The sequence below is a fragment of the Curvibacter lanceolatus ATCC 14669 genome (assembly GCF_000381265.1).
Lineage (GTDB): Bacteria > Pseudomonadota > Gammaproteobacteria > Burkholderiales > Burkholderiaceae_C > Curvibacter > Curvibacter lanceolatus.
The window spans coordinates 1-55,731 of the sequence record NZ_KB906272.1 but is presented as its reverse complement, the minus strand read 5'-3'; the positions used below and the strand labels follow the sequence as shown (position 1 = coordinate 55,731).

The following is a 55,731-nucleotide window of genomic DNA, read 5'->3' as shown; positions in this document are numbered from 1 at the left end:
ACCGTGCAGTGGGTGCCGCAAAAGACACTGGCTGGCCAGTCGGTGCGGGTGCGCTCGCAACTGCTGGATCGCCTGGTCAACCAGGCCGGCGAGGTCATGATCTCGCGCTCGCGCCTGGAGTCGCGTGTGGGGCAGATGCGCAGTTCGCTGGGTGACCTCACAGGCAACCTGGATCGGCTGCGCCAGCAGCTGCGCGACATCGAGCTGCAGGCCGAGTCGCAGATGCAGTCGCGCCTGGCCCTGGCCAAGGATTCGGACGCGGGCTTCGACCCGCTGGAGTTCGACCGCTTCACCCGCGTTCAAGAGCTCACCCGCATGATGGCCGAGTCGGTCAACGACGTGGCCATGGTGCAGCGCAACCTGCAGCGCACGGTGGACAGCACCGAAGACGAACTGGTGGCCCAGGCCCGCCAGGCGCGTGAGCTGCAGCGCGATCTGCTGCGCACCCGCATGGTCGAGTTCGACGGCATTGCCGAGCGCCTGTACGCGATTGCACGGCAATCGGCCAAGGAAACCGGCAAGCAGATCAAGCTCGACATCACGGGGGGCAGCATCGAGATGGACCGCGGCGTGCTGGACCGCATGACCCCGGCCTTTGAGCACCTGTTGCGCAACGCGGTGGCCCACGGCATCGAAAGCCCGGACCAACGCGCGGCGGCGGGCAAGCCGGCCACCGGCAGCATTGGCATCCAGGTCACGCAAAGCGGCAACGATGTGTCGGTCGAATTCGCCGACGATGGCGCCGGGCTCGACCTGGCGGCCATTGGCGAACGCGCCCAGAGTCAGGGCCTGATGGCGCCTGGCCACGTGCTGTCCGAGGACGAGGCGGCGCAGATGATCTTCATGCCCGGCTTTACCACCGCCAGCGAGGTCACCGAACTGGCGGGCCGCGGCATCGGCATGGACGTGGTGCGCACCGAGGTCAACGCCCTGGGGGGCCGCATCGAAACCCGCAGCCGCAGCGGGCAGGGCAGCCGCTTCAAGCTGGTGTTGCCCCTGACCACGGCGGTCACCCAGGTGGTGATGCTGCGCATCGGCCAGGCCACACTCGGCGTGCCAGCCAGCCTGGTCGAGATCGTGCGCCGCTCGGGCTCGAACGAACTGGACGAAGCCTACCGCAGCCAGCAGTTCGATCTGGGGGTCGAGACCGTGCCGTTCTACTGGGGCGGGGCGCTGCTGCAACTGGCTGCGCACAGCCAGGAGGCGGCGGCCCGCACGCGGCCGGTGGTGATCTTCCACAGCGCGGCCCAACGCATCGCGGTGCACGTCGATGAAGTGCTGGGCAACCAGGAAGTGGTGGTGAAGAACCTCGGGCCGCAGCTTTCGCGCCTGCCCGGCCTGGCCGGCATGTCGGTGCTGGCCTCGGGGGCGGTGGTGATGATCTACAACCCGGTGGCGCTGGCCAACGTGTATGGCGAGCAGATCCGGGCCCGCCTGGCCCTGTCGGCGAGCGCTGCGGCCGCCGCGGCTGATGGGTCTGGCCCTGTGGCCGAGCCGGCCGTGCTGGCTGACACCCAGGCGCCGCTGGTGCTGGTGGTGGACGATTCGATCACCGTGCGCCGCGTCACCCAGCGTCTGCTGCAGCGCGAAGGCTACCGTGTGACCCTGGCCGCCGATGGCTTGCAGGCGCTCGAACGCCTGCAGGACGAGCGCCCGGTGGTGGTGCTGTCCGACATCGAGATGCCGCGCATGGACGGCTTCGATCTGGCGCGCAACATCCGCCACGATGCGGCCCTGCGCGAGCTGCCCATCATCATGATCACCTCGCGCATTGCGGCCAAGCACCGCGAACACGCGCTGGAGCTGGGCGTCAACCACTACCTGGGCAAGCCCTACGCCGAAGAAGAGCTGCTGAGCCTGGTGCGGCACTATGCCGGCCAGGGTGTGGTGGCTGAGGCGGCACAGACCTGAGCCTGAGCGCGTGAGGCATCCGCCTCATCGCGATGAACCGGGCTCAGGGCGTTTTCTTGACCACCGCGTAACGCGCCAGCGTGCGCTGGCGCGCCTCGTCGTGCTGTACGATGGGCAGCGGGTAGTCCGCCCCCAGGCGCAGGCCGGCGGCCTGCAGGTCGATGGGGCGGGCCTGCCAGGGCGCATGCAGGGCGGCGCCCTGCAAGCCCGCCAGCTGCGGCAGGTAGCGCCGGATGAAGCGGCCCTCGGCATCGAACTTCTCGCTCTGACTCACCGGGTTGAAGATGCGGAAGTAGGGCTGGGCATCGCAGCCGCTGGAGCTGGCCCATTGCCAACCCCCGTTGTTGGCCGCCAAGTCAAAGTCATTGAGCTGCTGCGCAAAATAGGCCTCGCCGCGGCGCCAGTCGATGCCCAGGTCCTTGACCAGAAAGCTCGCCACCACCATGCGCAGCCGGTTGTGCATGTAGCCGGTCTGGTTGAGCTGGGCCATGGCCGCGTCCACCAGCGGGTAGCCGGTGCGGCCCTCGCACCAGGCCTGGAACCAGGCCTCGGCCTGCGGGCCCTGTTCCCATTCGATGGCGTCGTACTCGGGCTTGAAGCTGTTCGTCACCACCCCCGGGTGGTTGGCCAGGATCTGCATGTAGAAGTCGCGCCAGATCAGCTCGCTCAGCCAGGTGGCGGCCCCCGTGTCGGCCGGGTCGCGGTGGCTGGCCTGGTGCGCCAGGGCGGCCAGCTCACGGATCGACACGGTGCCGAAGCGCAGGTGCGTGCTCAGGTAGCTGGGCCCTTTGAGGGCCGGGAAATCGCGCGTGCGCTGGTAGGCCTCCAGCCGGGGCCGGAAGTCGTCCAGCAGGGCGCGGGCGCCGGCCAGGCCCACCGGCAGGCGCAGGCTGCCCAGGTTGGTGGGCTGAAAGCCGATGGCCTCCAGGCTGGGCGGTGCTTCGCGCAAGCCTTCCGGCCGCTCGGCCAGGGCGCTGGCGTGGCGTTCCACCGGGTAGCCCTTCAGGTAGAAGGGCGTGATTTTTTTGAGCCAGGCGTTCTTGTAGGGCGTGAACACGCCGTACACCGAGCCGGTCTGGGTCAGCACCTCGCGGCGCTCGAAGATCACCTGGTCCTTGGCGGTGTGGAAAGCCAGGCCCTGGCGGCTCAGGGCGGTGCGCACCTCGCTGTCGCGCTGCAGGGCGGCGGGCTCGTCGTCGTGGTTGGTGAACACTGCCTGGGCACCCAGGCGCCGGGCCAGGGCCGGCACCTCATGCCGGGCCGGGCCGTGCAGCACGATCAGGCCGGCAGCGGCCCGCCCGGCCAGGGCACGCAAGGCCTCGTCGAGCTGGGCCAGGCTCTGCACGATGAAGTCCACGCGTCGGTCCTGGCGCGGCAAGGGGTCAAGAATGTCGGTGTCCAGCACGAACACCGTGTGCACCTGTTCGCACTGCCTCAGGGCCTGGTGCAGGCCTGCGTTGTCGTGGGCGCGCAGGTCGCGCCGGAACCAGAAAAGACCGATCGGGTAAGGCTTGGGCATAGGGACCGTTAAAATCGCGGGATGCCTTCTGATTCTGCCCCCATCAACCTGACGAATCATTTCCTGATCGCCATGCCCGGGCTGGAGGATGAGGCTTTTGCGCGCAGTGTGGTTTACCTGTGCGAGCACAGCGAGCGCGGCGCGCTGGGCCTCATCATCAACAAACCCAGCGATCTTTCACTCAAGGCCTTGTTTGACAAGGTCGATCTGTCTTTGCGTCGGTCCGACCTGTCCGACGCCCCGGTGCTGCAAGGCGGCCCGGTCCAGACCGAACGCGGCTTCGTGCTGCACGACGCCATGGTGGCCGACACGCCCGAGGGCGACCAGTCGGCCTACGCCTCCACCATGACCATCCCCGGGGGGCTCGAAATGACCACCTCGCGCGATGTGCTGGAGGCGCTGGCCACCGGCGCCGGCCCGCGCCGGGTCATCGTCACCCTGGGCTATTCGTCCTGGAGCGGTGGCCAGCTCGAATCCGAGCTGGCTGAAAACAGCTGGCTCACGGTCGACGCCGACAGCCGCGTGATCTTCGACACCCCCATCGAACAGCGTTACGACCAGGCCCTGGCCTTGCTGGGCCTGCAGGCCTGGATGCTGTCGCCTGAGGCGGGGCACGCATGAGCACTGCTGACCGCCCCGGCGTTCCAGCGGTTCCTGCCCAGTTCCAATCGTTTCTGGCTTTTGACTACGGTGCCAAGCGCACCGGGGTGGCGGTGGGCAATCGGTTCACCCGGTCGGCCACGCCGCAAAAGACCATTGCCGCCGAAGGCGACCGCCGCTTCGAGGCGATCGCCAAGGTGCTGGCCGAGTGGCAGCCCGACGCCCTGGTGGTGGGCGTGCCCTTCCACCCCGACGGCGCCGAACACGAGAACACCATCAAGGCGCGCCGTTTCGCGCGCCAGCTCAAGGGCCGTTACGGCCTGCAGGTGTTCGAGGTGGACGAGCGCTACAGCACCACCGAAGCCCATTCCCTGGGTGCCGCCGATGCCGATGCGGCCTCGGCGTGCATCATTCTTGAACAGTTTTTGAGGAGTCTGCCTTGAGTTCCACCGGAAGCCTGGTCCTGGATGCCGAAGCACTTTACCGCGAGCTGGTGCGCGGTGTCCGTTCCCTGATGGGGCCTGAAACCCGCCTGGTGGGCATCACCTCGGGCGGCGCCTGGCTGGTCGAGCGCCTGCAAAAAGAGCTGGGCCTGCCCGGCGCGCCGGGCGTGATCTCATCGGCCCTGCACCGCGACGACTTTGCCCAGCGCGGCCTGAGTTCGGCCGGCCAGACCCTGCTGCCCTTCGACGTCAATGGCGCCGACATCCTGCTGCTCGACGACGTGCTCTACACCGGCCGCACCCTGCGCGCCGTGATCAACGAGCTGTTCGACTACGGCCGCCCGGCCAGCGTGCGCCTGGCCGTGCTGGTGGACCGGGGCGGGCGTCAGCTGCCCATCCAGGCCGACTACGCGGCGGCCCGAGTCGCCCTGCCGGCAGCCAGCACGCTGGCGCTGGCACGCAGCGAGGCCGGTGGCTTCAGCTTCCACGTCGAACAAGCCTGAGATGTCGCCTGAACCACCGGGAATTGCCATGCTCCACAAACGAAACCCCCAACTCAACAAGAACGGCGAGCTGATCCACCTGCTCTCCATCGAAGGCCTGCCCAAGGACATCGTGACCCACATCCTGGACACGGCGGCCAACTTTGTCAGCGTCAGCGACCGCGAGGTCAAGAAAGTGCCCCTGCTGCGCGGCAAGAGCGTGTTCAACCTGTTCTTCGAGAACAGCACCCGCACCCGCACCACCTTCGAGATCGCGGCCAAGCGGCTGTCGGCCGACGTGATCAACCTCGACATCGCGCGCTCCTCGGCCTCCAAGGGCGAGTCGCTGCTCGACACCATTGCCAACCTGTCGGCCATGGCAGCCGACCTGTTCGTGGTGCGGCACAGCGAGTCGGGCGCGCCCTACCTCATCGCCCAACACGTGGCCCCCCATGTGCACGTGATCAATGCCGGCGATGGCCGCCATGCGCACCCCACCCAGGGGCTGCTCGACATGTTCACCATCCGCCACTACAAGAAGGATTTCTCCAACCTCACGGTGGCCATCGTGGGCGACGTGCTGCACTCGCGGGTGGCACGCTCCGACATCCACGGCCTGACCACCCTGGGCTGTGCCGAGGTGCGCGTGGTGGGCCCCAAGACCCTGGTGCCCAGCGACATGGCGCAGATGGGCGTGAAGGTGTTCCACACCCTCGAAGAGGGCATCAAGGACTGCGACGTGGTGATCATGCTGCGCCTGCAGAACGAACGCATGAGCGGCGCGCTGCTGCCCTCCAGCCAGGAGTTCTTCAAGAGCTTCGGCCTGACCGAGGAAAAGCTGCAGCTGGCCAAGCCCGATGCCATCGTGATGCACCCGGGCCCGATCAACCGCGGCGTCGAGATCGACTCGGCCGTGGTGGACGGCAAGCAATCGGTGATCCTGCCCCAGGTCACTTTCGGCATCGCGGTCCGCATGGCCGTGATGAGCATCGTGGCCGGCAACGAGGCCTGAGGGAGAGCAACACCATGAATCTGCTGATCAAGAACGGCCGTGTGATCGACCCGGCCTCGGGCCGTGACGAAGTGGCCGACGTGGCCGTGGCCGCGGGCCGCATCGTGTCGATTGGCGCCCTGCGGGGCGAGTTCACGCCGCAGCGCGTGATCGATGCCACCGGTCTGGTGGTGGCCCCGGGTCTGGTGGACCTGGCGGCGCGCCTGCGCGAGCCTGGCCACGAGCACGAGGGCATGCTCGAATCCGAAATGGCGGCGGCCGTGGCCGGCGGCGTGACCAGCGTGGTCTGCCTGCCCGACACCGACCCGGTGCTCGATGAGCCCGGTCTGGTCGAGATGCTCAAGTTCCGTGCCGAGAAGCTGCACCAGTCGCGCCTGTTCCCGCTGGGGGCACTGACCCGCAACCTGGCCGGCGAAGTGCTGACCGAGATGGCCGAGCTCACCGAGGCCGGCTGCATCGGCTTCGGCCAGGCCGAGGTGCCCCTGGTCAGCACCCAGGTGCTGCAGCGCGCCCTGCAATACGCCAGCACCTTCGGCTACACCGTCTGGCTGCGCCCGCAAGAGCTGTACCTGGGCAAGGGCGTGGCCGCCAGCGGCCCCCTGGCCACCCGCCTGGGCCTGAGCGGCGTGCCGGTGGCCGCCGAAACCATCGCCCTGCACACCATTTTCGAGCTGCAGCGCAGCACCCGTGCCCGGGTCCACCTGTGCCGCCTGAGCAGCGCCGCCGGCGTGGCCCTGGTGCGCCAGGCCAAGGCCGAGGGCCTGCCCGTGAGCTGCGACGTGAGCATCAACTCGCTGCACCTGATCGATGCCGACATCGGCTTCTTCGACAGCCGCGCCCGCCTCACGCCGCCGCTGCGCCAGCAGCGCGACCGCGACGCCCTGCGCGAAGCACTGGCCGATGGCACCATCGATGCCCTGGTGTCCGACCACAACCCGGTCGACGAAGACGCCAAGACCCTGCCGTTTGCCGAGAGCGAGCCCGGTGCCACCGGCTTCGAGCTGCTGCTCAGCCTGGCCCTCAAGTGGGGCCAGGACCTCGGCTTGAGCCTGCCGCGCGCGCTGTCGGTGCTGACGCGCGACCCGGCCCAGGTGCTGGGCTCGGCGTTGGGCACCTTGCAGGCCAGCGTGGGCCAGGTGATCGAAGGTGGCGTGGCCGACCTGTGCGTGTTTGACCCCGAAGCCGTGTGGCAGGTGCTGCCGCAGGCGCTGCGCAGCCAGGGCAAGCACACCCCCTTCGCCTATGAGCTGACCGGCACGGCCATGCCGGGCCAGGTGCGCTACACGGTGGTGGGCGGCCAGGTGGCCTTCGAGCGCGCCTGAGGCGCCGCGTCAGTCGGGGCTCTACGGCGCTATGACCCTCTCCGCCCACCGTCAGGCGGGTGCCCGGGGCCGTTGGCTGCGGGCGCCGCAGGCTGTCTGGCGCCTGTTGCGCGTGCTGCTGCATGTGCTGGCGGGCCTGCACACGGTGCTGCTGCGCTTTCCACGCCTGGGCACCGAGCAGCGCGAAATGCAGGTGCAGGCCTGGGCCAGCCGTTTGCTCCAGGTGCTGGGCATTGCGCTGCAGGTGCGGGGCACACCGGTCCCCCTGGGGCCGGCCTTGCTGGTGTCCAACCACATCTCCTGGCTCGACATCGTGGTGCTGCACGCCAGCCGGCATTGCCGCTTCGTGTCCAAATCCGAGGTGCGGCGCTGGCCCCTGATCGGTGCTTTGGCCTCGGCGGCCGGCACCTTGTTCATCGAGCGTGCCTCCCGCCGCGACGCCATGCGGGTGGTGCACGACATGAGCGACAGCCTGAAGCGGGGCGACGTGCTGGCCGTGTTTCCCGAGGGCACCACCGGGGACGGCCTGCAGGTGCTGCCCTTCCATGCCAATTTGCTGCAGGCCGCGGTGTCGGCTGCGGCGCCGGTGCAACCGGTGGCGCTGAAATTTGTCACCGCAGCCGGTGGTCAGCGTTCGCTGGCGCCTTGCTATGTGGGCGACGACACCCTGGTCGGCTCGCTGTGGCGCACGCTGACCAGCGAGCCCATCGTGGCGGTGGTGCACTATGGCGAGCTGCAGCACGCCCTGGGGCGAGACCGCCGCAACTGGGCGCTTGATCTGCACCAGCAGGTGAGCCGACTCGCCGAGTGACGCTTGCGCAGGGGGGTCAGATCCAGGCGCGCACGTGAAGCTGGGCGCCGCCATCGGGCAGCGGCCTCGAGAAACCGTATTCGATCGGGGCCGAGCTGTTGCAGGCCACCTGCAACCAGCCTGAGTCGCCCTCTTCAGGCCCTGGTTCGTCTGGCGCACCGGCCACTTCGCTCAGGGTGTCGAACCGGTGCTCGCTGGGGTTGAGCACGGCAAGTTCGTCGGCGCTCAGCAGGCGCAGGGTGTCCAGTCGGGCGCGCACCCGTGCCACTTGGTCCGAGGGCAGGCGCCGGCTGCAAAGAACCCAGAAATGCTCGCCCAGACCGCCCACGGCGATGCGCCCCTGGGGCTCTGCCGCATCAGGCCCCGGCCTGGCCAGGTGGCGCGCCAGGGCGCTGAACACGCGAAGCAGGCGCTCCTTGGCGTGTCGGGGCGCATCCAGCTCGTCGAGGCGCTGGCGCAGCCGTTGGGCAGCCGCCTGGGCCAGATCGGCATTGAAGGGGCCGGCATGGAAGAACAGCAGGCCCGGGTGTTGGGCGCTTGCGGCAAAGCCATCCTGGGCCACCCGCGCGGCCGAGGGTTCGGGCCGTGCCGGGGCCCCTGCGTGCGCAGGCGGCAAACCGGGCCGCCAGCCCGCGCTGGCGAGTTGCCGTTCGAATGCTTGCATGGAGTTGCTGTTGGCCATCACGAGCGCCATTCTTCGGGCAGCGCATGACGGCGCCATGACGAGGCGCCAGGCCGGTCAGCCGTGTTTCAGGCCGCTGTCTGGGGGAGGGCCGGGCGCGGCAGGCTGAGGGTGAAGCGGGCCCCCTGGCCGGGGCTGGATTGCACGGTCAACGTGCCGCCCATCAGGCCGGCCAGCGCGCGCGACAGCGACAGGCCCAGGCCTGTGCCGCCGTGCTCGTAGCTGACGCGGTCATTGCCCTGGCGGAAGCGTTCGAAGATGGTGTCATGCAGTTCGGGCGCGATGCCGGGGCCGGTGTCCACCACGTGGAAGCTCACCATGTCGTCACTGCCATCCACCTCGATGGTCACGCTGCCTTGCTGGGTGAACTTGAGCGCGTTGGACAACAGGTTGTTCAGGATCTGCTTGAGTCGCAGTCCATCGCACAGCAGCGTCTGTGGGGTGCTGGGGGCCAGCTGCAATTTCAGATCCAAGGATTTCTGGGCTGCGGTGACACTGAAGAAATCCAGTGTGGATTGCAGCAGCTCGGTCAAGGCCACGGCCTCGGGGGTGACGGGCATGGCTCCGGCTTCGACCTTGGCCAGGTCCAGGATTTCGGTGAGCAACTCGTTGAGGTGCTCGGCCGCCTTGCGGATCATGCGCGCCTGCTCCTTGAAGCGGGGCTGCTCCAGGCGCATCTCCATCAGTTCGGCAAAGCCGCGGATGCTGGTCAAGGGGGTGCGCAACTCGTGCGAGACGGCGGCCAGGAACTCGCTCTTGGCCCGGCTGGCCGATTGGGCCTGGGCCTCGCTGATCTGCAGCGCGTGGTTCTTGTTTTCCAACTGGCGCAGACCGCGCAGAAACACCCCCGCACCGACCAGCGAGGCGAGGGTCAGCAGGCTCATCAGCGTCACGGCCACATTGCGCAGGCTGCGCCAGTCGCTCAAGGCGCCCTCGGTGCTGGTCAGCACATACACCCGCAAGGGGTAGTCGGCCACCCGGTGGTAGGCGGCCACACGTTCGATCTTGTCGATGTTGCTGGTGACAATGGACCAGCCCGCCCGCTCGTTCTGAGGCAGGCGCGCCATGGTCGAGTTGTTCGACAGGGTGGTGCCCATGCCGGTCGGCGTACCGCCGATCACCCGGGCACGGACGCTGCGGTCGTTGCCCAGCAAGGTGACGCCGCCTTGGGGCCCCAGATTGACCTCGCCGTACGATTGCTCAAAGTAGGCCGGATTGAGTGAGGCCACGACCACCCCCAGGATCCGGCCGTCACTGCGCTCGATCTTGCGTGACAGCTGGATGGTCCATTTGTTGGACACCTTGCCCAGCACGGGCTTGCCGATGAAAAGGCCATCGAGGCTCATTTGTCGAGATGCATCGGGCACTTTGTCGGAGGCCAGGTGAACCTGCACATGCTCACGTGAGGACAGGTCCACGTGTCCGGTCTTCTCACCGGTCGGGTCGATGTTGCTGCCCACGAAGCGACCTTGGGCGTCAACCAGCGACAGCTGGGTCAGGATTTGCGGCACCAAGCCGGTTTCGTTGGCAATGCGCCCATAGTCGGCCGGCGTCAGTTCTCCCGCCACCGCGGCATCGCGCATGCGCAGGGTGGCTTGGTCGACCGACGCCAGCACGCGCACCGTTTGTTCCTGCAGGACGCGGGCCAGGTTGGTGTTCTGTCGCACTTCGGCTGCCACGGCATCGCGGGCTTTCAGATCCAGCGTCAGCACCACCACGACCCAGCCGATGGACAGCAGTGCGAGCACCGACAGGGCCACCATCCAACTCAAGCGCGAGCCGGTGAAACCCCGCATCAGAATGGAGGGGGTGAGCGGGGCATTGCGAGGGGTGGGCGTCGCCGTGGCTTCGGACATGGTGGCGTGGTGCTTTTTGCCATCATACGGTGCCCCATCCGCTCGGTGCCACCGTTTGACCGCTGAGCAACAGCAGGGGGGGTGGCATGGTCCGAATGACGAACAAAAACGGCATGAATGGAGGTTTGAACGGGCGCGCTGTGCCGCATCGTCAACTATTTCGCAGGTCGGACAACTGGAGGGTTGCTGCGGTGCAGCATTTGATTCAAGATGCAGTGCAGGGGCCTGCCTGATCCCGTTTTGTCGGATCGGTGCACCATTTCACACGCGACCCTGTCGCCTGCCCACGGATTTCCGGACTGCCATGCCGAACAAAGCTGCTGCATTCAACATCGACCTGTCCAAGCTGATCTGCCCCCGTTGCAGGCAGACTGGGCTGAGCGAAATCGATGAGGCGGTCTACTGTGGCGCCCGCACCAAGGACAAACACCTGGCCTGGCCCTTGAGCGATCCCGTGGCCTATGCGCGCTGCGACAGCTGTTTTCTGGTGCTGGGGCTGCCTGACGCGCGCGAAAAAAATGCGGCCCCGCTGCTGCATCCAAAAGGCTGAATAGCCGTTGCCCTTCCTCTGGACGGGCCCATCTTTCGGTGTAATCTGCCGGCCATCCCGATCTGCAAGGACTTTGCATGCCTCTGTTCACCCCTTTCACAGCCCATTCCGTCACCCGCGCCACTGCCTTGCGCACCCTGCTGGCGGGCGCACTGCTGAGCCTCGCCCCCCTGAGCCAGGCCCAGCAGGTGCTGCGTGTGACCGCCATTCCCGACGAGTCGCCCACCGAGCTGGCCCGCAAGGCCGGCCCCCTGATGAAGTACCTGGAAGCCAAGCTGGCGGTCAAGGTGGAGTACACGCCGGTCACCGACTACGCGGCCTCGGTGGAGGCCCTGGTCAACAAGAAGGTGGACATGGCCTGGTTCGGCGGTTTCACCTTCGTGCAGGCGCAGGTGCGCTCCAACGGCAAGATCATCCCGCTGGTGCAGCGTGAAGAAGACGAAAAGTTCAAGTCGGTCTTCATCAGTGCCGACCCGGCCATCAAGTCGCTGGCCGACCTCAAGGGCAAGGATGTGAGCTTCGGCTCGCAAAGCAGCACCTCGGGTCACCTGATGCCGCGCAGCTTTCTGTTGCAGGCCGGCCTCAACCCCGAGCAGGATTTCCGCCGCGTGGCCTACAGCGGCGCCCACGACGCCACCATCGCCGCCGTGGCCTCGGGCAAGGTGCAGGCCGGTGCCCTCAACATCTCGGTGTGGGACAAGTTCGTCGCCGACAAGAAAGTCGACACCAGCAAGGTGCAGGTCTTCTACACCACGCCGCCGTATTACGACTACAACTGGTCGGTGCATGCCGACATGCCGGCGGCCTTGCGCGACAAGATCACCCAGGCCTTTCTGGCGCTCAACAAGAACACGCCTGAGGGCAAAGAGGTGCTGGAGTTGCAGCGCGCCACCCGTTTCATCCCGACCAAGGTCGAGAACTACAAGAGCATCGAAGCGGCCGCGCGCAGCGCCGGTCTGCTCTGATCGGAGCCGCCCTTGGGTCTGATGCTTGAGCTCGACCAGGTCGGTGCCCAGCACCCGGCGGCACGCGCAGGCGCGCGGGCCGCGCTGGCCGGGGTGAGTCTGCGCCTCCAGCCCGGAGAGCAGGTGGCTGTGATCGGGCCCTCAGGCGCTGGCAAGACCAGCTTGCTGCAGGTGATGGCCTGTGCTCTGCCGCCCTCGAGCGGGGTGCTGAGGCTGGACGGGCTTGACCCCTGGGGACTGCCACGGGGGCGCCTGCAGCAGCTGCGCGGCCGTCTGTTCCTGGCGCCCCAGGTGCCACCGCTGCCGCCCCGCCAACGCGTGGTCACCTCGGTGCTGGCCGGGCGTCTGCCGGCCATGGGGCTGCTGGCCAGCCTGGCCTCCCTGTTCCACCCCAGCGACCTGCCGGCGGCTTTTGAGGCCCTGGAGCACTTCGATCTGGGCGACAAGCTGTTCGAGCGGGTGGATCGCCTGTCGGGTGGCGAACGCCAGCGTGTGGGCCTGGCCCGTGCGCTGCTGGCGCCGGCCTCGCTGTGGCTGGTGGATGAACCCCTGTCGGCCCTGGACCCCACCCGGGCCCGGCAGGCCATGGCCACCCTGCAGCGGGTGGCCCGTGAGCGGGACATCACCCTGGTGGCTTCGCTGCACCAGGTGGAGGTGGCCCTGGCCTGCTTTGCGCGCATCGTGGGCCTGCGCGAAGGGCGCCTGGTGTTCGACCTGCCGGCGGCCGAGGTGAGCGCGCAGCGGCTGGCCCAGCTGTATGCCCAGCACGAGCATGAACTGCGTGGCGAGGTGCCGCCAGCCCCAGGCCTGGGTGCCGAGGCCCTGGTGGAGCCGGTGGGGCTGTCGTGTCGTTGAACCCGGCGGCACGCCTGCCCCCGCAGCGCGACCCGGCCTGGCGGCAGCGCCTGGCCGCTTGCGCCGTGGTGCTGGTGCTGCTGTGGCCCTTGCTGCAGGCCACCGAATTCAAGCCCTGGATCCTGCTGCAGCCCGACTCGCTGGCCTTCAGCGGTCGCTTTCTGGCCAGCTTCTGGCCCTTGGCGGGTGGGGCCGAGTTTCTGACGATGCTGGCGCGCGAGTCCTGGCGCACGGTGGCCATGGCCACGGTCGGGGTGGCGCTGGGCTGGTTGCTGGCGGTGCCGCTCACCTTGCTGTCGACCGCGGCCTTGTCGGTGTCGGCCTTGTCCGGCCGCATGGCCCGGGGGCCGTTCTGGGCGCGCCAGCTTGTGCGTGCGCTCTTGATTGTGCTGCGCAGCGTGCCTGAACTGGTCTGGGCCCTGGTGTTTGTGCGGGTGGTCGGCCTGGGGCCCACCGCCGGTGTGCTGGCCATCGCGCTCACCTACGCGGGCATGTTGGGCAAGGTCTATGGCGAAATCCTGGAAAGTGGCGAGCAGCACGCGGCCCAGTCCCTGCTGCGCAATGGCGCGGGCCGCCTGCAGGCCTTCTTCCATGCGTTGTTGCCCACCTGCGCGGCCGAGCTCAGCTCTTACACCGTCTACCGCTGGGAGTGTGCCATCCGGTCTTCGGTGGTGTTGGGCTTTGTCGGTGCCGGGGGCCTGGGGCAGCAGCTCGACAACTCGATGAAGATGTTCAATGGCGCCGAGGTGGCCAGCATGCTGCTGGTGTTCATGGCCCTTGTGGCCCTGGCCGACCGGGTCAGTGCCGGCCTCAGAAAGCTGCTCGGATGAAGCCCGCCCTGCCTTCTGGTCTGCGGGCCCCGGCGCCCTGGCGTCGGCCCGGTCTGTGGTTTGCCGCCGGGGTGCTGGCGCTGGTGGTGGCCAGTGCGGCCTCGCTGGATCTGCAGTGGCAGCAGTTCCTGTCGCTGGAGGCACTGCACAGCATGGGCCGGTTCCTGGGCGAGTTCTACCCGCCCGATCTGTCACCCGGCCTGCTGCGCCAGGTGCTGGTGGCCAGTTGGGAGACCCTGGCCATGTCCTTGCTGGGCACCGGGCTGGCCGCGCTTGGCGGCCTGCTGCTGGCGCTGCCGGCAAGCCGCATGCAAGCGGGGGAGCGGGCCTGGCTGCGCACGCCGACGCGCTGGTTGCTCAATGCCCTGCGCTCCATCCCTGAACTGGTCTGGGCCACGCTGCTGTTGATTTCTGCCGGCCTGGGGCCGTTTGCCGGCACCCTGGCCCTGGCCTGCCACACCCTGGGGGTGCTGGGCCGCCTGTTTGCCGAGGCGCTGGAGAACGCACCGACAGGCCCGGCCGAGGCGCTGCGCCAGCAGGGCGTGGGGCGCGTGCAGGTGCTGGCCTATGCCAGCCTGCCCCAGGTGCTGCCCCAGTGGCTGAGCTACACCCTGTACCGCTGGGAGAACAACATCCGCGCTGCCGCTGTGCTGGGCGTGGTGGGGGCGGGTGGCCTGGGCCAGTTGCTGGCCTTTCACATGGGCCTGTTCCACATGGGCAAGACGGCCACCATCCTGGCCGCCATGTTGCTGATGGTGGCGGCGGTGGACGCGCTCAGCCTGCTGGCGCGCCGTGCCCTGATGCGCTGAGGGGGCTGTTCAGGCCCGGGTCAGCGCCTGCAGCAGGCGCTGGTGCACGCCACCGAAGCCGCCATTGCTCATGCACACCACGTGGTCGCCGGGTCGTGCCGCGGCGGCCACCTGCTGCACCAGGGTGGCGATGTCGGGGGCGGTGTGGGCACGCTCACCCAGGGGCGCCAGGGCCTCGGCCGCGTCCCAGTCCAGGCCGCCGGTGTGGCAGAAGGCCAGCTCGGCGCTGGCCAGTGACCAGGGCAGTTGCGCCTTCATGGTGCCCAGCTTCATGGTGTTGCTGCGCGGCTCGAACACCGCCAGGATGCGGCCGCCCGCGTCGCTCACAGGGCCCAGGCGTTGGCGCAGGCCGTCGAGTGTGGTGCGGATGGCTGTGGGGTGGTGGGCAAAATCGTCGTACACGGTGATGCCGGCGGCCACGCCACGCACTTCCATGCGGCGCTTCACGTTCTGGAAGCGCGACAGCGCCTCGGCCGACACCTCGGCGGGCACGCCCAGGTGATCGGCCGCGGCCAAGGTGGCCAGGGCGTTGAGCTGGTTGTGCGCTCCGCTGAGCGCCCACTGCACGCGGGCCACGGTTTGGCCATGGCGCAGCACGGCGAAATCATGGGCCTCGCCCTCGGCGGAGAAATCGCTCACCGTGCTGCCGAAGCTGCGCACCTCGCTCCAGCAGCCCTGGGCCAGCACACGGGTCAGGCTTTCTTCCAGGCCGTTGACCACCACGCGGCCCTGGCCCGGCACGGTGCGCACCAGGTGATGGAACTGGCGTTCGATCGCGGCCAGGTTGTCGAAGATGTCGGCGTGGTCGAACTCCAGGTTGTTCAGCACCGCGGTGCGCGGGCGGTAGTGCACGAACTTGCTGCGCTTGTCGAAGAAGGCGGTGTCGTACTCGTCGGCTTCGATCACGAAGGCACTGCCTTGCCCCAGCCGTGCCGACACCCCGAAGTTCAGCGGCACGCCCCCCACCAGAAAACCGGGCTGGAGGCCGCCCTGATCGAGCACCCAGGCCAGCATCGAGGTGGTGGTGGTCTTGCCGTGTGTGCCGGCCACGGCCAGCACGTGGCGGCCGTGCAGCAGGTGCTCGGCCAGCCATTGCGGTCCGCTGGTGTAGCGCGCACCCTGGTCCAGAATGGCTTCCATCAGCGGGAACTTGGGGTTGCCGTCAGCCAGTCGGGCGCGGCTGACCACGTTGCCGACCACGAAAACATCGGGCTTCAGGGCCATCTGATCGGCCGAGAAGCCCTCGATCAGATCGATGCCCAAGGCCCTCAACTGATCGCTCATCGGGGGGTAGACCCCCGCGTCGCAGCCGGTGACGCGGTGGCCCGCCTCGCGGGCCAGGGCCGCCAGGCCGCCCATGAAGGTGCCGCAAATACCCAGGATGTGAATGTGCATGAAACCGATTTTACGTGGGGTCATGGGCGGTGCCGGCCAGGGGCAGCATGGAGGCGGGCTGGCGAGCTATCAATCTGGTAGCGGCGGGGCAGGGCGGCGAAAAAGCGCAAAATGCCCGCTTTGCAATCTCTGCGGTCGGCGTGCTGAAGGCCCGTCCGGCCGGTGTCGCCTGTTCTCATGGAAAGTCTCGCCTCAGAAATCGCCGCGACCGCCGCCCGCATGGTGGTGGAAGAAGGCCTGGAATATGGCGCGGCCAAGCGCCGTGCCGTCAAGCAGCTGGGTTTGCCGGCCCGCACGGCCCTGCCCGACAACCTCGCGGTCGAGGATGCGGTGCTGGAGTACATCGAATTGTTCTGCGCCGACACCCAGCCGGGCGAATTGCGTGCGCTGCGCGAACTGGCCCTGGTCTGGATGGAGCGCATGGCGGAGTTTCGCCCCCACCTGACGGGGGCGGTCTGGCAGGGCACCGCGACGCGCCTGTCCGACATCCGCATCCAGTTGTTCTGTGATGACCCCAAGTCGGCCGAGATCCGGCTGATCGACCACAACGTCGACTATGAGCCGCAAACGGTTCAGGGTTTTCGGGGGGAGCCGGTCGAGGCCCTGTCGCTGGGCTCGTCCTGCAAGGCGCTGGGCGAGGTGATCGGTGTCCATCTGTTGATCTATGACCTGGACGATCTGCGTGGCGCCCTGGTGCCCGATGCCCGCGGGCGGGCGCCCCGGGGCAATCTGGCCGCCGTCCAGGCCTTGTTGAAGAAAGCTGAAGCATGAGCGAATCTCCGGTGGTCAATTCTTCCGGCGCCGGTCGGCGCCGCTGGCTTTGGGCCTCAGCCGCGGGGGCGGCGGCGGTGGCCGGCGCCGGCCTGGGCTGGTGGCGCACGCGCCCACAAGGCACGGATGGGGAGGCCGGTGCGGCCTTGTCCGAGCTGTGGGGCCTGAAGTTCGACCGCCCCGGTGGCGGTGAGCTGGTGCTGGCCGATTTCAAGGGCAAACCCCTGTTGATCAACTTCTGGGCCACCTGGTGCCCCCCTTGTGTGGAGGAGTTGCCCATGCTCGACCGGTTCCAGCGCGAAACTTCGGCCAATGGCTGGCAAGTGCTGGGATTGGCGATCGATCAGCCCAGTTCCGTGGCCCGTTTTTTGAGCCGTACGCCCTTGGGTTTTCCGGTCGGGTTGGCCGGGCTGGGGGGCACCGAGCTGGCGCGGGCCATGGGCAACGAGAACGGTGGTTTGCCGTTTTCGGTGGTGATCGCGGCGGATGGGCGGGTAATACAGCGTAAAATGGGCCAGATCACACCCCAGGAACTGGCGGCGTGGACCCGCTCCGGCTGACCGCCGGGGTGTCTTTGAGGCCCCTTCTGCTCAGGGGCCTTCCTGCAGACTTCGAAGGCATTTTCTTTGATGTGCCTGAATGAAGTTGTAATTAATTTGTCTGCTGATGATGATTTTTGGCGCTGTTTTGCAGTAAATTCGCGCCTGTTATCGTTTCAGCTGTTGGAGCTTACATGGACCTGCGAAAACTCAAGACCCTGATTGATCTGGTGTCTGAATCCAATGTTTCAGAACTGGAAATCACCGAAGCCGAAGGCAAGGTGCGCATCGTGAAGGGGGGCGGGGCCGTGGTTCAGCAAGTGGTGGCAGCGCCTGTGCTGGCCCAGCCCGCCGTGGCTGCTGCGACTGCCGCACCGGCCGCCGCCGCTGCACCCGCCCCGGTGGCGGTGCCTGCAGGGCACACGGTCAAGTCGCCCATGGTGGGTACTTTCTACCGCGCCTCCAGCCCGGGTGCCAAGGCCTTTGTCGAGGTGGGCAGCCAGATCAAGGAAGGCGAAACCATCTGCATCATCGAGGCCATGAAGATCCTCAATGAGATCGAGGCCGACAAGTCCGGCACCGTGACCCAGATCCTGGGTGAGAACGGTCAGGCCGTCGAGTACGGTCAGCCCTTGTTCGTGATCGAGTGAGCGCATGGGGGTGCCGGGACGGCGGGCCTGCGGGGCTGTCGGCCGTCGGGTGCCCATCCCTGAGATAGTGCACGCGCTGCGTGCGGGGCTCTGCCGCCCCGGGAGCACTGATGTTTAAGAAAATCCTGATTGCCAACCGGGGGGAGATCGCCCTCCGCATCCAGCGGGCCTGCCGCGAACTGGGTGTCAAGGCGGTGATGGTCTATTCCGAGGCCGACCGCGATGCCAAGTACGTCAAGCTGGCGGAAGAGGCCGTGTGCATCGGCCCGGCCCCGTCACCCCAAAGCTACCTCAACATGCCGGCCATCATCTCGGCGGCCGAGGTGACCGACGCCGAGGCCATCCACCCCGGCTATGGCTTTCTGAGCGAGAACGCCGACTTTGCCGAGCGCGTCGAGAAAAGCGGTTTCCAGTTCATCGGCCCTTCGCCCGAGTCGATCCGCATCATGGGCGACAAGGTGTCGGCCAAGCAGGCCATGATCCGGGCCGGCGTGCCCTGCGTGCCGGGTTCGGAGGGTGAACTGCCCGATGATCCGGTGCAGATCAAGCGCATCGCCAAGACCGTGGGTTACCCGGTCATCATCAAGGCCGCAGGCGGCGGCGGTGGCCGCGGCATGCGCGTGGTGCACACCGAGGCCGCGCTGGTCAATGCGGTGCAGATGACCAAGGCCGAGGCTGGGGCTGCGTTCGGCAATCCTGCGGTCTACATGGAAAAGTTCCTGCAGAACCCGCGCCACATCGAGATCCAGATCCTGGCCGACAAGCACCGCAATGCGGTCTACCTGGGCGAGCGCGACTGCTCGATGCAGCGCCGTCACCAGAAGGTGATCGAAGAGGCGCCGGCCCCGGGCATCCCGCGCAAGCTGATCGAAAAGATCGGTGAGCGTTGCGCCGCCGCCTGCAAAAAGATCGGTTACCGCGGTGCGGGCACCTTCGAGTTCCTGTACGAAAACGGCGAGTTCTACTTCATCGAGATGAACACCCGCGTGCAGGTGGAGCACCCGGTGACCGAGCTGATCACCGGCATCGACATCGTGAAGACCCAGATCATGGTCGCCGCGGGCGAGAAGCTGCCGTTCACGCAGCGCCAGATCGAGATCCGGGGCCACGCCATCGAGTGCCGCGTGAATGCCGAAGACCCTTACAAGTTCGTGCCGTCGCCGGGCCGCATCACCATGTGGCATGCCCCGGGCGGCCCGGGGGTGCGCGTGGATTCGCACGTCTACACCAACTACTTTGTGCCGCCCAACTACGACTCGATGATCGGCAAGATCATCGTGCACGGTGACACCCGCGAGCAGGCCCTGGCCCGCATGCGCACCGCCTTGCTGGAGACCGTGGTCGAGGGCATCAACACCAACATCCCGCTGCACCGCGAGCTGATGGTGGATGCCAAGTTCATGGCCGGCGGCACCAACATCCATTACCTTGAAGAGTGGCTGGGCCACCACAAGCGCTGATCGGCCCGGGCCGGACTGCCCCCTTGCGGGCGGCCGGCCTTCCAAGACCCCAGGAACGCCATGTTTGAACTCCGGCTGCTGTGCCCCGAAGACCACGTTGAAACCGTGAGCGACGCGCTCGATGCGCTGGATGCCTTGAGCGTCAGCGTCGAGGACGCCGACGCCCAGACCGATGCCGAGCAGGCCTTGTTCGGTGAACCCGGCATGCCGCCGCCCAAGGAGGGCTGGCAGCGTTCGCGCGTGATCGCCCTGTTCCCCGACGAGGCCAGCGCCGATGAGGCGGCCAAGCTGCTGCAGTTGCAGGATTTCTTTGCCGACTGCCGCCTGCTGGGGCTGGCCAAGGTGCCCGATGAAGACTGGGTGCGCCTCACCCAATCGCAGTTCTCGCCGGTCGAGATCACGCCCGAGTTCTGGATCGTGCCCACCTGGCACGAGCCGCCGGAGCAGGCCCGCCAGGTGATCCGCCTGGACCCGGGGCTGGCCTTCGGCACCGGTACCCACCCGACCACCCGCATGTGCCTGCGCTGGATTGCGCGGCGGCCGGCCACGGCCGCCCTGGGCCGCGTGCTGGACTACGGCTGTGGTTCGGGCATTCTGGCCATCGGTGCCGCCAAGCACGGTGCCCAGGCCATTGACGCGGTCGACATCGACGAGGCGGCCGTGCAGTCCACCCACCTGAACGCCGAGGCCAATGGTGTGGCGCTGAATGCCGGCCTGCCGGACCGGGCACAGGGTGTGTACGACACGGTGCTGGCCAACATCCTGGCCACGCCTTTGAAGGTGCTGGCCCCGCTGTTGTGCGCCCATGTGGCGGCAGGCGGCTCGCTGGTGCTGGCGGGTATCCTGGAGCGCCAGGCCGATGAACTCAAGGCGGCCTACGCCCCCTGGCTGCAGTTGTCGGTGGCCGACAGCGAAGACGGCTGGATCCTGATGACCGCGCAGCGTTAAGCCTGCGCCACGGGTGCCTCACCGCACCCGCTGAAAAATGCGGCCGCGCCTCTACAATCAGGCGCATCCATGAGCCTCATCACACGTTGCCCAGCCTGCGCCACGACCTTCAAGGTCGTGCCGGACCAATTGAGGATTTCCGACGGCTGGGTGCGCTGCGGGCAGTGCACCGAGGTGTTCGATGCCACGGCCAACCTGGTGGAGGAAGGCGCTGCCTCGGCGGGCGCCGGCTCGCTCGGCCAGGGAGGGCCAGCGGGTTCGCGAAGCCCCCGGCCCGAGCCCCCAGCCTTTCTGCGCGCTGCCGTCACGCCTTCTTCCAGCACCACCTCGGCCAGCCCATTGGTGACGCCGGCCTCGCTGGCTGAACGCCCGCTGCCCCAAGATACGGTTCAGGTGCCGGCCCAAGCGCCGGTTCCAGCACCCGTACCGGCCGTTGCGCCCATGCCTCCGGCACCCACCCCTGCGCCCCGCCCCAGTCGTGAGCCGGTGATGCCCGAGTTGGTGATGCCCGACCTGGTGTTGCCTCCGCCGCCTGCGCCTCTTCGTGCCCCTTCACCTGAGCCCCCAGCGCCTGTGGTCGAGCCTGCTGTGCCGCGCAGCGCCGATGAATTGCTGGCCGAACAACTGGCCCGGCTCGACCTGGATCTGGCTACGCCCGATGCGCGCCGTCAGGTCGAGCCCACCTTGGACGAGGACGATCTGGGCCTGGATCTGCGGGCGGTGTTCACCCGCCAGCCTGAGCCCGACGAGCCCCGCGTTCAGGTCGAGTTTGCGCCCGTCACCGAGCCTGCCGAGCCGCGTGTGCGCCCGCAGGGCGATCGGTTTCCCGTGTTGTCGGTGCCTGAGCTGGACTTGCCCGGTACCCCGCGACCACCGCGCACCGACCCCCCGGGGGTCACGCTGGCGGCCCTGCGTTTTCCGGATGATCCAGCGCCGCCCGCTGCACCTGGCGTGGAGCTGCCTCCGGCCACGCCAAAGACCGAGCCCTTGCTGCAGGAGGCCGGCCTGACGGAAGAGGTGTCGCCCAGCCTGCTGTCCGAATCGGCCGCCGTGGATGCGCCGGGGGATCTGTCCACGCAGTGGGCTGCCGAAACGCCAGCCCAGGCCATGGCCGCCGCCCCCGCGCCAGCGCGGCGTGCCGAGGATGAAGTCGATGCCTTTGGCCCCGATGTGCTCAAGGGGCTGCAGTTTCTGCGCCGTGCCCGCCGCGAGGCCTTCTGGCGCCGTCCGCTGGTGCGGGGCGTGCTGGGCTTGGCGGTGTTGCTGCTGTCGGGCTTGCTGGTGCTTCAGTGGGCCTTGCATGAGCGCGCCCGGCTGGCTGCGGCCGAGCCCGCTTTGCGGCCCGCCTTGCAAGCCTTGTGTGATGTGGCGGGCTGTGAGTTGGCGCCTCTGCGCCGCATCGAGTCCTTGGTCATCGAATCCTCGGCCTTCAACAAAACCCATGGCGAAGGCTTTCAGCTGGCCCTGGCCATCCGCAACACGGGTGCCTTGCCGCTGGGCATGCCGGCGGCCGAACTCAGCCTGACCGACTCGCAGGACCAGGCCGTGCTGCGCCGTGTTTTCCTGCCGGCCGAACTGGGCGCTCCGCCGACGCTGGGGCCCGGGGCCGAGTGGAGTGCGGCCCTGCCCGTGCGTGTGGCCGGGGCCGCCTCCTTGCGCATCGCGGGCTACCGGGTGCTGGTTTTTTATCCCTGACGACTTTCAAGAAAAGATTTCAACAACATGGCAGCAATCATCTGTGGCTCCCTGGCCTTCGACACCATCATGACGTTCGAGGGGCGTTTTGCGGATCAGATCCTTCCGGATCAGCTCCACATCCTCAACGTGTCTTTTCTGGTGCCGGCCTTGCGGCGCGACTTCGGTGGCTGCGCCGGCAACATCGCGTACGCGCTCAAGTTGCTGGGGGGCACGCCCCTGCCCATGGCCACCGTCGGCAACGATGGCGCCGACTACCTGGAGCGGCTGCGCACGCTGGGCATCAGCGGCGAGTATGTGCGCCAGGTCTCGGACACCTACACGGCCCAGGCCATGATCATGACCGACCGTGACAACAACCAGATCACGGCCTTTCACCCGGGCGCCATGATGCAGGCGCACCAGACCCGCATCGAGGCGCGTCCTGATGTGCGCCTGGGCATCATCTCGCCGGACGGGCGCGACGCCATGCTCGAGCATGCCGCGCAGTTCAAGGCCGCCGGGATCCCCTTTGTGTTCGACCCGGGGCAGGGTCTGCCGATGTTCGATGGTGCCGATCTGGCGCGCTTTGTGGACCAGGCCACCTGGGTCACCGTCAACGACTACGAAGGCAAGATGCTGTGTGACCGCACCGGCTGGACGCCGGCCGAGATTTCGCAGCGTGTGCAGGGCGGGCTGGTGATCACGCTGGGCGCTGAAGGCAGTGAAGTCTGGGTGGCGGGCCAGCGCACCCACGTGCCGCCGGTGCAGGCCCAGGCGGTGGTGGACCCGACGGGCTGCGGCGACGCCTGGCGTGGCGCGCTCCTGTTCGGTCTGGAGCAGGGTTGGGATCTGGTGCGTTGTGCCGCCCTGGGCAGCCGCGTCGGTGCGCTCAAGATCGCCCAGCGTGGGCCGCAGAACTACCAGCTCGACTTCCAGCCCTGATCGGGCAGGGCGGCCGGCCTGTGCCCGCTTGTGCCGGTTTCGCCCACAAAAAAGCCCGAGGCCGTGAGGCGTCGGGCTGGCACGTCGGAGAACGTGTCGCTCAGGGCTTGTTGCCGGTCGGGAAAGGCCAGGCAGCCTGAGGGTTGAGTGTGGTCTGAGCGGCCGGAGTCGCAGGAGCCACAGGGGCAGCGGCAGGCTTGGCGGGCGCCTTCTTCGCAGCGGCCTTTTTGGCGGCAGGCTTCGCAGCAGGCTTCTTGCCAGCCGGAGCCTTCTTGGCCACAGTGGCCGCAGTCTTCTTCGGAGCAGCAGCCTTCTTGGCAGGAGCAGCAGCCTTCTTGGCGGGTGCAGCGGCCTTCTTGGCAGGAGCAGCAGCCTTCTTGGCAGGAGCAGCAGCCTTCTTGGCAGGTGCAGCGGCCTTCTTGGCAGGCGCAGCAGCCTTCTTGGCGGGTGCAGCGGCCTTCTTGGCAGGCGCAGCAGCCTTCTTGGCAGGCGCAGCAGCCTTCTTGGCGGGTGCGGCGGCCTTGGCAGGCGCAGCAGCCTTCTTGGCGGGTGCAGCGGCCTTCTTGGCAGGCGCAGCGGCCTTGGCAGGAGCAGCAGCCTTCTTGGCGGGTGCGGCTGCCTTGGCAGGTGCTGCAGCCTTCTTGGCTGGGGCGGCGGCCTTCTTGGCGGGCGCAGCCGCCTTCTTTGCAGGTGCAGCGGCCTTCTTGGCGGCCGGTTTCTTCGCAGTTGCCATCATTTTCTCCTTGGTCGGATTGCAATGAACACTTGGCGCTCGCATGTCGGCGTCAAGCGATCCAGGGCTCTGGGCAATTGCCCACAGGTCTGAATGGGGGCGCGCAACGCCACGGCCGGCTCAAAGGCCGCTGCGTGGTCGGTGGGCATGAATGGGGTGGCCATGGCGTTGCGGTGATCAGTCCCAGGAGAGAGCACCACCCGATTGATACTCGATCACGCGGGTTTCGAAGAAATTGCGCTCTTTCTTCAGGTCGATCATTTCGCTCATCCAGGGGAAGGGGTTCTCTTCATTCGGGAAGAGGGCCTCGAGCCCGATCTGGGTGGCACGGCGATTGGCGATGTAGCGCAGGTAGCCCTTGAACATCGAGGCGTTCAGACCCAGCACGCCGCGCGGCATGGTGTCTTCGGCGTAGGCGTATTCGAGTTCGACGGCCTTCATGAACAAGGCCTTGATCTCGTTCTTGAAGTCGGCGGTCCAGAGGTGGGGGTTCTCAAGCTTGAGCTGGTTGATCAGGTCGATGCCGAAGTTGCAGTGCATGGACTCGTCGCGCAGGATGTACTGGTACTGCTCGGCCGCACCCGTCATCTTGTTTTGCCGGCCCAGGGCCAGGATCTGGGTGAAGCCCACGTAGAAGAACAGGCCTTCCATGAGGCAGGCGAACACGATCAGCGACTTCAGCAGGGTCTGGTCGGTCTCGACGGTGCCGGTCTTGAATTCGGGGTTCATGATCGCGTCAATGAACGGGATCAGGAATTCGTCCTTGTCGCGGATCGACTTCACCTCGTTGTAGGCGTTGAAGATCTCGCTTTCGTCCAGACCCAGCGACTCCACGATGTACTGATAGGCATGGGTGTGGATGGCTTCCTCGAAGGCCTGGCGCAGCAGGAACTGGCGGCACTCGGGGGCCGTGATGTGGCGGTAGGTGCCCAGCACGATGTTGTTGGCGGCCAGCGAGTCGGCGGTCACGAAGAAGCCGAGGTTGCGCTTGATGATGCGACGCTCATCTTCGGTCAGACCGTTGGGGTCTTTCCAGAGCGCGATGTCGCGGGTCATGTTGACCTCTTGCGGCATCCAGTGGTTGGCGCAGGTGGCGAGGTATTTTTCCCAGGCCCATTTGTACTTGAAGGGCACCAGCTGGTTGACGTCGGTCTGGCCGTTGATGATGCGCTTGTCGGCTGCGTTGACGCGGCGCTTGGCGCCTGCGGCGACCTCTGTGGCCGAGGTGGATGCAGTGCCGAATTCAGTGAGAGACGCGGCCTCGGCCGTGCGGCTGTTTTGCAGTTCGCCGGCGAGTGAATTTTGCGATGAGGGCTTGACTTCTTCGTCCCAGGTCAACATAAGTTTTCCAATGTCCGGATTATGAAAGCAGCCATGCAAATTGGAAAGTACCCGATGGGCGTGGCTGCCTTGTTTGTGAGAGGTTTGTTGTTCTGTCGCATCGACGTTGCGGCCCTTGCATGACGCTGCTGTCTCTTGTCGAAACAGGTCGGGTCATGTGGGGCATCCGTGGCGTCGAAGAAGCCCCTGACTCTCGAAGCAGGGGCTTCATCAAAAGCCTTACTGGCAGGCCTCGCAGCCCGGGTCGTCGATGGCGCAGAACTTGATGTCCGTGGCCGGGATCGCATCGGCCTGGGCACGGGCTGCAGCGGCTGCCGCTTCCAGTGCGCTCGGCTTGGCGGCGGCCATCGCTGCACCCGTTTCGCTGCCCGAAGACACCGAGTTCATACGGCCTGAGGCCACGGTGGATTTTTCGGCGTGGGTGGCGCCCACGGTGCGCAGGTAGTAGGTGGTCTTGAGGCCACGCAACCAGGCCAGCTTGTAGGTGTCGTCAAGCTTCTTGCCCGAGGCGCCGGCCATGTAGATGTTCAGCGACTGGGCCTGATCGATCCACTTCTGACGGCGTGCCGCGGCTTCGACCAGCCAGGTGGTCTCCACCTCGAAGGCGGTCGAGTACAGGGCCTTGATCTCTTGCGGCACGCGGTCGATCGGACGCAGCGAGCCATCGAAGTGCTTGAGGTCCATCACCATCACGTCGTCCCACAGGCCCAGGCGCTTGAGGTCGCGCACCAGGTAGCCGTTGATGACGGTGAACTCACCCGACAGGTTGGACTTGACCGAGAGGTTGCCGAAGCAGGGCTCGATCGAGGCATCCACGCCGATGATGTTGGAGATGGTGGCGGTCGGCGCAATGGCTACGCAGTTGGAGTTGCGCATGCCGTCGGCCGCGATCTTCTTGCGCAGGGCGTCCCAGTCCAGGGTGGCCGAGCGGTCCACTTCGATGTAGCCGCCGCGGGCCTTCTCAAGCATGTCGATGGTGTCGAAGGGCAGGATGCCGCGGTCCCACAGCGAGCCCGGGTAGCTCGAGTACTTGCCACGCTCCTTGGCCAGCTCGGACGAGGCCCAGTAGGCGTAGTAGCAGATCGCTTCCATCGACTGGTCGGCGAACTCGACGGCAGCTTGCGAGGCGTAGGGGATGCGCAACTCGTACAGGCTGTCCTGGAAGCCCATCAGGCCCAGGCCCACCGGGCGGTGGCGCAGGTTCGAGTCACGGGCCTTCTTGACCGCGTAGTAGTTGATGTCGATGACGTTGTCGAGCATGCGCATGGCCACCTTGATGGTGCGCTTGAGCTTCTCGTGATCGAGCTTGCCGTCGGTGATGTGCTGCAGCAGGTTGACCGAGCCCAGGTTGCACACCGCGGTTTCGGTGTCGCTGGTGTTGAGCGTGATCTCGGTGCACAGGTTGGATGAGTGCACCACGCCCACGTGCTGCTGTGGCGAGCGCACGTTGCAGGCGTCCTTGAAGGTGATCCAGGGGTGGCCGGTCTCGAACAGCATGGTCAGCATCTTGCGCCACAGGTCGGTGGCCTGCAGGGTGCGGCTGGGCTTGATCTCGCCACGGGCGGCCTTCTCTTCATAGGCCACGTAGGCGCGTTCGAAGTCGGCACCGAACAGGTCGTGCAGGTCGGGCACGGTGGAGGGCGAGAACAGGGTCCAGGTGCCCTTTTCCATCACGCGGCGCATGAACAGATCGGGGATCCAGTTGGCCGTGTTCATGTCGTGGGTGCGGCGGCGGTCATCGCCGGTGTTCTTGCGCAGCTCCAGGAACTCTTCGATGTCGAGGTGCCAGGTTTCCAGGTAGGTGCAGACCGCGCCCTTGCGCTTGCCACCCTGGTTCACGGCCACGGCGGTGTCGTTCACCACTTTCAGGAAGGGCACCACGCCTTGCGATTCGCCATTCGTGCCCTTGATGTGCGAGCCCAGGGCACGCACGCGGGTCCAGTCATTGCCCAGGCCGCCGGCAAACTTGGACAGCAGGGCGTTTTCCTTGATGGATTCGTAGATGCCGTCCAGGTCGTCGGGCACCGTGGTCAGGTAGCAGCTCGACAGTTGCGAGCGCAGCGTGCCGCTGTTGAACAGCGTCGGGGTGCTCGACATGAAGTCGAAGGACGACAGCACTTCGTAGAACTCGATGGCGCGGGCTTCGCGGTCGGTCTCGTTGAGTGCCAGGCCCATGGCCACACGCATGAAGAAGGCCTGCGGCAGTTCGATGCGGGTCTTGCGCACGTGCAGGAAGTAACGGTCGTACAGGGTCTGCAGGCCCAGGTAGTCGAACTGCAGATCACGTTCGGCCTTCAGTGCGGCGCCCAGGCGGACCAGGTCGTAGCTCAGCAGCTTTTCATCGAGCAGTTCGTTGTCCACGCCCTTCTGGATGAACTTCGGGAAGTACTCGGCATAGCTGCTGGCCATTTCGGCCGGGCTGACTTCACGACCCAGCACTTCCTTGGCAATCGTGTGCAACAGCAGGCGGGCGGTGGCGTAGGTGTAGTCGGGGTCTTTTTCAATCAGGGTACGGGCGGCCAGGATCGACGCCTTGTAGACCTCTTCCATGGGCACGCCGTCGTATAGGTTGCGCATGGTCTCGGCAAAGATGGGCTCGGGCTTGACGTCGGCGCTCAGGCCTTGGCAGGCGGCGACGACCAGCGAGCGCAGGTAGGCCTCGTTGAGGGCGATGCGCTGGCCGTTCTCGGTCACGTGCAGGGTGGGCACCGGAGGCTTGGCCTGTTCGACCTGGTGGGCGCGTTCTTGTGCGCGACGCTCACGGTACAGCACGTAGGCGCGGGCCACTTCGTGGTGGCTGCCGCGCATCAGGCCCAGTTCGACCTGGTCTTGCACGTCTTCGATCGGGAAGGTGCCGCCGCCGGGACGCGAACGCACCAGCGCCCGCACCACGCCCTGGGTCAGGGCATCAACCACATCGCGCACGCTGGCCGAGGCCGCGCCCTGGGTGCCATGCACAGCCAGGAAGGCCTTCATCATGGCCACGGCAATCTTCTGCGGCTCAAACGGCACGACCGCGCCGTTGCGGCGGATGATCTGGTAGTGCGCCAGCACACTGGGCACGCCGGATTCAGCGGTTTCGGGGGGGGAGGCGGTGCTGTTCGAGGCCGAGGCCGGGGCGTTCGTTGCAACTTGCATGGATTCCTCTTCTTGAACTGTTTTCAGGGGAGACGGCACGGCTCGGGTGGGAGCGTGCGGGTGATGGGGTGGTTCGATCGAACCGATCGTTACACACTATATCTGGGGCCTTGAGTGAATTCAAGACACTACCTGTAGTGTATCAAGCCCAAAGATGAGCGACGGCGAAGGGGCTTTATTTCACTTTGTGATGACTGCAAGAAGGGGGGCTTCAAAAGCCGCACCAGGACTGCACTCCAGGGCGGCGAGCCGCTTGTTTTCTGGCTTTGCCGGGCGTTTCAGGCCGCAGAGCCGCATGGTGTCTGCGGCTGCTTGCGAGGTCTGAGCAGCCACAGAAGCCGCAAAAAAATCAGGACTGCGGCGAATGCGCCACGGCCATAGGGAAAAATCCTGAGGGCCAGCCCAGCTGGACGATCAAGCCAGGCCAGTCAAAGCCGGCGCCGGGATCGTTCTTGCGACCCGGCGCAATGTGCTCATGACCCGCCACATGGGCGATGGGGTAATGACACCGCAGTGCCTGACACAGCCCGTTCAGGGTCGCGTATTGTGCCACCGTGAAAGTGCTTCCTTCGAGACCTTCGAGTTCTATGCCGATCGAATCGTCATTGCAGTTGTCACGCCCTCGGTAATGAGAGCGGCCTGCGTGCCAAGCCCGGTCATTGCAATCCACGAACTGCCAAAGCTCGCCATCGCGCCGGATGTAGAAGTGGGCTGACACCTCCAGCCCGCGGATCTGCCCGAAGTAAGGGTGGGCGTCCCAATCGAGCTGGTTGGTGAAGAGCTGCTGCACCTCGTTGCCCCCGTACTGGCCCGGCGGCAGGCTGATCGAGTGCAGCACGATCAGGTCGATGCAGGCGTGCTCGGGGCGAGGGCCGAAGTTGGGCGAGGCCAGAGCCCGGGCCAGCGTGTACCAGCCACCCTGCCACAGCGGCGGTGTCGGGTCAGCCGGCTTCATGGCTCTCGCTGTCTTGCGGGATCGGGATGTTCAGGCGTTCGATGCGGTAGCGGATCTGGCGCAGGCTCAGGCCCAGGCGGGCCGCGGTGGCGGTGCGGTTGAACTGGTTGTCTTCGAGGGCCTGCATCAGGATGGAGCGCTCCTGCTCATCGAGGTAGGCCTGCAGATCGAAGGGCAGGGGGTTGGGTGGCGCGGGTGGCGTGCACCCTGTTGTGAGGGCCGGTGGCGGTGTCCCGGCGTCCCCCTGCGGTGTGGCCTGCAGGGCGGGTGCTTCTCCGGTGACCCCAGGGCTGAGGGCAGGAGCCTCGGCCTCGCAGGGCAGGGCGCTGCCGTTGAGCCACAGCGCCTGGTCCATGGCCAGTTCGTCACCCTCGCTCAAGGCCACGGCGCGGTGCAGGAGGTTTTCGAGTTCGCGCACATTGCCTGCCAGCGGCAGGGTGTACAGCGGGGCCATGGCCTGCTCGTTCAGACGCGGCACGGCCAGGCCCGATTCGCGTGCAATGCGGTCGAGCAGGGCCTGGCAGAGCAGGGGCAGGTCTTCGCGGCGCTCACGCAGCGGCGGCACCACCACCTCGATCACGTTGAGGCGGTAGTACAGGTCCTGGCGGAAACGGCCGGCCAGCACGTCGGCGGCCAGGTCTTTGTGTGTGGCGCTGACGATGCGCACGTCCACGGGCACTTCCTGGGTCGAGCCCAGGGGGCGGATGCTGCGCTCCTGGATGGCGCGCAGCAGCTTGGACTGCATGGCCAAGGGCAGGTCGCCGATCTCGTCGAGGAACAGGGTGCCGCCGCTGGCGGCCTGGAAGTAGCCTTCGCGGTCTTGCTGCGCACCGGTGTAGGAGCCCTTGCGGGCACCGAAGAACTCGGCTTCAAGCAGGTTTTCAGGAATGGCGCCACAGTTCACCGCCACCAGCGGGCCATGACCGCGCTGGCTGCAGGCGTGCAAGGCCCGCGCCACCAGCTCCTTGCCGGTGCCGGACTCGCCGCGCACCAGCACCGGCGCCATGCCACGCGCCACCTTCGCGACGCGCTGCTTGACGGCCTGCAGGGCGTCGGACTGGCCGACCAGCCGGTCCAATGCCTGCTGGCCGATGGCGGGCGTGCCCAGGCCGGTCTCGGCGGCATGGGGCATTTCGCGGGCGGCAATCACCAGGGTCTCCCGGCTGCCTTGCACGGCCGAGGCCACCACGGTTCGGAACTGCTTGAGATCGACCGGCTTGGTCAGGTAGTCGAAGGCACCCGCCTTCAGGGCCTCGACCGCGTTCTCGGCCGAGCCATAGGCCGTCATGACCACGCAGCGCTCGGGGCGTTGGCGGGCCCGCAGTTGCTTGAGCAGGTCCAGGCCCAGCCCGTCGGGCAGGCGCATGTCGGTGATCACCGCATCGAAGCTGCGTTCATCCAGGCAGGCCCGGGCCTCGGCCAGGCTGCCGGCGGCCTCCACGCGGTAGCCCTCGCGCAACAGCGTGAGTTCGTACAGCGTGCGCAGATCGGGCTCGTCATCCACAACCAGGATGTGGGCCGGGGCTGGCAGCGATGGGGAGGGAGGACTGGACATGGTCAGCTGGGCATTGTGTCAAACGCAAGCTGGGGCTGTCCACCGCCCGATGGGGCGGTCGTGAAATCAAGCACGAAGGCATTGCCATCCAAGGTGCCGCGTCTCGTGGCCGCTGGCTCACGTCGGTAGGCGATGCGGCTGCCATGGCGCTCGCACAGCTGGCGGCAGATGTACAGACCCAGTCCGGAAGACCGGCTCTCGGATGAGAAAAAAGGCTCAAACAGGTGACGCTCCACGCTGGGCTCCATCGGTGCCCCGTCACTCCACACCACCAGGCTGGGCGCCTGAGCTGCCAGGCGGCGGGTCGACACCTGCAGCGAGTCGGGGTGTGGCCCCTGGTAGCGCAGGGCGTTGTCCAGCAGGTTGTCCAACACCCGGCGCAGGTGCTCGGGGTCGAAACTGACCTGCACCTGGCCGGCCTGCAGGTCCAGTTGCACACGGCGGCGGGCCGGATCGCGCTGACACCATTCGCGGCAGCAGGCGGCCACACTGGCGTCCAGGGGCATGGCCGTGCCCGGGTCAACCCCCAACTGATGCTCAACCCGCGCGATGTCCAGCACCTCTTCGACGATGCGGGCCAGGCGCTGTGCGTTGTGTTGCACCATCTGCACCAGCCGTCGCTGGGCGGGGTCCTGAATGTCTTCCTCCAGCAAGGCGTTGGCCTGCGTGATGGCAGCCAGAGGGTTGCGGATCTCGTGCGCCATGGCGGCCGAGACCCGGCCCATGGCCGCCAGTTTCTCGGTGCGCAGCCGGGCCTCCAGCTCGCGCAGGTCGTGCACGAACATGACACACAGCTTGCCGGCCTCTTGTTGGCCACTGCGCGTCAGCCGGGTGCGCACATGCACCTGGGCCTGGCTTTGGGCGTCCAGCCGCAGTTCGGTGTCCTGCACCTGGGCCTGGGCTTGGCCAAACGTGGCACGGGCCAGGTCCAGCAGCGGTTGCCACTGCGGGTGCGCACCGAGCCAGAAGCCAGGAGCGCTTTGGGCCGCGGCCGGCCCCAGCAGGGCGCGTGCTGCCGGATTGAGGGCGCATACCACCTCGCGGGCGTCGATCACCAGCACCCCGTCGCGCAGGTGGTCGATCACCAGGGTGTTGACCTGGGCCTGGACCTGGGCGGCCAGCCGGCTGCTGTTGGAAATGCGCTCTTCGCGCGCCAGGCGCTGCGCCAACTGGTGCACCAACAGGCCCACCACAAAGTAACCGCAACCCGTGATGCCGGCCTGCATGAGCGGGCCCGCCGGATCGTTGCCGGTCAGCAAGTGAAGGCTCCAGGTCTGCACCAACAGCAGCAGGGTGCCGGCCGCCGCGCTCGACAGCGTCAGCAGGCGCGAGCCCAGGGTGGCGGCCATCAGCACCGGCATCACCACCAGGGGGGCGTAATTCAGGCTGCCGGACTGCAGCCATTGCAGGGCCGAGAACACCAGCAGGTCCAGGCCGATGGTGGGCAACCACTGCGCTCCCATTTCGGGGCTGGGTGGTTGTTTCGTGGCCCGCCAGCGGGTCAGCAGCGTCAGACCGAAATACACCCCGCCCAGGCCCATCACCCAGGCGTTGATCGGCTGGGTCAGCAGGTGGCTCAGGCCTTGCAGCATCAGCAGCGCCAGGGCGAGCATCAGCCGGGCGGTCAGAAACCCGTGCCACAGCCGGGAGGGGGTTTCTGGCGGTGCCAGCAGTTCGGACGATTCGGGGTCGAGTGCGCTGAACCAGGACGGCGGCGCGTCGTCCGTGCTCATGCCTGGCGGCCGCTCTGGCGGTGGGCCGCGCTGCAGTAGAACGGTGCGCTGCCGCCGGGGCCGTCGGCCAGGGCTTCGCTGCGGGGCAGGTGCAGGCCGCAGTGGGCGCAGGCCACCATGTCCTGCAGTGGCTTGACGGTGCTTTTGCGTGCGGCTGCCGGGCTTTCGGGCGGCGCGGGCCTGGCCTCGCGGGATTCGGCCATGCGGCCCTGGCGCCAGAGCCAGTAAACGCCCAGCGCGATGGCGATGATCAGCAGGTATTTGCTCATGCCCCACCCCGGCTCAGCAGCACTTCCATCACGAAGCGCGAGCCCACATAGGCCAGCAGCAACAGGCCTGAGCCGATGTACAGGATGCGCAGGGCCCGACGACCCCGCCAGCCGAAGCGTGAGCGACCCAGCAGCAGCACGGCAAAGGTCAGCCAAGACAGCACCGAGAACACGGTCTTGTGGTTCCAGCGCCAGGCCTGGCCATACAGCACCTCGCCGAACAGCCAGCCTGCCAGCAGGGTGGCGGTCAGCAGCACAAAGCCGGCGGCCACGAAGCGGAAGGTGAGGCGTTCCAGGGTCAGCAGCGGCACGCCGCTGTGGGGGTCGGCCGCCTGCCGGATGCGGTGTTCGGCCCGGGTCATGAGCCAGGCGTGCACCACTGCGGCCGAGAACATGCCGTAGGACGCAATGCCCAGGGCCCAGTGCAGGGGCAGCCAGGGCGAGGCGCTGACGTGCAGGGTCTGCCCCGGAAACACCAGCGACAGCAGCACGGTGAAGGCCCCGAGCCCGGCCAGCGCCCAGCGCGCCTGGAGTTGCGGAAACAGCCGGCTTTCGATGGCATACACCGTCAGCACCAGCCAGGCCGTGACGGACAGGGCCGGCGCAAAGCCGAATCGGGGCGGCTCGCCGGCCAGCCCCAGCATCAACACGCCGGCGTGCAGCAACCAGGCCAGCAGCAGGGCGAAACGCACGCCGCGCGGCGCGATGCGCGAGGCGGCGGCTGCGGGCACGGCATAGGCCGCGGCGGCTGCCAGGCCCAGCAGCACCATACCGGTGGACTCACTGGATAAAATCATGGATCACAGTTTAGCGTCTTGCACATGGGTGCCCGGCGCGCTGCCCGCCGTCTTTGCCTGGCACCAGCCCGGCAGGCCCAGCCCGCTCAACCCTCTCGGAACATCAAACATGGCCTCCGCCCTTACCGACAAACTTTCGCGCCTCGTCAAGCAGATGAGCGGCCAGGCGCGCATCACCGAGTCCAACGTGGCCGACATGCTGCGCGAGGTCCGCATGGCGCTGCTCGAGGCCGACGTGGCCCTGCCGGTGGTGCGCGACTTCATTGCCCGTGTCAAGGAAAAGGCCCTGGGCCAGGACGTGCTGGGCTCGCTCAAGCCCGGCCAGGCCCTGGTGGGCATCGTCAACCGCGAGCTGGCCGCCACCATGGGCGAAGGCATCGCCGACATCAACCTGGCCACCCAGCCTCCGGCGGTCATTCTGATGGCGGGCCTTCAGGGGGCGGGCAAGACCACCACCACCGCCAAGCTGGCCAAGCACCTGATTGAAAAGCGCAAGAAGAAGGTGCTGACCGTGTCGGGCGACGTCTACCGCCCGGCGGCCATCGAGCAGCTCAAGACCGTCACGGCCCAGGCCGGTGCCGAGTGGTTTCCCAGCAGCCCGGATCAAAAGCCCCTGGACATCGCCTACGCGGCCCTCGACTACGCCAAGAAGCACTACTTTGACGTGCTGCTGGTCGACACGGCCGGCCGCCTCGCCATCGACGAGGTGCTGATGCGCGAGATCCAGGAGCTGCACGCCGCCCTCAAACCGGTCGAAACCCTGTTTGTGGTCGACGCCATGCAGGGCCAGGACGCGGTCAACACCGCCAAGGCCTTCAAGGAGGCCCTGCCGCTCACCGGCATCGTGCTGACCAAGCTCGATGGTGATTCACGTGGTGGTGCGGCCCTGTCGGTGCGTCAGGTCACCGGGGCGCCGATCAAGTTTGCCGGCGTGTCCGAGAAAATCGATGGCCTGGAGGTGTTCGATGCCGAGCGCCACGCCGGCCGCATCCTGGGCATGGGCGACATCGTGGCCCTGGTCGAGCAGGTCACCGCCGGGGTCGACCTGGAGGCCGCCCAGAAGCTGGCCGCCAAGGTCAAGAGTGGCGACGGCTTCGACCTGAATGATTTCCTGTCCCAGATCCAGCAGATGAAGCAGATGGGGGGCCTGTCCAGCCTGATGGACAAGCTGCCGGCCCAGCTCACCGCCAAGGCCGGCCAGATGGACATGGACAAGGCCGAGCGCGACATCCGCCGCAAGGAAGGCATCATCTGCAGCATGACCGCCCTGGAGCGCCGCAAGCCCGAGCTGATCAAGGCCACGCGCAAGCGCCGCATCGCCAACGGGGCCGGCGTTCAGGTGCAGGAAGTGAACCGCCTGCTCAACGAGTTCGAGCAGATGCAGACCATGATGAAGAAGATGAAGGGCGGCGGCCTCATGAAGATGATGAAGCGCATGGGCGGCATGAAGGGCATGAAAGGCATGCCCGGCATGCCGTTCTGAGCGCCCTGCGCAGGCGCCCGCTCAGCGCCTGCGTGCCTGGGCTCAGGCGCTTTCGCGCACCAGCACCTCACCGCGCAGCGAGTGTGGCAGGGCCTGGGTGATCTTCACGTCGATCATCTGGCCGATCAGGCGCTGCGGGTTCGGGCCTGCCGGGAAGTTCACCGCCCGGTTGCACTCGGTGCGCCCCATCAGCTCAGGGTTCTCGGCGCTCGACTTGCGTGACGGGCCTTCCACCAGGATGCGCTGCACCGTGCCGAAACGGGTTTCGCTGATGCGCTTCATGTTGTCTTCGATGGTGGCCTGCACCTGTTGCAGGCGCTTGAGCTTGACCTCGTGCGGGGTGTCGTCGGGCAGGTTGGCCGCCGGCGTGCCCGGGCGGGGGCTGAAGATGAAGCTGAACGAGTTGTCAAAGCCCACGTCGTCGATCAGCTTCATCATCTTGCTGAAGTCGTCGTCGGTCTCGCCCGGAAAGCCCACGATGAAATCGCTGCTCATGGCCATGTCGGGGCGGATGGCGCGCAGCTTGCGCACCGTGCTCTTGTATTCCATGGCGGTGTAGCCCCGCTTCATGGCCATCAGGATGCGGTCGCTGCCGTGCTGCACCGGCAGGTGCAGGTGGCTGACCAACTTGGGCACCTTGTCGTACACATCGATCAGGCGCTGGGTGAATTCGTTGGGGTGGCTGGTGGTGTAGCGGATGCGCTCGATGCCGGGGATGTCGGCGATGTACTCGATCAGCAGCGCAAAGTCGGCGATCTCGGCGGTGTCGCCCATGGGGCCGCGGTAGGCGTTCACGTTCTGGCCCAGCAGGGTGACTTCGCGCACGCCCTGGTCGGCCAGGCCGGCCACCTCCACCAGCACGTCCTCGAAGGGGCGGCTCATCTCTTCACCGCGGGTGTAGGGCACCACGCAGTAGCTGCAGTACTTGCTGCAGCCTTCCATGATCGACACAAAGGCCGAGGCGCCCTCGACGCGGGCCGGTGGCAGATGGTCGAACTTCTCGATCTCGGGAAAGCTGATGTCCACCTGGGGGCGCTCCAGGCGCGCGCGGGCCTTCAGCATCTCGGGCAGGCGGTGCAGGGTTTGCGGGCCGAACACCACGTCCACGTAGGGCGCCCGCTTGATGATCTCGGCGCCCTCCTGGCTGGCCACACAGCCGCCCACGCCGATCAGCACGCCCTTTTTCTTCAGGTGCTGCACCCGGCCCAGGTCCGAGAACACCTTCTCCTGGGCCTTTTCACGCACCGAGCAGGTGTTGAACAGGATCAGGTCGGCCTCGTCCACATTCTGGGTGGGCTCGTAGCCCTGGGCGGCATTCAGCACGTCGGCCATCTTGTCCGAGTCGTACTCGTTCATCTGGCAGCCAAAGGTTTTGATGAAGACTTTTTTGCTCATGGCAGTTCTCGTTCGTGGGGGTGGGCCGGCGGGCCGTCATGGCTCGGCAGGCCTCAAAAAAGCGGTGTGCGCAGCGGCGCGGTCAGGCGGGGCGGGTTCAGAACGCCAAGGCGTTCTTATTTGACCGGGACCGTGACGATGATGTTGGTGGTCGGCGCCGCCGAGGCCCGCTTGAGCGCGGCCTCTTCGGCGGTCAGGATCCACACCTCGTGCACCAGCTGGTGCGTGTCGCGGGTGTAGTTCACCGTCAGGCTCTGGTTGACCAGCGAGCCCGACAGCACCATCAGGTTGTTGGCATCGCGGATGCGCGCGCCCGGCGAGAGCCGGGTCTGCACGCCGTCCATGGTCACGATCGGGGGCTGGGTCACCACCAGCGTGCCGCGCAGGGCGGAGGCCGGAAACTCGCGCACTTCCGCGTGGGCTGCGACGGCCAGCAGGCTGGCCAGCACAGCCCAGCGAGGGGCGGTATGTAAAAAACTGTTCAGGCAGCGGTTCATGGTGTATATCCAGAGGCTGTGAGGCATGGCGTCAGAAGGCCTGAGCCACGGGCAGGGGATGCTGGCTGCGTGGGCAGCCCGTCCGGGCGCGATTGTGCCAGAGCCCGGACGACACTGAAAAATACACCGCCTTCAGCGGCGTTGCCTTTTGGGGCGCGCCCATGTGGGTAAGCTATCGGGTGGCACCGGCGCGGTGGCGCATGCCTTGCAAGGATTGAGAAAAATGATTGATGGATTGATTTGTGGCCGACTGCATGGTGCCCCTGAGTCGCGTATCGACCGGCACAACCAGCCTTTTGCGGTGGCACGGGTGCGGGCCTCTGCCAGCGAAGGCGAGAACCTGTTCGTGAACGTGATCGCTTTCGACGCCGAGGTGGTGGATGGCCTGCTGGCCTTGGGCGATGGTGATTCGGTGGCCCTGTCGGGCAGCCTGACGCCACGGGTCTGGACCGACAAGCAAGGCAATCACCGACCTTCTCTCGACATGGTGGCCCATCAGGTGGTGACGGCCTATCACGTGCAGCGCCGCCGTGCCCTGGCGGCCGGCCATGACGACCCCCTGTTTCACGACCACGCCGAGCGCTGAAACCCCCATGCGCGTTGGCCCCCATCCCCCAGCACGAGGCCTTTGCCATGGCTCATGAGTCCCGGCTCGATGGCGAGCTGCGCCAATTGCTGGCCGACTGCCGTGTGGCCGCCCTGGGCACCAGCACCGACACGGGCGAGCCCTTTGTGTCCATGGTGCCTTTTGCCCTGGTCGCAGGCGGGCCCTGGGGGGTGCTGCACGTGAGTGCGCTGGCGGCCCACACGCGCCATCTGCAGGCCCGCAGTGCGGTGTCTTTGCTGATCATGCAGGCCGAGGTGGCTGGCGCGCCGGTGCACGATCTGCAGCGCCTCACGCTGCAGGCTGAGGCCCAGGTGCTGCAGCCAGACGGCCCCGACCACGCCGACTGGCAGTTGTGCCGCTCGGCCTACCTGAGCCGCTTTCCCGAGGCGGCCCCCATGACCGAACTGGGCGACTTCCGCTTTGTGCGCCTCATCCCCACGCGGGGCCGCCACATCGCCGGCTTTGGTGCGGCGCGCACGCTGGAGCCCGAGCAACTGCTGCCGCTGCTGCGCCCGCTGGGCAGCAGCTACGAGGCCGATGCCGGCCTGCGCCGCCTGCAGGTCCTGTTGCAAACCCTGCCCACACCCCGCCCGCCACGGCTGATCAGCCTGTTGCAACTGGGGTCGCAGCGGTGCCAGGTGCTGGTGGGGGACGGCGAGCAAGCGCCGCAGACGCTTGAATGGCCTGTGGGCACGCTCAGCCTGCCTGAACGCCTGTGGCGGCATGACCCGCCCCGGCCCGCCGAGCTCGAAGCCGCCATTGCCGAGGTCGAGGAAGAGCTGATGCGCCTGGTGCCGCGCCTGCCGGTGGGCACGGCCTTGCACGGTGCCGACCCCCTGCTGCGCCAGATCGTCGAGCAGGCCGGCGGTGGCAACACCCTGAGCCTGGACGCGCTGGAGCGCCTGTTCAACCGCGTCTGCGCGGTGTCTGAAGGTCGGCCGGCCATCGCCGAGGGCTTGCCCGAAGGCCAGGCCTTTGTGGCCGGGGTGCTGATCCTGCGGGAGTTCATGCACCACCTGTCTTTCGACGCCCTCACGCTGGCCTGAGCGGCTGTTGCTTCACAAAGGCCTGCACGGCGGCGATCAGCGCCTCGGGTTGGTCGCGGTGGGGCGAATGGCCGCAGCCGGGCAGCTCCAGCAACTGCGTCTGCGGGGCCTGGCGCGCAATGCCCCGGATCTGCTCCAGCGTGCCGTATTCGTCGTCCAGCCCTTGCACGGCCAGCACCGGGCAGTGAATGTGGGCGAGCTCGGCCGTGATGTTCCAGTCGCGGAAGGCCGGGTCCAGCCAGATACGGTTCCAGCCCCAGAAGGCCGAGTCCGGGTCGTCGTGGTAGCGGGCCAGGCCGGCCCGCAGGGGGCCGCTTTCGTAGGCCTGGCGGGCCACTTCGATGCTGCGCACCGAGATGTCTTCCACCAGGATGTGGGGCGCCAGCACGATGGCCCCGCTCAAGCTGGGGGATGCACCGGAGGCGTGCAGCAAGGTGATCGAGCCCCCGTCGCTGTGACCGAACAGCCACAGCGGTGGCGCCTCAGGGCCGCTCAGGCCCAGGGCCTGCAGCAGGGCTGGCAGCAGCTCACGGGCCTGCCGGTGCATGAAGTCGGGGCCCCAGGTCTCCGAGACCGGCCGCGGCGTCGAGCGCCCATAGCCCGGGCGCGAATACACCAGGCCGCGCCAGCCCAGGGCCTGGCACAGGCGCTGCGGAAAATCCTTCCACATCGCCACCGAGCCCAGGCCCTCGTGCAGGAACACCATCACCGGGGCGGTGCTCAGCTCGGGGAGGATCCAGGCGATCTCGATCTCGACCGGGCGCCCGTTCCAGGCCAGGGACACGTGCTGCACGCTCATGGGCGCGAGGCTTCCAGTTCGCGCAGCTTGAAGCGCTGGATCTTGCCGGTCGCCGTCTTGGGCAGCTCCTCCACGAACTCGATCTGGCGCGGGTACTTGTAAGGGGCCAGGCGCTCCTTCACAAAGGCCTTGAGCAGATCTTCGCTGCAGCTCTGACCGGGCTTGAGCACCACAAAGGCCTTGGTCTTGGTCAGGCCCTCGGCGTCGGCCACGCCGATCACCGCAGCCTCCAGCACCGCCGGGTGCTGCACCAGGGTGGCCTCGACCTCGAAGGGCGACACATAGATGCCGCTGACCTTGAGCATGTCGTCGCTGCGCCCGGCATAGGTGTAGGTGCCATCGGCGTTGTGAAGGTATTTGTCGCCGCTCTTGGTCCAGCCGCCCTGGAAGGTGTCGCGCGTCTTTTCGCGGTTGTTCCAGTACATCAGGGCCGACGAGGGGCCGCGCACATACAGGTCGCCCGGCTCGCCATCGGCCACTGGCAGGCCGTCTTCGCCGCGCAGTTCGATGTCGTAGCCCGGCACCGGGGTGCCGGTGGTGCCATAGCGCACCGCGCCCACCCGGTTGGACAGGTAGATGTGCAGCATCTCGGTGGAGCCGATGCCGTCGATGATCTCCACCCCGAAATGGCGGGTGAAGCGTTCGCCGATGTCCGCCGGCAGGGCCTCGCCCGCTGAAGAGCACAGGCGCAGGGCCACTTGATCACGTGACGGCAGCTTGGGCGAACTCAGCATGCCGGCAAAGCCGGTCGGGGCACCGAAGAACACCGTGGGCCGCTGCTCGGTCCAGCGCTGGAAGGTGGCGTCCGGCGTGGGCCGCTCGGCCATCAGCACTGTGGTGGCGCCCACGCTGAGCGGGAAGCTCAGCGCATTGCCCAGCCCGTAGGCAAAGAACAGCTTGGCTGCCGAGAAGCAGATGTCGTCTTCGCGCAGGCCCAGGATCGGGCCGCCATACAGCTCGGCCGTCCAGTACGGGTTGCCCTGCAGGTGCACCGTGCCCTTGGGGCGCCCGGTGGAGCCCGAGGAATACAGCCAGAAGCCCGGGTCGTCAGGCCCGGTGGCCGCGGGTGCGGCATGGCCCTCGCCCTGGGCCAGAAAGGCTTCGAAGTCGAGCACGCCCTCGGCCAGGGGGGCGGTGGGGCGCGAGGCGACGACGCGTCGCACCTCGTGCTCGCCGCGGGTCATGGCCGATTGCAGCACCGGCAGCAGTGCGGCCGACACCAGCACGGCGCTGGCGCGGCTGTGCTCGAGCATGTAGGCGTAGTCGTCGGCCGTCAGCAGGGTGTTCACCGCCACCGGCACGATGCCGGCGTGCATGGCCCCCAGAAAGGCCACCGGCCAGTCGTTGCAGTCGTGCATCAGCAGCAGCACGCGCTCTTCACGGCGCACGCCGCTGGCCAGCAGGGCCGAGCCCAGGCGGCGGATGCGCTGGGTCAGCTCGCCATAGCTCAGCGTGCCCTGGTCGTCGATGTAGGCCGTCTTGCTGCCGCGTCCGGCATTGCGCTCGATCAGGTGCTGGGCGAAGTTGAAGCTGGGTCCAGGCGGGGCGATGTTGGCGATCGGGGCTGTGGGGGTGTTCATGGGGGTCTCCTGTCTGGTTTTTCGGGTGTCACAGCCCTTGCAGCACGCTGGTCGAGGCCTGCAGGGCGCTGCGCCGGTGGTAGAAGCCCAGGGCGCGCAGGCCGCCCAGTTCTTCGCCGCCGCCGGCGCGCCCGGGGCCGCCATGCAGCGACTGGGGCATCACGTTGCCGTGGCCGGTGTGCAGGCTGCCCACCTCGGGCGAGATCACATGCACACGGCCATGGCTGTCGGCCAGTTCCAGCGCCGCCGCTTGCAGCGCCTGGGTGTCGCTGCCGACCACCGAGGCCACCAGCGAGCCTTCGCCCCGGCGCACCAGGGCGAGGGCGTGGTTCAGGTCGCGGTAGGGCAGCAGGGTGGCCACCGGGCCGAAGACCTCGGTGTCATGGAACACATCCACCTCGGCATCGCGGCTGCCCAGCAGGGTCGGGCCCAGACAGCAGGCCACGGCCGGGTCGGCATCGATCAGCGGGTGGCTGGCGCCGTCGTGCAAGGTCTGGCCCTGTTGCTGCAACCGGGCCAGGCCGGCTTGCACGGTGTCGAACTGGGCGCGGCTCACCAAGGCCCCCATGCGCACCGATTCGTTGCGCGGGTTGCCCACGGTGGTGCGGGCCAGGCGCGCGCTGATGGCCTGGGTGGCGGCCTCGTAGTGTTCCTGGGGCACGAAGATGCGGCGGATGGCCGTGCACTTCTGGCCCGACTTGACCGCCATCTCGCGCGTCACCTCCTTGGCCAGCAGCTCGAAGGCCTCGCTGCCGGCGCTTTCACCCGGCAGCAGCAGGGCCGAGTTGACGCTGTCGGCCTCGATGTTGCAACGCACCGAGCGCCGCGCCACGGCAGGGTGCGAGCGGATCAGCTCGGCCGTGTCGGCCGAGCCGGTGAAGCTGACCAGGTCAAACGGCGTGAGCGCATCCAGCAGGCCGGCCGAGCTGCCGCACACCACCGACAGTGAACCGGGTGGGAAGATGCCTGCGTTCACCACGTCCTGCACCATGCGCTGGGTCAGCCAGGCGGTCGAGGTGCCCGGCTTCACCACCACCGGCACACCCGACAGCAGGGCCGGAGCGGCTTTCTCCCACAAGCCCCAGCTGGGGAAGTTGAAGGCGTTGATGAACAGCGCCACGCCGCGTGCCGGGCTCAGCACGTGCTGGCTCTGGAACAGCGGGTCCTTGCCCAGGCGGGTGGCCTCGCCATCGAGCAGATGCCGCCGGTCTCCCAGGCTTTCGCCCAGCCGCGCGTAGTGACCGAGGGTGAAGATGCCGCCGTCAATGTCGACGGCCGAGTCGTTCTTGACCGTGCCGCTGTTGGCCGTGGCGATCTCGTAGTAGATGTCGCGGTTCGCCTGCAGCACCTTCACGGCGGCTGCCAGCAAGGCGGCGCGTTGGGCATAGCCCAGCGCGCGCAGGGCGGGGCCGGCGTGCTCGCGGGCGAAGGCAAAGCCGGCGCGCAGGTCCAGCCCGGTGGCGTCCACGCGCACCAGCTCGGTGCCCAGCACCGGGTCGAACAAGGCGGTGCCCGCGCCGCGGCCGGCGATCCATTGGCCACCCAGGTGGTTGTGCAGCAGTTCGGGGGTGCTCATCAGGCGGCTTCTTTCGTGCGGGTGAATTCGATGCGGCCTTCGGGCAGCAGGTACAGCACCAGGGCGCGCCCGGGCCTCACGGTGGGGCGGTGGGCGCTGCCCGGGGGGTAGACCAGCCAGCCGGCCGGGTGGCCGTCAAACTGCGCCTCGCCTTCGAGGGGCATGATCAGGTCGATCTCACCGAGCGGGTGGCTGTGGTGCGGGCCGGCAATGTCGTGCATGTCGACCACATCGACCGAGAACCCGTGCAGGTCCTCAGCCGGCTTGAAGACGCGGCCGTAGCGGATGCCGCCACCCTCGCGCTCGCACAGCCAGCCCTGTTCCACGCCGGTCAGGCAGAGTTGCTTCAAGGTCTGGAAGGTGGGGCTGTCGGCCCCATGCTCGGCGTTGAGCCAGGTGTCCAGGGCGCTGTCCAGGGGGCGCCCGGCCAAGTGAGCCGTGATGTCGGCGCTGAGTTGGGCCAGGGTTTGACGGAACGCATTTTGTGCCACAGTCGGGCCTCCGTTTGACATGCAGGCTTGCACAGGCAAGTCTGGTGAAGTATTGTGCATGTCGTGAAGGCTAATGCTCGCCCTGGGTGGCGTCAAGCACTATAGTTCATAAATTAGGGTTTACCCATATCATCAAGATGCAAGATTCCATCACCCCGGTGGCACCGGTTGCGGCGGGTGCCGAGGCCGCCGGCGAAGAGCGCCACGCCTCGCTGGTGGCCTTGGGCGAGCGCGTGCGCAGCCTGCGCGCGCGCCGCGGCATGACGCGCAAGGCCGTGGCGCTGGCGGCCGACGTGTCCGAACGCCACCTGGCCAACCTGGAGTACGGCACGGGCAATGCTTCTTTTCTGGTGCTGCAGCAGGTGGCCGGGGCGCTGCAGTGCTCCATGGCCGAATTGATTGGTGACATCACCGCCTCCTCGCCCGAGTGGCTGCTGATCCGCGAGTTGCTCGAGCACCGCGACGAGGCCACGCTGCGCCGCGTGCGCGTGGCCATTGGCGAGTTGCTGGGCAACGGCAGTGTCAGCGGCCACACGCCGGGCGCGGCCTGGCCGCGGGTGGCTCTGGTGGGTTTGCGCGGCGCGGGCAAATCCACCCTGGGCCAGATGCTGGCCGACGACCTCGAATACCCCTTTGTCGAGCTGAGCCGCGAGATCGAGAAGTTTGCCGGCTGCAGCATCTCCGAAATCCAGGGCCTGTATGGCATGAATGCCTACCGCCGCTATGAGCGCCGGGCCCTCGAAGAGGCCATCCAGATCTACCCCGAGGTGGTGATTGCCACCCCGGGTGGCCTGGTGTCCGATGCGGCCACCTTCAACCTGTTGCTGTCGCACTGCACCACGGTGTGGCTGCAGGCCGAACCCGAAGACCACATGCAGCGCGTGGCCGAGCAGGGCGACCTGCGCCCCATGGCGGCCAGTGCCGAAGCCATGAACGACCTGCGCCAGATCCTGGCGGGGCGCTCGGCCTTCTATTCCAAGGCCGACCTGCGGTTGAACACCAGCTCGCAGCCCTTGCAGGACACCTTCAAGCTCTTGCGCACCCAGGTCCGGGAGGCCTTGAAGTTGCCCGTGTGATGGGTGGGCGGTCCGCCGATAGGAAATTTATTGCATCTTGCTTGACGCACTTTAATGCATGTACTAACATGCAGTCAGTTTCGCACGAATGCATTATCTTTCCACCGACGGAGACACACCATGAGCACCGCGCCCCGCGTCGACTACCAGACCCATCCCAGCCAGTACAAACACTGGAAGCTGAGTTTTGACGGCGCCATCGCCACCCTGACCGCCGACTTCGACGAAAACGGCGGCCTGGCCCCCGGCTACAAGCTCAAGCTCAACAGCTACGACCTGGGCGTGGACATCGAGCTCAACGATGCCATCAACCGCATCCGCTTCGAGCACCCCGAGGTGCGCACCGTGGTGGTCACCAGCGCCAAGGAGAAGGTGTTCTGCTCGGGCGCCAACATCTTCATGCTGGGCGTGTCCAGCCACGGCTGGAAGGTGAACTTCTGCAAGTTCACCAACGAAACCCGCAACGGCCTGGAAGACTCCTCTGCCCACAGCGGCCTGAAGTTCCTGGCTGCCGTGAACGGCGCCTGCGCCGGCGGCGGCTACGAGCTGGCCCTGGCCTGCGACGAGATCATCCTGGTGGACGACCGCTCCAGCGCTGTCAGCCTGCCCGAAGTGCCCCTGCTGGGCGTGCTGCCCGGCACCGGCGGCCTGACCCGCGTCACCGACAAGCGCCATGTGCGCCACGACCTGGCCGACATCTTCTGCACCACCACCGAAGGCGTGCGTGGCCAGAAGGCCAAGGACTGGCGCCTGGTTGACGACATCGCCAAGCCCGCCGTGTTTGCCCAGAAGGTGCGCGAGCGCGCCGAACAACTGGCCGCGCAGAGCGACCGCCCGGCCGATGGCCGGGGCGTGGAGCTGGTGGCCCTGCAGCGCCGGGTCGAGGCCGATGCCCTGCATTACGACCACGTCAGCGTGAACATCGACCGCGCCAAGCGCACCGCCACTTTCGTGGTCAAGGCCCCCGCGGGTGCCCAGCCTGCCGATGTGGCCGGCATCGAGGCCGCAGGCGCGGCCTGGTACCCGCTGGCCCTGGCGCGTCAGCTGGAAGACGCCATCCTGTCCATGCGCACCAATGAGCTGGACATCGGCACCTGGCTGATCACCACCCAAGGCGATGCCGCCGCCGTGCTGGCCATGGACGCGGTCTTGAGCGCCCACGCCAGCCATTGGCTGGTGCGCGAGACCATCGGCCTGCTGCGTCGCACCTTCAGCCGCCTGGATGTGTCCAGCCGCAGCCTGTTTGCCCTGATCGAGCCCGGCTCGTGCTTTGCCGGCAGTTTTCTGGAACTGGCCCTGGCCTGCGACCGCAGCTACCACCTGGCCCTGCCCGACGACGAAGACCAGGCGCCCAAGATCACCGTGGGCGAGGCCAACTTCGGCCTGTACCCCATGGTCACCGGCCAGAGCCGCCTGGGCCGCCGCTTCTATGACGAAGCCGCCCCGATGGAGGCCGTGCGCGCCGCCGCCGGCCGCGCCCTGGATGCCGACGCCGCCTTCGCCCTGGGGCTGGTCACCAGCAACCCCGACGACATCGACTGGGCCGATGAGGTGCGCATCGCCATCGAAGAGCGCGTGGCCATGTCGCCCGACGCCCTGACCGGCATGGAGGCCAACCTGCGCTTCAACGGCCCCGAGAACATGTTCACCCGCATCTTCGGTCGCCTCACCGCCTGGCAGAACTGGATCTTCCAGCGCCCCAACGCGGTGGGCGAATACGGCGCCTTGAAGGTCTACGGCAAGGGAAACAAGGCCGCCTTTGATTGGAACCGGGTTTGAGGGGATGTCTGCCGGCTGCGCCCACCGATCTGACCTCTGTGCTCCTCGCCGTACGGGTGTACGGCTGCGGTGCTCAAGGCCACCTCGGCGCGCTCGCTGCGGCAACCACACCCCTCAAACCGTGTGAGTTTTTTTGGATGACTGATTGACTGACTGACCACTTACCTGGAGACAAGCATGTCCACGATCGACTACAGCGAAAAGATCCCCAACAACGTCAACCTGGCCGAAGACCGCACCCTGAAGCGGGCGCTGGAGCAGTGGCAGCCCAACTACCTGGGCTGGTGGAACGACATGGGCCCGGACGGCAGCCATGGTTTTGATGTGTACCTGCGCACCGCGGTCAGCGTCGATCCGCAAGGCTGGGCGCAGTTCGGCCACGTCAAGATGCCCGACTACCGCTGGGGCATCTTCCTCAACCCGGCCGAGCAGGACCGCAAGATCCATTTCGGCGACCACAAGGGCGAGAACGCCTGGCAGGACGTGCCTGGCGAGTACCGCGCCAACCTGCGCCGCATCATCGTCACCCAGGGCGACACCGAGCCGGCCTCGGTCGAGCAGCAGCGTCACTTGGGCCTGACCGCGCCCAGCCAGTACGACCTGCGCAACCTGTTCCAGGTCAACGTCGAAGAAGGCCGCCACCTGTGGGCCATGGTCTACCTGCTGCACAAGTACTTCGGCCGCGACGGCCGTGAGGAAGGCGAGGCCCTGCTGGAGCGCCGCAGCGGCCAGCAGGACAACCCCCGCATCCTGCAGGCCTTCAATGAGCCCACGCCCGACTGGCTGAGCTTCTTCATGTTCACCTACTTCACCGACCGCGACGGCAAGTTCCAGCTGTGCGCCCTGGCCGAGTCGAGCTTTGACCCGCTGGCCCGCACCACCAAGTTCATGCTGACCGAAGAAGCCCACCACATGTTCGTGGGCGAGTCGGGCGTGAGCCGCGTGATCCAGCGCACCTGCCAGGTCATGAACGAGCTCAAGACCGACGACCCGGCCAAGCTGCGTGCCGCCGGCGTGATCGATCTGCCCACCCTGCAGCGTTACCTGAACTTCCACTTCAGCGTGACCATCGACCTGTTCGGTGCCGACGAGTCGAGCAATGCCGCCACCTTCTACAGCACCGGCCTCAAGGGCCGCTTCGAGGAAGGCAAGCGCACCGACGACCACCAGCTGCGTGGCCAGAGCTACAAGGTGCTGAACGTGCAGAACGGCCAGCTCGTCGAGAAGGAAGTGCCCATGCTCAACGCCCTCAACGAAGTGCTGCGCGACGACTACATCAAGGACTCGATCGGCGGTGTGGAGCGTTGGAACAAGGTGATCGAGAAGAACGGCATCCCGTTCCGCCTGACCGTGCCGCACAAGGCCTTCCACCGCAACATCGGCTCCCTGGCCGGCGTGAAGGTGTCGCCCGATGGCCGCGTGGTGTCCGAAGCCGAATGGCAAGCCAAGAAGAACGATTGGCTGCCCAGTGCCGAAGACCGTGCTTTTGTGGCCAGCCTGATGGGCCGTGTCACCGACACCGGCAAGTTTGCCAACTGGATCGCCCCGCCGGTCATGGGCATCAACCGCCAGCCCGTGGACTTTGAATACGTCCGCTTCAACTGAACGCACCCTGACCCTGAGGGATTGTGAAAAGGGGGCTTGTCAGCCCCCTTTTTCGCACCCAGTATCCTGATCCTCCCCACGCCCACAACAAGTCGAGACAGCCATGGACATGAGCGAACCCCAAGTCATCCGGCAGCATCTGATCGACCCTGAGATCTGCATCCGCTGCAACACCTGCGAGGCCACCTGCCCGGTGGCGGCCATCACCCACGATTCGCGCAATTACGTGGTCGACGCCGACAAGTGCAATCTGTGCATGGCCTGTGTGCCGCCTTGCCCCACGGGGTCGATCGACAACTGGCGCAACATGCCGCGCTCGCTGGCCTACACGGTCGAAGCCCAGCTGGGCTGGGACGAGCTGCCCGATGAACTCAGTGCCGAACAACTGGCCGCCGCCGGTGCAGCGGCCGTGCCGGCTGAAGGCCCCGCCGTCAGCACCGCGCCCGCCGGGCCGGCCGGACAGGGTGAGGGCGAACGCTTCAACAGCGCCCAATATGGCGCCACCCTGCCGCCCTGGTCGGCCGCCCATGCCTACACCAACCTCTATGGCCCCAAGGCGCCCGAGAAGTTCATCACCGCCACCGTGGCCGGCAATGTGCGGGTCACCGAGGTGGGCACCGACTACGACACCCACCACGTGGTGCTCGATTTCGGTCACCTGCCGTTCCCGGTGCTCGAGGGCCAGTCGATCGGCGTGATCCCGCCGGGCACCGACGCCCAGGGCCGACCGCACCATGCCCGCCAGTACTCGATTGCCAGCCCGCGCAATGGCGAGCGCCCCGGCTACAACAACCTCTCGTTGACCATCAAGCGCGTGCTTGAAGACCACCAGGGTCAGCCGGTGCGGGGCGTGGCCAGCAACTACATGTGCGATCTGCAGGTGGGTGACAAGGTGCAGGTGATCGGGCCGTTTGGCGCCAGCTTCCTGATGCCCAACCACCCGCGCTCCAACATCGTGATGATCTGCACCGGCACTGGCAGCGCCCCCATGCGCGCCATGACCGAGTGGCGGCGTCGGCTGCGCCAGTCGGGCAAGTTCGAGGGTGGCAAGCTGATGCTGTTCTTTGGCGCGCGCACGCCCGAAGAGCTGCCGTACTTCGGCCCGCTGCAGAACCTGCCCAAGGATTTCATCGACATCCACTTCGCCTTTTCACGCCAGCCCGGCGCGCCCAAGCGCTATGTGCAGGACCTGATCCGCGAGCGCGCTGCCGACCTGGCGCCGTTGCTGGCCGACCCCGACACCTGCTTCTTCGTCTGCGGCCTCAAGGCCATGGAGGAGGGCGTGGTGCTGGCCCTGCGCGATGTGGCCCAGCAGGCCGGCCTGAGCTGGGACAGCGTGGGCCCGGCCCTGCGCCAGGGTGGCCGCCTGCACCTCGAAACCTACTGAGCGCAGGCTGGAGGGGGCGCCAGCCCCCTTCACTGGCAGGTCACGCGGTCGCGTCCGCCCTTCTTGGAGGCATACAGCGCGGCATCGGCACGGGCAATCAGCGAGTGCGCATCGTCACCCTGGCGCAGGGCGGCGATGCCGCTCGAGATGGTGACGGTCAGCACCACCTCTTGCGTCGATCGATTGCGCAGCTTCATGGCCTTGGTGCGGGCTCGGATGGTTTCGGCGATCTGGGTGGCCTCGGCACGGCTGGTGTTGGGCAGCACGATGGCAAATTCCTCGCCGCCGTAGCGGGCCACGGCGTGGCTGGGCCGGGTCACCGAGGTGCGCAGAATCTCGCCCAGGCCCTGGATCACGCGGTCACCCATCAGGTGGCCATGGGTGTCGTTCACCCGCTTGAAGTGGTCGATGTCCAGCATCACCAGGCAGTGGCTTTCACCGGAGTCGGGCGCCTGGCTCAGCAGGGCCTGCAGGCGCTGGTCAAAGCCCTTGCGGTTGAGCAGGCCGGTCAGCGGGTCCAGCATGGCCTCTTCACGCGTGCGTTCCAGGTCCTGGCGCAATCGCTTGATCTCGTCTTGGCTCTGGTTCACGCGCACCTGCAGGGTGTCGACGGCCGCCTTCATCTCCAGGGTGCCTTCCAGCGCGCGCGCCACCTGGGTGCTCAGGGGGCTGGCCTCGGTGGCCGCCAGGGCTTGGTTCAGCTCGGTCAGCTGTTGCCCGAAGGTGCCGGCCTGTTCGCCTGTGGCCGCGGCCGAGTCGGCCATGCTGCGCATCAGGCGCTGCATCTCATGGGCAATCAACTCCATCTGCTCGGTGTCGGCCGGCGTGATGTGGTCGCGGTACAGGCGCAGCATCATCTCGTCGTCCATGGCCAGGCCCTTGCTCAGGCATAGGCTCATGTCGGCATTCAGCTTGGGGTTGATGCCGGCGGCATGCTCGTACCACACCGTGAACGTGATGGGGTTGAAGGCGGCTGTGTGGTGGCCCATGTTGGCCAGTGTCAGTCGCAGCAACTCGGCGCTGCGGGCCTTGGATTCTGTGTATCGCATGGATGCCCGCAGGCCGGGGAAGGAGGGAGGGATCTGCGTCGATTGTGACCGAAAAGTAACATTACTGTAAATTTCTGACAATCGTCCACCGGCATGGCTTGGGATGCCAAACCCGGGTCTGCAGCGTCGTCCGCTGCATCAGCTTCAGGCGACCGTTCAACGCCAGCCCGGGCCGAAGTTCGGGCACCGGGGCCAGAGCCGGCAAGGCCTGAGCCGGGCGCACCGTCAGCTGCCTGCTCCAGGCATCGGCCAGCCGGGCTTCGGCGCGCGGGCCCGAGCAGAAAGTTCACTGATGTTCGCCTTGCCTCGAAAGAACGCAAAAACGCGGATCTTTTACGTTTGAAGGGCATGAACGGCAAACTTTTGCAGCTTGATCGCTCCAGATCCCTGTTACAACTGGTGACGACATCTGTTTGTGAGCCATGGCGACTGAAAACCCGCGAGATATTGCCAACACCAAGGCGCTGGTCATTGACGGCAACACCACCTCGCGCTCGATCCTGGTGCGGCAGCTGCGCGACTTCGGCGTGGGCGAAGTGGTCCAGTGCAGCCGCATCCAGGATGCGCGCAACCGGCTGGAGCACACGGTGTTCGATTTCGTGCTGTGTGAGCAATTTTTTGCCGAGCACCACTATTCGGGCCAGACCCTGCTGGACGATTTGCGCCGCGCCCACCTGCTGCCGTTTTCCACCGTGTTCTTCATGGTCACGGGCGAGGCGTCGTACGCGGCCGTGTCCGAGGCGGCCGAGTCGGCCCTCGACGGCTACCTGCTCAAGCCCTTCACGCCGTCCATGTTGTTCGAGCGCCTGAACCTGGCACGCCTGCGCAAGCGCCACCTGTTGCCGATCTTTGAGGCGCTGGAGCACGGCCAGGTCGACGAAGCGGCCAACCTGTGCCTGCAGCGCTTCGAGACCCAGGGCCCCTACTGGTTGTACGCGGCACGCATTGGCGCTGAGTTGCTGCTGCGCCAGGGCCGCCCGAAAGAGGCAGAAGCCTTGTACCGGGCGGTGCTGGCGCTGCGCCCGGCGCCCTGGGCCGAGCTGGGGGTGGCGCGGGCCCAGATCGAGGCCGGCCAGTCGACCAAGGCCGTCGCCAGCCTGCAGGCGCTGATCGAGCGCGACACCGGTTTTGCCGATGCCTACGACGTGCTGGGCCGGGCCCAGGTCGAGATGGCCGATTTTGGCGGCGCCATGGACAGCTTTCGGCGTGCCAGTGACCTCACCCCCGAGTCGGTGGCGCGCCTGCAGAAGACCGGCATGATGGCCTACTACGTCGGCGACCTGGCCAATGCCAAACTGCCCCTGAACCGCGCCGGCATCCTGGGCGTGAACTCCAAGCTGTTCGACTTCCAGTCGCTGGTGCTGCTGGCCTTCTGCCACCTCAATGAGCGCGATCGGCGTGGCCTGGACCGCTGTGTGGCCGACCTGGCGCGCTTTGCCGAGCGCCATGCGGGCAGCGCACGCGTGCGCCGCTTCCGCGACATGGTGCACATCCTGGGCCACCTGCTGCACCGCCGTCATGAAGAGGTGCTGGCGGGCTTGCGCGCCATGGCGGCCGAACTGCACGACGCCGACTTTGACTTCGAGGCCGCCTGCAACGTCTGCAATCTGCTGTCGGTGCTGGCCGAGCGCGAACTGCGCGTCAACGAGGCCGAGGGCTGGGTGCGGCAGGTGGGCTTGCGCTTTGCCAACACCCGGGGCCTGGCTGAACTGATCGCCAATGCCTGCGTGCGCCACACCCCCTATGCCGATCTGGTGCGCGACTGCCTGCAGCAGATCAACGGCATGGCCGAAGCCGCCATGGGCCGCAGCCTGGGCGGCGATGTCGAGGGCGCGGTGGCGCAGTTGCTGGACGATGGCGGCCGCACGCAGAACACCAAGCTGATCGACCTGGCACACCAGATCGTGTCACGCAACCAGACCCGGTTGGGGCAGGCGGGCGAGTTGCAAGGCCAGATCGATGCCTTGCGCCTGCGCTGCGGCGTGGGCCCGGCCCGGGCCATGCTGGGGCAGGAGGGCGAGCGTTCGGCTGGGGGCGTGGTGTTGCGCATCCGTGACCGCGAGGCAGCCAAGGCGCAGCCCAAGACGGGACAGGGCGCTTTGGCCAGTGCCCAGGGCAGCCAGAGCGCTGCGGCCGCCGCAGCGCCGGCCCGGGCTGATGCGCTGGCGGATTCGTTGCGGCTGCACCCCCAGTGACGGGCTGAGAATGGCCCGAGCCGGGGGCTTCAGTCGGCCGAGGCGCGTGAGGCGCTGGGGCGGCCCAGCAGGTGGCTGCGCAGTGTCGGGTCCGAGGCCTTGTCGCCCAGCCAGATGGCCAGCAAGGTGTTGTAGAAGCCCACGTCATGCCCGGGCAGGGGGGTGACGTTCTGGTTGTAGCTCATGCTCATGCCCTGACCGGGCTGCCAGTCCAGCGTCAGGCTGTCGCCCTTTTTCAACACCGGGGCCTGGCTGGTGATGATGCGGCCCAGGTGCAGCACCTTCTGGGCGGCGCGGGCATCGGGCTCTTCACCGCGCGGCCCGAAATGGTTCATCACGGCGTCGTTGAAGTCGCTGCTGCTGAGCTCGCGCAGCGCCGTGATCACCATGCGGCGGGGTTCGTCGTTGCCCATCACCTCCTGGGCTGAGAACCGACGCTCGGGCAGGTACAGGCCCACGGCATACACCTTGAACAGGAAGCGGTAGCCCACGCCGGCCCCATTGAGCCGCAGCGGCTTGCCTGCCACCACGATCTGATCGTCGAAATGCACCCCGGCCACATCGAGCGCCAGGGCCGGGCCCGCGGGCCCCAGGCTGGCCAAGCCGAGGGCCAGGCCCAATCGGATGAAGTGTTGTTTCATACCCTTTCCTTTCTTGCGTTGGCGGGCGGCAGATCTGGGTCTGCCGCACTTGTGGCGCTTACCAGACCGACAGGCTGTTGGTGAGCACCCGTTGCAGCCAGTTGCGCGAGGCCGCTTCGGAGACATCACCCTGGCCGGCCACCTCGAGGCGGGCGTTGGCCACATCAGCCGAGGCCACCACGTTGCCCGAGGCCAGGTCCTTGGGGTCGACCACGCCCGAGAAGCGCAGGGTGCGCACCCCGCCATTGAGGGCCACGCTGCGCTCGCCGGCCACCACCAGGTTGCCGTTGGGCAGCACGTTGATCACGGTGGCCGTCAGCTGGCCTGTGAAGCTGCTCACATCGGTGGTCTTGCCATTGCCCTTGTACGAGTCGCTGCCCGAGGCGCTGGCGTCCAGGTTCAGCAGCGAGCGGATGATGCCGCTGCCCACGCCCTTGACGCCGGGGCCCTTGGTGCTCATCGCATTGCTGCGGCTGTTGTCGGTGGTCAGCACATTGCTGGCATTGATGCTTTCCGAGATGTCGACCTTGAGCGTGTCGCCCACCGCGCGCGGTTTGCGCCGGTCGGTGAACAGCGAGGCGGTCGTCATGCCGGGCTGGAACAGCGAGCCGGTGTTGGCCCGTTCGATGTTCAGGGGCGCGGCCAGCGGGGTGGCGGTCAGCGGGCCGGGCACGGTGCTGACCGGGGTAGGGGTGCTGCAAGCTCCGAGCAGGGAGGCTGTCGCGCACAGGATCAGCAGGCGCTGCGAGGACGAGAGTGAGAGTTGAGGCATGGAAGCTCCTTGGCCGCGCTGGGCCGTCATTCGAAACCGGTGACCAGGGCCGTCACCACGGGGCCCAGCTTGTCGCGGGTCGAGGCCCACTTGCTGGAGTTGAAGCCGCCGCCATCAAAGCGGTAGTTGCTGGTCGACAGCACCTGGCCCCGGTCGTTGTGCAGGGTCAGCGAGATGTTGTTGACGTAAGGCCGCAACTCGTCGTTGTAGGGTTGGGTGCCCCAGTCCATGTAGGCCGTGTAGCGCAGCCACACTGGGCAATGCTGGTTCCAGGCATTGGCCTGGTAGACCCGGCTCTCGATCGCGTGCTTGCGCAACTCCAGCTGCAGCGCAGGCACCACGTCGGCCACGGGTGCCGTGGGGTTGTATTCGATGCACACCGTCTTGACCGTGCTGTGCAGGTGATAGACCGTGTCGCTGGCCTTGCCGGAGCTCGACTGAACGGCCACGCTGGTCACGTTGGCCGTGCCCTTGGCCAGTTCCAGCAAGGGGACCGGGCTGAGGATGGAGCAGCCCCCCAGAGCCGCCGCCAGGCCCAGCGTGCCCAGTCGGGCCAGGGTCCGTGTCAGGCGGGCGTTGCGGCGCAGTGCGGGTGGACGGTGATGTGCCAGTCTTGCCTTCATGGTGAGTCTCCTGCGTGAGGTGGGGTCAGGCGGTGGTGTCGAGCAGGCTCTTGGTGCCCAGGGCGCCGAGGGTCACGTAGGCCGCAATGCTGCTGGCCGAGTCGCTGATGCTGTTGCCCACCGAACTGGCTGCATCGCCCACGCTGCTGGCAGCGCTGCTCACGGCGTCGGTGACGGTATGGGTCGCGCTGCTCAAGGCATCGCTGACGGCGCTGGTGACTTCGCTGGCTGTGTTGCTCACCGAGGTACCCAGGTCTTCGACGGCTTGCAGGCCCTCGCTGGCCGCATCGCTGACGGTGTTGACCACGCTTTCCACGCTGTTGCTGACGGCGGTGGCGGCGTCGCTGAAGCTGGCGCTGACCGAATCCGCGCCCCCGCTGATGGAGTCGCTGAGCGCCTGCAGGCTCTCGGCGCTGAAGTTGTAGACCGCGCTGGCGGCCTCGGAAGCCCCATCGACCAGGCCGATGGCACTGGCGACGACCGGCCCATAGGCCTTGTTGTTGATCTCGTAGGGGCTCAGCCCAGCCGAATAGGCGGCGCTGGTGTTGATGGTGCTCACGGGTTTTCTCCAGAGAGTTGGGGTGTCTGAATCGTAGGTTTCAGACCCGGAAACTGGCGTTTGATAAACCCGCTGGATTTGCTTCAATTCCGGATGAAAATGCATGTATCAAAATACAAACAAACATTTTCCAGGTACATATTTAAATTATTAAATTTATATTTACAGGTTGGATACATATTGCATTCAATTTCTTTACCAGGCGCCCGTCACGACTGACGCACACCCAGGCAGCATCGCCTGATGGATGCCCATGGGTTGCCCGTATCAGGGTTTATGTAAGCGCGTTGATATAAAGCCGGATTTTTATCGGTACGGCTTTTGTAGGCGTCTGCGGTGCCCGGCCATGACCAAGCCGGCAGGTTTTCACCGGCGCGCGCTGGCCGGTTTGAATATCAGTGGCTTTGAATATCTGCGCACTCGCAGGTGACGGCATCGATTTCGCCGCCCCAGACGACAAAACGCCCCGCGGCGCAAGCCGGCGGGGCGTTTTGTCTTGTGGGGAGGAGAGGTGTCAGTGCACCATGAGTGCGCCGCTGGCCTTGCTCTTGCCGGCGCGTGCCGGGGGGTTGCACAGGCCGCACAGGAAGTGGCGTGCGTTCTCGTAGGGCTCGGTGACGAACTTGCCGGCGCAGCGCGAGCAGGCGGTCATGGTGAGCATGTCGGCGTCGACGAACTTGACCAGGCGCCAGGCGCGGGTGAAGGACAGCAGGGGCTCGATCTCGGCGGCCTGGACCTGCTCGTTGTACAGGCGCCAGGCCTTGGTGAGCAGGTCGATGCTGTCCATGTCGGCGGCCTTGGACAGGTACTCGTAGATGTTGAGGAACAGCGAGGAGTGGATGTTCTCCTGCCAGGTGAGGAACCAGTCGGTGGAGAAGGGCAACTGGCCCTTGGAGGGGGACTTGCCGGCGATCTCTTTGTACAGGCGGATGAGGCGCTCGTAGGAGAGGGAGGTTTCGGATTCGAGGACCTGCATGCGGGCGCCCATGCGGATGAGCATGGCGGCGCGCTCGATCTGGCG

Annotated in this window: 51 protein-coding genes (1 of these 51 only partly in view); 27 read left to right on the top strand and 24 right to left on the bottom strand. The window is 66.9% G+C overall.

What is annotated here, in order from left to right; all coding sequences use genetic code 11:
- A protein-coding gene (locus tag F624_RS0125050) for an Hpt domain-containing protein (protein ID WP_019577127.1) crosses the window boundary here: on the top strand, positions 1–1,911 show its 3' portion. Its footprint begins 4,602 nt before the window's first position; 1,911 of the gene's 6,513 nt are visible here — the last part of the coding sequence; its start codon lies off the left edge, out of view; it ends in the stop codon at positions 1,909–1,911.
- Positions 1,912–1,954: 43 nt separating this feature from the next.
- Here the strand turns inward: F624_RS0125050 and F624_RS0125045 are convergent, their stop codons facing one another.
- Positions 1,955–3,430: a cryptochrome/photolyase family protein gene (locus F624_RS0125045; protein ID WP_019577126.1), complete on the bottom strand. Its 1,476-nt coding sequence runs from the start codon at positions 3,428–3,430 to the stop codon at positions 1,955–1,957.
- A gap of 21 nt (positions 3,431–3,451) precedes the next feature.
- Here F624_RS0125045 and F624_RS0125040 point away from each other — a divergent pair, with 21 nt between their 5' ends.
- From F624_RS0125040 to F624_RS0125015, 6 genes are read left to right on the top strand one after another with little or no spacing between them, the layout of a single operon-like run.
- A complete protein-coding gene (locus F624_RS0125040; RefSeq protein WP_019577125.1) occupies positions 3,452–4,051 on the top strand; it encodes a YqgE/AlgH family protein in 600 nt (199 codons plus the stop codon).
- Positions 4,048–4,473, top strand: coding sequence for a Holliday junction resolvase RuvX (gene ruvX / locus F624_RS0125035; protein WP_019577124.1), 426 nt, complete (start codon positions 4,048–4,050; stop codon positions 4,471–4,473). Before F624_RS0125040 ends, ruvX begins: the two co-directional genes overlap by 4 nt.
- Positions 4,470–4,976 carry a bifunctional pyr operon transcriptional regulator/uracil phosphoribosyltransferase PyrR gene (gene pyrR, locus F624_RS0125030; RefSeq protein WP_019577123.1) on the top strand — a complete coding sequence of 169 codons (507 nt, stop codon included), beginning with the start codon at positions 4,470–4,472 and terminating at the stop codon, positions 4,974–4,976. The genes ruvX and pyrR overlap by 4 nt, the downstream gene beginning before the upstream one ends.
- 28 nt (positions 4,977–5,004) lie before the next feature.
- Positions 5,005–5,967 carry an aspartate carbamoyltransferase catalytic subunit gene (locus F624_RS0125025; protein ID WP_019577122.1) on the top strand — a complete coding sequence of 321 codons (963 nt, stop codon included), beginning with the start codon at positions 5,005–5,007 and terminating at the stop codon, positions 5,965–5,967.
- Positions 5,968–5,981: 14 nt separating this feature from the next.
- Positions 5,982–7,289: a dihydroorotase gene (locus F624_RS0125020; RefSeq protein WP_019577121.1), complete on the top strand. Its 1,308-nt coding sequence runs from the start codon at positions 5,982–5,984 to the stop codon at positions 7,287–7,289.
- A gap of 31 nt (positions 7,290–7,320) precedes the next feature.
- A complete protein-coding gene (locus F624_RS0125015; protein WP_019577120.1) occupies positions 7,321–8,100 on the top strand; it encodes a lysophospholipid acyltransferase family protein in 780 nt (259 codons plus the stop codon).
- Between the two features lie 16 nt (positions 8,101–8,116).
- Here the strand turns inward: F624_RS0125015 and F624_RS0125010 are convergent, their stop codons facing one another.
- Together F624_RS0125010 and F624_RS0125005 are read right to left on the bottom strand one after the other, a co-directional pair.
- Positions 8,117–8,764 (bottom strand): DUF6272 family protein, encoded by a 648-nt coding sequence (locus F624_RS0125010; RefSeq protein ID WP_157443631.1) that lies wholly within the window; start codon positions 8,762–8,764, stop codon positions 8,117–8,119.
- Between the two features lie 86 nt (positions 8,765–8,850).
- Complete coding sequence (locus F624_RS0125005) at positions 8,851–10,638, bottom strand: sensor histidine kinase (RefSeq protein WP_019577118.1); 1,788 nt, start codon at positions 10,636–10,638, stop codon at positions 8,851–8,853.
- Positions 10,639–10,942: 304 nt separating this feature from the next.
- Here F624_RS0125005 and F624_RS0125000 point away from each other — a divergent pair, with 304 nt between their 5' ends.
- From F624_RS0125000 to phnE, 5 genes are all read left to right on the top strand, one after another.
- The gene (locus F624_RS0125000; protein ID WP_019577117.1) at positions 10,943–11,188 is read left to right on the top strand and encodes a hypothetical protein; all 246 of its coding nucleotides are present in this window, start codon (positions 10,943–10,945) and stop codon (positions 11,186–11,188) included.
- Between the two features lie 77 nt (positions 11,189–11,265).
- Entirely contained in the window at positions 11,266–12,153 is an 888-nt protein-coding gene (locus F624_RS0124995) for a putative selenate ABC transporter substrate-binding protein (RefSeq protein WP_019577116.1), read from the top strand.
- Between the two features lie 18 nt (positions 12,154–12,171).
- Positions 12,172–13,008: a phosphonate ABC transporter ATP-binding protein gene (locus F624_RS0124990; RefSeq protein WP_031256214.1), complete on the top strand. Its 837-nt coding sequence runs from the start codon at positions 12,172–12,174 to the stop codon at positions 13,006–13,008.
- Entirely contained in the window at positions 13,005–13,838 is an 834-nt protein-coding gene (locus tag F624_RS0124985) for a PhnE/PtxC family ABC transporter permease (protein WP_019577114.1), read from the top strand. The genes F624_RS0124990 and F624_RS0124985 overlap by 4 nt, the downstream gene beginning before the upstream one ends.
- Entirely contained in the window at positions 13,835–14,647 is an 813-nt protein-coding gene (gene phnE, locus F624_RS0124980; RefSeq protein WP_019577113.1) for a phosphonate ABC transporter, permease protein PhnE, read from the top strand. Before F624_RS0124985 ends, phnE begins: the two co-directional genes overlap by 4 nt.
- Before the next feature lie 9 nt (positions 14,648–14,656).
- Here the strand turns inward: phnE and mpl are convergent, their stop codons facing one another.
- Entirely contained in the window at positions 14,657–16,042 is a 1,386-nt protein-coding gene (gene mpl / locus F624_RS0124975) for a UDP-N-acetylmuramate:L-alanyl-gamma-D-glutamyl-meso-diaminopimelate ligase (protein WP_019577112.1), read from the bottom strand.
- A gap of 177 nt (positions 16,043–16,219) precedes the next feature.
- Between mpl and F624_RS0124970 the strand changes: the two genes are divergently transcribed.
- From F624_RS0124970 to F624_RS0124940, 7 genes are all read left to right on the top strand, one after another.
- Positions 16,220–16,813 carry a hypothetical protein gene (locus F624_RS0124970; RefSeq protein WP_019577111.1) on the top strand — a complete coding sequence of 198 codons (594 nt, stop codon included), beginning with the start codon at positions 16,220–16,222 and terminating at the stop codon, positions 16,811–16,813.
- Entirely contained in the window at positions 16,810–17,373 is a 564-nt protein-coding gene (locus F624_RS0124965) for a TlpA family protein disulfide reductase (RefSeq protein WP_019577110.1), read from the top strand. Before F624_RS0124970 ends, F624_RS0124965 begins: the two co-directional genes overlap by 4 nt.
- A 173-nt stretch (positions 17,374–17,546) precedes the next feature.
- Complete coding sequence (gene accB, locus F624_RS0124960; RefSeq protein ID WP_019577109.1) at positions 17,547–18,002, top strand: acetyl-CoA carboxylase biotin carboxyl carrier protein; 456 nt, start codon at positions 17,547–17,549, stop codon at positions 18,000–18,002.
- A 110-nt stretch (positions 18,003–18,112) separates the two neighbouring features.
- The gene (gene accC / locus F624_RS0124955) at positions 18,113–19,462 is read left to right on the top strand and encodes an acetyl-CoA carboxylase biotin carboxylase subunit (RefSeq protein ID WP_019577108.1); all 1,350 of its coding nucleotides are present in this window, start codon (positions 18,113–18,115) and stop codon (positions 19,460–19,462) included.
- A 60-nt stretch (positions 19,463–19,522) separates the two neighbouring features.
- Positions 19,523–20,410 carry a 50S ribosomal protein L11 methyltransferase gene (gene prmA, locus F624_RS0124950; RefSeq protein ID WP_019577107.1) on the top strand — a complete coding sequence of 296 codons (888 nt, stop codon included), beginning with the start codon at positions 19,523–19,525 and terminating at the stop codon, positions 20,408–20,410.
- A 69-nt stretch (positions 20,411–20,479) separates the two neighbouring features.
- The gene (locus F624_RS0124945) at positions 20,480–22,105 is read left to right on the top strand and encodes a zinc-ribbon and DUF3426 domain-containing protein (RefSeq protein ID WP_019577106.1); all 1,626 of its coding nucleotides are present in this window, start codon (positions 20,480–20,482) and stop codon (positions 22,103–22,105) included.
- Positions 22,106–22,132: 27 nt separating this feature from the next.
- Positions 22,133–23,029 carry a carbohydrate kinase family protein gene (locus F624_RS0124940; protein WP_019577105.1) on the top strand — a complete coding sequence of 299 codons (897 nt, stop codon included), beginning with the start codon at positions 22,133–22,135 and terminating at the stop codon, positions 23,027–23,029.
- Positions 23,030–23,129: 100 nt separating this feature from the next.
- On the opposite strand, the gene F624_RS0124935 is transcribed toward F624_RS0124940, so the two are convergent.
- From F624_RS0124935 to F624_RS0124895, 8 genes are all read right to left on the bottom strand, one after another.
- The gene (locus F624_RS0124935; protein ID WP_084679659.1) at positions 23,130–23,762 is read right to left on the bottom strand and encodes a histone; all 633 of its coding nucleotides are present in this window, start codon (positions 23,760–23,762) and stop codon (positions 23,130–23,132) included.
- 177 nt (positions 23,763–23,939) lie between these two features.
- Positions 23,940–25,103, bottom strand: coding sequence for a ribonucleotide-diphosphate reductase subunit beta (locus F624_RS0124930; RefSeq protein WP_019577103.1), 1,164 nt, complete (start codon positions 25,101–25,103; stop codon positions 23,940–23,942).
- Between the two features lie 219 nt (positions 25,104–25,322).
- A complete protein-coding gene (locus tag F624_RS0124920) occupies positions 25,323–28,241 on the bottom strand; it encodes a ribonucleoside-diphosphate reductase subunit alpha (RefSeq protein WP_019577102.1) in 2,919 nt (972 codons plus the stop codon).
- Positions 28,242–28,590: 349 nt separating this feature from the next.
- Positions 28,591–29,196, bottom strand: a complete 606-nt coding sequence (gene ampD / locus F624_RS0124915; RefSeq protein ID WP_019577101.1) for a 1,6-anhydro-N-acetylmuramyl-L-alanine amidase AmpD — start codon at positions 29,194–29,196, stop codon at positions 28,591–28,593.
- A complete protein-coding gene (locus F624_RS0124910) occupies positions 29,183–30,751 on the bottom strand; it encodes a sigma-54-dependent transcriptional regulator (RefSeq protein WP_019577100.1) in 1,569 nt (522 codons plus the stop codon). Before F624_RS0124910 ends, ampD begins: the two co-directional genes overlap by 14 nt.
- A 2-nt stretch (positions 30,752–30,753) precedes the next feature.
- Positions 30,754–32,484 (bottom strand): sensor histidine kinase, encoded by a 1,731-nt coding sequence (locus F624_RS0124905; RefSeq protein ID WP_019577099.1) that lies wholly within the window; start codon positions 32,482–32,484, stop codon positions 30,754–30,756.
- Positions 32,481–32,753, bottom strand: coding sequence for a PP0621 family protein (locus F624_RS0124900; protein WP_019577098.1), 273 nt, complete (start codon positions 32,751–32,753; stop codon positions 32,481–32,483). Before F624_RS0124900 ends, F624_RS0124905 begins: the two co-directional genes overlap by 4 nt.
- The gene (locus tag F624_RS0124895; RefSeq protein WP_027478242.1) at positions 32,750–33,550 is read right to left on the bottom strand and encodes a cytochrome C assembly family protein; all 801 of its coding nucleotides are present in this window, start codon (positions 33,548–33,550) and stop codon (positions 32,750–32,752) included. Before F624_RS0124895 ends, F624_RS0124900 begins: the two co-directional genes overlap by 4 nt.
- Before the next feature lie 109 nt (positions 33,551–33,659).
- Between F624_RS0124895 and ffh the strand changes: the two genes are divergently transcribed.
- Positions 33,660–35,033, top strand: a complete 1,374-nt coding sequence (gene ffh / locus F624_RS0124890) for a signal recognition particle protein (protein WP_031256204.1) — start codon at positions 33,660–33,662, stop codon at positions 35,031–35,033.
- Positions 35,034–35,075: 42 nt separating this feature from the next.
- On the opposite strand, the gene miaB is transcribed toward ffh, so the two are convergent.
- A complete protein-coding gene (miaB, locus tag F624_RS0124885) occupies positions 35,076–36,428 on the bottom strand; it encodes a tRNA (N6-isopentenyl adenosine(37)-C2)-methylthiotransferase MiaB (RefSeq protein WP_019577095.1) in 1,353 nt (450 codons plus the stop codon).
- A 116-nt stretch (positions 36,429–36,544) separates the two neighbouring features.
- Complete coding sequence (locus F624_RS32830; protein WP_157443630.1) at positions 36,545–36,925, bottom strand: hypothetical protein; 381 nt, start codon at positions 36,923–36,925, stop codon at positions 36,545–36,547.
- 223 nt (positions 36,926–37,148) lie between these two features.
- Here F624_RS32830 and F624_RS0124875 point away from each other — a divergent pair, with 223 nt between their 5' ends.
- Complete coding sequence (locus tag F624_RS0124875) at positions 37,149–37,511, top strand: single-stranded DNA-binding protein (protein WP_019577093.1); 363 nt, start codon at positions 37,149–37,151, stop codon at positions 37,509–37,511.
- Between the two features lie 47 nt (positions 37,512–37,558).
- Entirely contained in the window at positions 37,559–38,578 is a 1,020-nt protein-coding gene (locus tag F624_RS34375; RefSeq protein WP_084679658.1) for a pyridoxamine 5'-phosphate oxidase family protein, read from the top strand.
- On the opposite strand, the gene F624_RS0124865 is transcribed toward F624_RS34375, so the two are convergent.
- Genes F624_RS0124865 through F624_RS0124850 form a run of 4 tightly spaced genes read right to left on the bottom strand, consistent with a single transcriptional unit; the run spans position 38,565 to position 43,045 of the window.
- The gene (locus tag F624_RS0124865; RefSeq protein WP_019577091.1) at positions 38,565–39,377 is read right to left on the bottom strand and encodes an alpha/beta fold hydrolase; all 813 of its coding nucleotides are present in this window, start codon (positions 39,375–39,377) and stop codon (positions 38,565–38,567) included. The genes F624_RS34375 and F624_RS0124865 overlap by 14 nt on opposite strands.
- Positions 39,374–40,957 carry a benzoate-CoA ligase family protein gene (locus F624_RS0124860; protein WP_019577090.1) on the bottom strand — a complete coding sequence of 528 codons (1,584 nt, stop codon included), beginning with the start codon at positions 40,955–40,957 and terminating at the stop codon, positions 39,374–39,376. Before F624_RS0124860 ends, F624_RS0124865 begins: the two co-directional genes overlap by 4 nt.
- A gap of 28 nt (positions 40,958–40,985) precedes the next feature.
- Positions 40,986–42,533, bottom strand: coding sequence for a 3,4-dehydroadipyl-CoA semialdehyde dehydrogenase (locus F624_RS0124855; protein ID WP_019577089.1), 1,548 nt, complete (start codon positions 42,531–42,533; stop codon positions 40,986–40,988).
- Positions 42,533–43,045 (bottom strand): 4-hydroxylaminobenzoate lyase, encoded by a 513-nt coding sequence (locus F624_RS0124850; RefSeq protein ID WP_019577088.1) that lies wholly within the window; start codon positions 43,043–43,045, stop codon positions 42,533–42,535. The genes F624_RS0124855 and F624_RS0124850 overlap by 1 nt, the downstream gene beginning before the upstream one ends.
- Positions 43,046–43,161: 116 nt before the next feature.
- Here F624_RS0124850 and F624_RS0124845 point away from each other — a divergent pair, with 116 nt between their 5' ends.
- The 4 genes from F624_RS0124845 to boxA all read left to right on the top strand — a co-directional run bounded on the left by F624_RS0124845 (position 43,162) and on the right by boxA (position 48,871).
- Positions 43,162–44,100, top strand: a complete 939-nt coding sequence (locus tag F624_RS0124845) for a helix-turn-helix transcriptional regulator (RefSeq protein ID WP_019577087.1) — start codon at positions 43,162–43,164, stop codon at positions 44,098–44,100.
- Between the two features lie 120 nt (positions 44,101–44,220).
- Positions 44,221–45,879 carry a 2,3-epoxybenzoyl-CoA dihydrolase gene (boxC, locus tag F624_RS0124840; protein WP_019577086.1) on the top strand — a complete coding sequence of 553 codons (1,659 nt, stop codon included), beginning with the start codon at positions 44,221–44,223 and terminating at the stop codon, positions 45,877–45,879.
- 177 nt (positions 45,880–46,056) lie between these two features.
- The gene (boxB, locus tag F624_RS0124835; RefSeq protein WP_019577085.1) at positions 46,057–47,484 is read left to right on the top strand and encodes a benzoyl-CoA 2,3-epoxidase subunit BoxB; all 1,428 of its coding nucleotides are present in this window, start codon (positions 46,057–46,059) and stop codon (positions 47,482–47,484) included.
- A 103-nt stretch (positions 47,485–47,587) separates the two neighbouring features.
- The gene (gene boxA, locus F624_RS0124830) at positions 47,588–48,871 is read left to right on the top strand and encodes a benzoyl-CoA 2,3-epoxidase subunit BoxA (RefSeq protein ID WP_019577084.1); all 1,284 of its coding nucleotides are present in this window, start codon (positions 47,588–47,590) and stop codon (positions 48,869–48,871) included.
- 29 nt (positions 48,872–48,900) lie between these two features.
- On the opposite strand, the gene F624_RS0124825 is transcribed toward boxA, so the two are convergent.
- Complete coding sequence (locus tag F624_RS0124825) at positions 48,901–49,920, bottom strand: GGDEF domain-containing protein (protein ID WP_019577083.1); 1,020 nt, start codon at positions 49,918–49,920, stop codon at positions 48,901–48,903.
- 422 nt (positions 49,921–50,342) lie between these two features.
- Between F624_RS0124825 and F624_RS0124820 the strand changes: the two genes are divergently transcribed.
- Positions 50,343–52,115 (top strand): response regulator, encoded by a 1,773-nt coding sequence (locus tag F624_RS0124820; protein ID WP_019577082.1) that lies wholly within the window; start codon positions 50,343–50,345, stop codon positions 52,113–52,115.
- Positions 52,116–52,144: 29 nt separating this feature from the next.
- On the opposite strand, the gene F624_RS0124815 is transcribed toward F624_RS0124820, so the two are convergent.
- The 5 genes from F624_RS0124815 to flhC form a co-directional block, all read right to left on the bottom strand.
- Positions 52,145–52,756: a chalcone isomerase family protein gene (locus F624_RS0124815; RefSeq protein ID WP_031256192.1), complete on the bottom strand. Its 612-nt coding sequence runs from the start codon at positions 52,754–52,756 to the stop codon at positions 52,145–52,147.
- A gap of 58 nt (positions 52,757–52,814) precedes the next feature.
- Positions 52,815–53,528 carry a flagellar basal body L-ring protein FlgH gene (locus F624_RS0124810; RefSeq protein ID WP_031256190.1) on the bottom strand — a complete coding sequence of 238 codons (714 nt, stop codon included), beginning with the start codon at positions 53,526–53,528 and terminating at the stop codon, positions 52,815–52,817.
- A 26-nt stretch (positions 53,529–53,554) separates the two neighbouring features.
- Positions 53,555–54,151, bottom strand: a complete 597-nt coding sequence (locus tag F624_RS0124805) for a hypothetical protein (protein WP_019577079.1) — start codon at positions 54,149–54,151, stop codon at positions 53,555–53,557.
- A 25-nt stretch (positions 54,152–54,176) separates the two neighbouring features.
- A complete protein-coding gene (locus F624_RS0124800; protein ID WP_019577078.1) occupies positions 54,177–54,710 on the bottom strand; it encodes a hypothetical protein in 534 nt (177 codons plus the stop codon).
- 514 nt (positions 54,711–55,224) lie between these two features.
- Positions 55,225–55,731, bottom strand: a 507-nt coding sequence (flhC, locus tag F624_RS0124795) for a flagellar transcriptional regulator FlhC (RefSeq protein WP_019577077.1), incomplete at its 5' end; no start/stop codon positions are given.

What these genes read in the sequence shown, in the direction of transcription:
- F624_RS0125045 (WP_019577126.1), bottom strand. Translation starts at nt 3,430, where the DNA reads ATGCCCAAGCCTTACCCGATCGGTCTTTTCTGGTTCCGGCGCGACCTG.
- F624_RS0125040 (WP_019577125.1), top strand. Translation starts at nt 3,452, where the DNA reads ATGCCTTCTGATTCTGCCCCCATCAACCTGACGAATCATTTCCTGATC.
- ruvX (WP_019577124.1), top strand. Translation starts at nt 4,048, where the DNA reads ATGAGCACTGCTGACCGCCCCGGCGTTCCAGCGGTTCCTGCCCAGTTC.
- F624_RS0125025 (WP_019577122.1), top strand. Translation starts at nt 5,005, where the DNA reads ATGCTCCACAAACGAAACCCCCAACTCAACAAGAACGGCGAGCTGATC.
- F624_RS0125020 (WP_019577121.1), top strand. Translation starts at nt 5,982, where the DNA reads ATGAATCTGCTGATCAAGAACGGCCGTGTGATCGACCCGGCCTCGGGC.
- F624_RS0125015 (WP_019577120.1), top strand. Translation starts at nt 7,321, where the DNA reads ATGACCCTCTCCGCCCACCGTCAGGCGGGTGCCCGGGGCCGTTGGCTG.
- F624_RS0125010 (WP_157443631.1), bottom strand. Translation starts at nt 8,764, where the DNA reads ATGCAAGCATTCGAACGGCAACTCGCCAGCGCGGGCTGGCGGCCCGGT.
- F624_RS0125005 (WP_019577118.1), bottom strand. Translation starts at nt 10,638, where the DNA reads ATGTCCGAAGCCACGGCGACGCCCACCCCTCGCAATGCCCCGCTCACC.
- F624_RS0125000 (WP_019577117.1), top strand. Translation starts at nt 10,943, where the DNA reads ATGCCGAACAAAGCTGCTGCATTCAACATCGACCTGTCCAAGCTGATC.
- F624_RS0124995 (WP_019577116.1), top strand. Translation starts at nt 11,266, where the DNA reads ATGCCTCTGTTCACCCCTTTCACAGCCCATTCCGTCACCCGCGCCACT.
- phnE (WP_019577113.1), top strand. Translation starts at nt 13,835, where the DNA reads ATGAAGCCCGCCCTGCCTTCTGGTCTGCGGGCCCCGGCGCCCTGGCGT.
- mpl (WP_019577112.1), bottom strand. Translation starts at nt 16,042, where the DNA reads ATGCACATTCACATCCTGGGTATTTGCGGCACCTTCATGGGCGGCCTG.
- F624_RS0124970 (WP_019577111.1), top strand. Translation starts at nt 16,220, where the DNA reads ATGGAAAGTCTCGCCTCAGAAATCGCCGCGACCGCCGCCCGCATGGTG.
- F624_RS0124965 (WP_019577110.1), top strand. Translation starts at nt 16,810, where the DNA reads ATGAGCGAATCTCCGGTGGTCAATTCTTCCGGCGCCGGTCGGCGCCGC.
- accB (WP_019577109.1), top strand. Translation starts at nt 17,547, where the DNA reads ATGGACCTGCGAAAACTCAAGACCCTGATTGATCTGGTGTCTGAATCC.
- accC (WP_019577108.1), top strand. Translation starts at nt 18,113, where the DNA reads ATGTTTAAGAAAATCCTGATTGCCAACCGGGGGGAGATCGCCCTCCGC.
- prmA (WP_019577107.1), top strand. Translation starts at nt 19,523, where the DNA reads ATGTTTGAACTCCGGCTGCTGTGCCCCGAAGACCACGTTGAAACCGTG.
- F624_RS0124945 (WP_019577106.1), top strand. Translation starts at nt 20,480, where the DNA reads ATGAGCCTCATCACACGTTGCCCAGCCTGCGCCACGACCTTCAAGGTC.
- F624_RS0124940 (WP_019577105.1), top strand. Translation starts at nt 22,133, where the DNA reads ATGGCAGCAATCATCTGTGGCTCCCTGGCCTTCGACACCATCATGACG.
- F624_RS0124935 (WP_084679659.1), bottom strand. Translation starts at nt 23,762, where the DNA reads ATGGCAACTGCGAAGAAACCGGCCGCCAAGAAGGCCGCTGCACCTGCA.
- F624_RS0124930 (WP_019577103.1), bottom strand. Translation starts at nt 25,103, where the DNA reads ATGTTGACCTGGGACGAAGAAGTCAAGCCCTCATCGCAAAATTCACTC.
- F624_RS0124920 (WP_019577102.1), bottom strand. Translation starts at nt 28,241, where the DNA reads ATGCAAGTTGCAACGAACGCCCCGGCCTCGGCCTCGAACAGCACCGCC.
- ampD (WP_019577101.1), bottom strand. Translation starts at nt 29,196, where the DNA reads ATGAAGCCGGCTGACCCGACACCGCCGCTGTGGCAGGGTGGCTGGTAC.
- F624_RS0124910 (WP_019577100.1), bottom strand. Translation starts at nt 30,751, where the DNA reads ATGTCCAGTCCTCCCTCCCCATCGCTGCCAGCCCCGGCCCACATCCTG.
- F624_RS0124905 (WP_019577099.1), bottom strand. Translation starts at nt 32,484, where the DNA reads ATGAGCACGGACGACGCGCCGCCGTCCTGGTTCAGCGCACTCGACCCC.
- F624_RS0124900 (WP_019577098.1), bottom strand. Translation starts at nt 32,753, where the DNA reads ATGAGCAAATACCTGCTGATCATCGCCATCGCGCTGGGCGTTTACTGG.
- F624_RS0124895 (WP_027478242.1), bottom strand. Translation starts at nt 33,550, where the DNA reads ATGATTTTATCCAGTGAGTCCACCGGTATGGTGCTGCTGGGCCTGGCA.
- ffh (WP_031256204.1), top strand. Translation starts at nt 33,660, where the DNA reads ATGGCCTCCGCCCTTACCGACAAACTTTCGCGCCTCGTCAAGCAGATG.
- miaB (WP_019577095.1), bottom strand. Translation starts at nt 36,428, where the DNA reads ATGAGCAAAAAAGTCTTCATCAAAACCTTTGGCTGCCAGATGAACGAG.
- F624_RS32830 (WP_157443630.1), bottom strand. Translation starts at nt 36,925, where the DNA reads ATGAACCGCTGCCTGAACAGTTTTTTACATACCGCCCCTCGCTGGGCT.
- F624_RS0124875 (WP_019577093.1), top strand. Translation starts at nt 37,149, where the DNA reads ATGATTGATGGATTGATTTGTGGCCGACTGCATGGTGCCCCTGAGTCG.
- F624_RS34375 (WP_084679658.1), top strand. Translation starts at nt 37,559, where the DNA reads ATGGCTCATGAGTCCCGGCTCGATGGCGAGCTGCGCCAATTGCTGGCC.
- F624_RS0124865 (WP_019577091.1), bottom strand. Translation starts at nt 39,377, where the DNA reads ATGAGCGTGCAGCACGTGTCCCTGGCCTGGAACGGGCGCCCGGTCGAG.
- F624_RS0124860 (WP_019577090.1), bottom strand. Translation starts at nt 40,957, where the DNA reads ATGAACACCCCCACAGCCCCGATCGCCAACATCGCCCCGCCTGGACCC.
- F624_RS0124855 (WP_019577089.1), bottom strand. Translation starts at nt 42,533, where the DNA reads ATGAGCACCCCCGAACTGCTGCACAACCACCTGGGTGGCCAATGGATC.
- F624_RS0124850 (WP_019577088.1), bottom strand. Translation starts at nt 43,045, where the DNA reads ATGTCAAACGGAGGCCCGACTGTGGCACAAAATGCGTTCCGTCAAACC.
- F624_RS0124845 (WP_019577087.1), top strand. Translation starts at nt 43,162, where the DNA reads ATGCAAGATTCCATCACCCCGGTGGCACCGGTTGCGGCGGGTGCCGAG.
- boxC (WP_019577086.1), top strand. Translation starts at nt 44,221, where the DNA reads ATGAGCACCGCGCCCCGCGTCGACTACCAGACCCATCCCAGCCAGTAC.
- boxB (WP_019577085.1), top strand. Translation starts at nt 46,057, where the DNA reads ATGTCCACGATCGACTACAGCGAAAAGATCCCCAACAACGTCAACCTG.
- boxA (WP_019577084.1), top strand. Translation starts at nt 47,588, where the DNA reads ATGGACATGAGCGAACCCCAAGTCATCCGGCAGCATCTGATCGACCCT.
- F624_RS0124825 (WP_019577083.1), bottom strand. Translation starts at nt 49,920, where the DNA reads ATGCGATACACAGAATCCAAGGCCCGCAGCGCCGAGTTGCTGCGACTG.
- F624_RS0124820 (WP_019577082.1), top strand. Translation starts at nt 50,343, where the DNA reads ATGGCGACTGAAAACCCGCGAGATATTGCCAACACCAAGGCGCTGGTC.
- F624_RS0124815 (WP_031256192.1), bottom strand. Translation starts at nt 52,756, where the DNA reads ATGAAACAACACTTCATCCGATTGGGCCTGGCCCTCGGCTTGGCCAGC.
- F624_RS0124810 (WP_031256190.1), bottom strand. Translation starts at nt 53,528, where the DNA reads ATGCCTCAACTCTCACTCTCGTCCTCGCAGCGCCTGCTGATCCTGTGC.
- F624_RS0124805 (WP_019577079.1), bottom strand. Translation starts at nt 54,151, where the DNA reads ATGAAGGCAAGACTGGCACATCACCGTCCACCCGCACTGCGCCGCAAC.